This window comes from Embleya sp. NPDC050493, assembly GCF_044458105.1.
Classification (GTDB): domain Bacteria; phylum Actinomycetota; class Actinomycetes; order Streptomycetales; family Streptomycetaceae; genus Embleya.
Map to the genome: position 1 here is coordinate 55,449 of NZ_JBITHP010000027.1, position 57,671 is coordinate 113,119.

General features: G+C 70.3%; 44 protein-coding genes (2 of these 44 cut by a window edge). 21 read left to right on the forward strand and 23 right to left on the reverse strand.

What is annotated here, in order from left to right; translation table 11 throughout:
* From ACIBM5_RS36795 to ACIBM5_RS36805, 3 genes are all read right to left on the reverse strand, one after another.
* Window positions 1-1,450, reverse strand: partial view of a hypothetical protein gene (locus ACIBM5_RS36795; protein ID WP_396011056.1) — the 5' portion only. It extends 143 nt beyond the left edge of the window; the window shows 1,450 of its 1,593 coding nt (coding positions 1-1,450); its start codon is at window positions 1,448-1,450; its stop codon lies off the left edge, out of view.
* A 185-nt stretch (window positions 1,451-1,635) separates the two neighbouring features.
* Window positions 1,636-3,345: a hypothetical protein gene (locus ACIBM5_RS36800; protein WP_396011057.1), complete on the reverse strand. Its 1,710-nt coding sequence runs from the start codon at window positions 3,343-3,345 to the stop codon at window positions 1,636-1,638.
* A 300-nt stretch (window positions 3,346-3,645) separates the two neighbouring features.
* Window positions 3,646-5,250: a hypothetical protein gene (locus tag ACIBM5_RS36805; protein WP_396011058.1), complete on the reverse strand. Its 1,605-nt coding sequence runs from the start codon at window positions 5,248-5,250 to the stop codon at window positions 3,646-3,648.
* A 495-nt stretch (window positions 5,251-5,745) separates the two neighbouring features.
* Between ACIBM5_RS36805 and ACIBM5_RS36810 the strand changes: the two genes are divergently transcribed.
* Entirely contained in the window at window positions 5,746-6,279 is a 534-nt protein-coding gene (locus tag ACIBM5_RS36810; RefSeq protein WP_391586802.1) for a hypothetical protein, read from the forward strand.
* Between the two features lie 553 nt (window positions 6,280-6,832).
* On the opposite strand, the gene ACIBM5_RS36815 is transcribed toward ACIBM5_RS36810, so the two are convergent.
* From ACIBM5_RS36815 to ACIBM5_RS36830, 4 genes are all read right to left on the reverse strand, one after another.
* Complete coding sequence (locus tag ACIBM5_RS36815) at window positions 6,833-7,960, reverse strand: hypothetical protein (protein WP_396011059.1); 1,128 nt, start codon at window positions 7,958-7,960, stop codon at window positions 6,833-6,835.
* Window positions 7,961-8,300: 340 nt separating this feature from the next.
* Window positions 8,301-10,670, reverse strand: a complete 2,370-nt coding sequence (locus tag ACIBM5_RS36820; protein ID WP_396011061.1) for a hypothetical protein — start codon at window positions 10,668-10,670, stop codon at window positions 8,301-8,303.
* Window positions 10,671-11,067: 397 nt separating this feature from the next.
* Window positions 11,068-12,390: a WxL domain-containing protein gene (locus ACIBM5_RS36825; RefSeq protein WP_396011062.1), complete on the reverse strand. Its 1,323-nt coding sequence runs from the start codon at window positions 12,388-12,390 to the stop codon at window positions 11,068-11,070.
* A gap of 309 nt (window positions 12,391-12,699) precedes the next feature.
* A complete protein-coding gene (locus ACIBM5_RS36830; RefSeq protein WP_396011064.1) occupies window positions 12,700-13,977 on the reverse strand; it encodes a hypothetical protein in 1,278 nt (425 codons plus the stop codon).
* A 948-nt stretch (window positions 13,978-14,925) separates the two neighbouring features.
* On the opposite strand from ACIBM5_RS36830, the gene ACIBM5_RS36835 reads away from it, so the two are divergent.
* The 9 genes from ACIBM5_RS36835 to ACIBM5_RS36875 all read left to right on the forward strand — a co-directional run bounded on the left by ACIBM5_RS36835 (window position 14,926) and on the right by ACIBM5_RS36875 (window position 26,553).
* Window positions 14,926-15,780 (forward strand): hypothetical protein, encoded by an 855-nt coding sequence (locus tag ACIBM5_RS36835; RefSeq protein WP_396011065.1) that lies wholly within the window; start codon window positions 14,926-14,928, stop codon window positions 15,778-15,780.
* Window positions 15,781-16,121: 341 nt separating this feature from the next.
* Window positions 16,122-17,723: a hypothetical protein gene (locus ACIBM5_RS36840; protein ID WP_396011066.1), complete on the forward strand. Its 1,602-nt coding sequence runs from the start codon at window positions 16,122-16,124 to the stop codon at window positions 17,721-17,723.
* Between the two features lie 283 nt (window positions 17,724-18,006).
* Window positions 18,007-19,902 (forward strand): WxL protein peptidoglycan domain-containing protein, encoded by a 1,896-nt coding sequence (locus ACIBM5_RS36845; protein WP_396011067.1) that lies wholly within the window; start codon window positions 18,007-18,009, stop codon window positions 19,900-19,902.
* Window positions 19,899-21,110 (forward strand): hypothetical protein, encoded by a 1,212-nt coding sequence (locus ACIBM5_RS36850; RefSeq protein WP_396011068.1) that lies wholly within the window; start codon window positions 19,899-19,901, stop codon window positions 21,108-21,110. Before ACIBM5_RS36845 ends, ACIBM5_RS36850 begins: the two co-directional genes overlap by 4 nt.
* On the forward strand, window positions 21,107-21,892 hold the full coding sequence (locus ACIBM5_RS36855; protein ID WP_396011069.1) for a hypothetical protein: 786 nt from the start codon (window positions 21,107-21,109) through the stop codon (window positions 21,890-21,892). Before ACIBM5_RS36850 ends, ACIBM5_RS36855 begins: the two co-directional genes overlap by 4 nt.
* Window positions 21,893-21,939: 47 nt before the next feature.
* Entirely contained in the window at window positions 21,940-23,277 is a 1,338-nt protein-coding gene (locus tag ACIBM5_RS36860) for a hypothetical protein (RefSeq protein ID WP_396011071.1), read from the forward strand.
* 252 nt (window positions 23,278-23,529) lie between these two features.
* A complete protein-coding gene (locus tag ACIBM5_RS36865; RefSeq protein ID WP_396011072.1) occupies window positions 23,530-24,369 on the forward strand; it encodes a hypothetical protein in 840 nt (279 codons plus the stop codon).
* A gap of 178 nt (window positions 24,370-24,547) precedes the next feature.
* Window positions 24,548-25,219, forward strand: coding sequence for a response regulator transcription factor (locus ACIBM5_RS36870; protein WP_020556678.1), 672 nt, complete (start codon window positions 24,548-24,550; stop codon window positions 25,217-25,219).
* Window positions 25,220-25,287: 68 nt separating this feature from the next.
* Complete coding sequence (locus tag ACIBM5_RS36875) at window positions 25,288-26,553, forward strand: ATP-binding protein (RefSeq protein ID WP_391586814.1); 1,266 nt, start codon at window positions 25,288-25,290, stop codon at window positions 26,551-26,553.
* A gap of 48 nt (window positions 26,554-26,601) precedes the next feature.
* On the opposite strand, the gene ACIBM5_RS36880 is transcribed toward ACIBM5_RS36875, so the two are convergent.
* On the reverse strand, window positions 26,602-27,213 hold the full coding sequence (locus ACIBM5_RS36880) for a GtrA family protein (protein ID WP_396011075.1): 612 nt from the start codon (window positions 27,211-27,213) through the stop codon (window positions 26,602-26,604).
* Window positions 27,210-27,707 (reverse strand): GtrA family protein, encoded by a 498-nt coding sequence (locus ACIBM5_RS36885; protein WP_396011076.1) that lies wholly within the window; start codon window positions 27,705-27,707, stop codon window positions 27,210-27,212. The genes ACIBM5_RS36880 and ACIBM5_RS36885 overlap by 4 nt, the downstream gene beginning before the upstream one ends.
* Before the next feature lie 229 nt (window positions 27,708-27,936).
* Here ACIBM5_RS36885 and ACIBM5_RS36890 point away from each other — a divergent pair, with 229 nt between their 5' ends.
* Window positions 27,937-29,076, forward strand: a complete 1,140-nt coding sequence (locus ACIBM5_RS36890) for a 5-(carboxyamino)imidazole ribonucleotide synthase (RefSeq protein WP_396011078.1) — start codon at window positions 27,937-27,939, stop codon at window positions 29,074-29,076.
* Window positions 29,073-29,576, forward strand: coding sequence for a 5-(carboxyamino)imidazole ribonucleotide mutase (gene purE / locus ACIBM5_RS36895; protein WP_391586818.1), 504 nt, complete (start codon window positions 29,073-29,075; stop codon window positions 29,574-29,576). The genes ACIBM5_RS36890 and purE overlap by 4 nt, the downstream gene beginning before the upstream one ends.
* Before the next feature lie 60 nt (window positions 29,577-29,636).
* Here purE and ACIBM5_RS36900 read toward each other — a convergent pair whose 3' ends face one another.
* Both ACIBM5_RS36900 and ACIBM5_RS36905 read right to left on the reverse strand, forming a co-directional pair.
* Entirely contained in the window at window positions 29,637-30,062 is a 426-nt protein-coding gene (locus tag ACIBM5_RS36900; protein WP_391586819.1) for a CoA-binding protein, read from the reverse strand.
* A 106-nt stretch (window positions 30,063-30,168) separates the two neighbouring features.
* Window positions 30,169-31,488, reverse strand: coding sequence for a UDP-glucose dehydrogenase family protein (locus ACIBM5_RS36905; protein WP_396011080.1), 1,320 nt, complete (start codon window positions 31,486-31,488; stop codon window positions 30,169-30,171).
* 197 nt (window positions 31,489-31,685) lie between these two features.
* Here ACIBM5_RS36905 and ACIBM5_RS36910 point away from each other — a divergent pair, with 197 nt between their 5' ends.
* Entirely contained in the window at window positions 31,686-32,846 is a 1,161-nt protein-coding gene (locus ACIBM5_RS36910; RefSeq protein WP_396011082.1) for an acyl-CoA dehydrogenase, read from the forward strand.
* Between the two features lie 575 nt (window positions 32,847-33,421).
* Here the strand turns inward: ACIBM5_RS36910 and ACIBM5_RS36915 are convergent.
* The 3 genes from ACIBM5_RS36915 to ACIBM5_RS36925 all read right to left on the reverse strand — a co-directional run bounded on the left by ACIBM5_RS36915 (window position 33,422) and on the right by ACIBM5_RS36925 (window position 35,016).
* On the reverse strand, window positions 33,422-34,528 hold the full coding sequence (locus ACIBM5_RS36915) for a hypothetical protein (protein ID WP_396011083.1): 1,107 nt from the start codon (window positions 34,526-34,528) through the stop codon (window positions 33,422-33,424).
* Window positions 34,525-34,671: a hypothetical protein gene (locus ACIBM5_RS36920; RefSeq protein WP_396011084.1), complete on the reverse strand. Its 147-nt coding sequence runs from the start codon at window positions 34,669-34,671 to the stop codon at window positions 34,525-34,527. Before ACIBM5_RS36920 ends, ACIBM5_RS36915 begins: the two co-directional genes overlap by 4 nt.
* 144 nt (window positions 34,672-34,815) lie before the next feature.
* Complete coding sequence (locus ACIBM5_RS36925) at window positions 34,816-35,016, reverse strand: hypothetical protein (RefSeq protein ID WP_396011085.1); 201 nt, start codon at window positions 35,014-35,016, stop codon at window positions 34,816-34,818.
* 456 nt (window positions 35,017-35,472) lie between these two features.
* On the opposite strand from ACIBM5_RS36925, the gene ACIBM5_RS36930 reads away from it, so the two are divergent.
* From ACIBM5_RS36930 to ACIBM5_RS36940, 3 genes are read left to right on the forward strand one after another with little or no spacing between them, the layout of a single operon-like run.
* On the forward strand, window positions 35,473-36,279 hold the full coding sequence (locus tag ACIBM5_RS36930; RefSeq protein WP_396011087.1) for a helix-turn-helix domain-containing protein: 807 nt from the start codon (window positions 35,473-35,475) through the stop codon (window positions 36,277-36,279).
* Window positions 36,276-36,458: a DUF397 domain-containing protein gene (locus ACIBM5_RS36935; RefSeq protein WP_396011088.1), complete on the forward strand. Its 183-nt coding sequence runs from the start codon at window positions 36,276-36,278 to the stop codon at window positions 36,456-36,458. The genes ACIBM5_RS36930 and ACIBM5_RS36935 overlap by 4 nt, the downstream gene beginning before the upstream one ends.
* Before the next feature lie 58 nt (window positions 36,459-36,516).
* Complete coding sequence (locus tag ACIBM5_RS36940; RefSeq protein ID WP_396011089.1) at window positions 36,517-36,699, forward strand: DUF397 domain-containing protein; 183 nt, start codon at window positions 36,517-36,519, stop codon at window positions 36,697-36,699.
* Between the two features lie 92 nt (window positions 36,700-36,791).
* Here the strand turns inward: ACIBM5_RS36940 and eno are convergent, their stop codons facing one another.
* On the reverse strand, window positions 36,792-38,069 hold the full coding sequence (gene eno, locus ACIBM5_RS36945; RefSeq protein WP_396011091.1) for a phosphopyruvate hydratase: 1,278 nt from the start codon (window positions 38,067-38,069) through the stop codon (window positions 36,792-36,794).
* Window positions 38,070-38,252: 183 nt separating this feature from the next.
* Between eno and ACIBM5_RS36950 the strand changes: the two genes are divergently transcribed.
* Window positions 38,253-38,675, forward strand: coding sequence for a MarR family winged helix-turn-helix transcriptional regulator (locus ACIBM5_RS36950; RefSeq protein WP_396011093.1), 423 nt, complete (start codon window positions 38,253-38,255; stop codon window positions 38,673-38,675).
* Between the two features lie 232 nt (window positions 38,676-38,907).
* On the opposite strand, the gene ACIBM5_RS36955 is transcribed toward ACIBM5_RS36950, so the two are convergent.
* Entirely contained in the window at window positions 38,908-40,437 is a 1,530-nt protein-coding gene (locus ACIBM5_RS36955) for an IPT/TIG domain-containing protein (RefSeq protein ID WP_396011094.1), read from the reverse strand.
* A gap of 355 nt (window positions 40,438-40,792) precedes the next feature.
* Here ACIBM5_RS36955 and ACIBM5_RS36960 point away from each other — a divergent pair, with 355 nt between their 5' ends.
* A complete protein-coding gene (locus ACIBM5_RS36960) occupies window positions 40,793-41,260 on the forward strand; it encodes a DUF6299 family protein (RefSeq protein ID WP_396011095.1) in 468 nt (155 codons plus the stop codon).
* Window positions 41,261-41,342: 82 nt separating this feature from the next.
* Here ACIBM5_RS36960 and ACIBM5_RS36965 read toward each other — a convergent pair whose 3' ends face one another.
* The 4 genes from ACIBM5_RS36965 to ACIBM5_RS36980 all read right to left on the reverse strand — a co-directional run bounded on the left by ACIBM5_RS36965 (window position 41,343) and on the right by ACIBM5_RS36980 (window position 49,306).
* Window positions 41,343-44,276: a hypothetical protein gene (locus ACIBM5_RS36965; RefSeq protein ID WP_396011096.1), complete on the reverse strand. Its 2,934-nt coding sequence runs from the start codon at window positions 44,274-44,276 to the stop codon at window positions 41,343-41,345.
* 9 nt (window positions 44,277-44,285) lie between these two features.
* Entirely contained in the window at window positions 44,286-46,121 is a 1,836-nt protein-coding gene (locus tag ACIBM5_RS36970; protein ID WP_396011097.1) for an HSP90 family protein, read from the reverse strand.
* A gap of 122 nt (window positions 46,122-46,243) precedes the next feature.
* Window positions 46,244-47,629 (reverse strand): LCP family protein, encoded by a 1,386-nt coding sequence (locus ACIBM5_RS36975; protein ID WP_396011099.1) that lies wholly within the window; start codon window positions 47,627-47,629, stop codon window positions 46,244-46,246.
* Between the two features lie 150 nt (window positions 47,630-47,779).
* A complete protein-coding gene (locus tag ACIBM5_RS36980) occupies window positions 47,780-49,306 on the reverse strand; it encodes an LCP family protein (protein ID WP_396011100.1) in 1,527 nt (508 codons plus the stop codon).
* Between the two features lie 275 nt (window positions 49,307-49,581).
* Here ACIBM5_RS36980 and ACIBM5_RS36985 point away from each other — a divergent pair, with 275 nt between their 5' ends.
* The 3 genes from ACIBM5_RS36985 (at window position 49,582) to ACIBM5_RS36995 (ending at window position 53,027) form a co-directional block, all read left to right on the forward strand.
* The gene (locus ACIBM5_RS36985; protein WP_391586829.1) at window positions 49,582-50,655 is read left to right on the forward strand and encodes a glycosyltransferase family 2 protein; all 1,074 of its coding nucleotides are present in this window, start codon (window positions 49,582-49,584) and stop codon (window positions 50,653-50,655) included.
* 223 nt (window positions 50,656-50,878) lie between these two features.
* Entirely contained in the window at window positions 50,879-52,411 is a 1,533-nt protein-coding gene (locus ACIBM5_RS36990; protein WP_396011101.1) for a glycosyltransferase, read from the forward strand.
* Between the two features lie 22 nt (window positions 52,412-52,433).
* Entirely contained in the window at window positions 52,434-53,027 is a 594-nt protein-coding gene (locus ACIBM5_RS36995) for an acyltransferase (protein WP_396011144.1), read from the forward strand.
* Window positions 53,028-53,291: 264 nt separating this feature from the next.
* On the opposite strand, the gene ACIBM5_RS37000 is transcribed toward ACIBM5_RS36995, so the two are convergent.
* The 3 genes from ACIBM5_RS37000 to ACIBM5_RS37010 form a co-directional block, all read right to left on the reverse strand.
* Window positions 53,292-53,792 (reverse strand): GNAT family N-acetyltransferase, encoded by a 501-nt coding sequence (locus ACIBM5_RS37000; protein ID WP_396011103.1) that lies wholly within the window; start codon window positions 53,790-53,792, stop codon window positions 53,292-53,294.
* 508 nt (window positions 53,793-54,300) lie between these two features.
* Window positions 54,301-56,160, reverse strand: coding sequence for an LCP family protein (locus tag ACIBM5_RS37005; RefSeq protein ID WP_396011104.1), 1,860 nt, complete (start codon window positions 56,158-56,160; stop codon window positions 54,301-54,303).
* 331 nt (window positions 56,161-56,491) lie between these two features.
* On the reverse strand, window positions 56,492-57,671 hold the 3' portion of the coding sequence (locus ACIBM5_RS37010) for an LCP family protein (RefSeq protein WP_396011105.1). Its footprint extends 332 nt past the window's final position; 1,180 of the gene's 1,512 nt are visible here — the last part of the coding sequence; its start codon lies beyond the right edge, outside the window — the gene reads right to left on this strand; its stop codon occupies window positions 56,492-56,494.

A 57,671-nucleotide genomic window follows, 5' to 3' on the forward strand; every position in this document is an offset into this window, starting at 1 on the left:
CGATCGGGCCCGCGCTGCCGGGCACCGGGACGCTGGGCGAGCCCGGGCCGGCGGTGACCTTGGGCGTCCAGGTGAACGTGTCGGCGCCGATCCTGCCGCCGGTGCCGTTGGTGAAGTCGGTCACCGCGCCGGTGAGGGTCCACCCGGTGGTGCCGTTGCGGAAGTCCTTGACGGTGACGGTGTTCAGCGCGCCGGTCATGTTCTGCGCTTGGCCGTTGATCGTGATGTCCGACAGCCTGATCGCGCCGGCTTCCTGGGAGATGGTCAGGCCGCCGGCCACGACGTTGCCGGTCACCGTCTGGTCCGGGCCGCTGCCGGGGGTGGTGACGCGGAACGACTTGTTCACGGCGGTGTCGTCCGTGCCCTCGTTCACCTTGATCGAGGTGATGGTGTCCTTGCTCACCACGAAGTCGGTGATGCTGAAGGAACCGTCCGGTCCGGCCTGGGTGTAGGCGGTGACGTCGTCGTCCTGGTAATCGCCGGCCATGCCGTACGCCAGGACGTAGTTGCCCGGAGTCCAGCCCGTGCCGGTGATCACGACGGGAGTGCCGACCGGCCCGTGGTTCACGCTCAGCGCGATTCGGCGTTGGGTCGCGGCGACCCGGACCACGCCACTGAGCGCCTCGACGCCGCTGCCCCCGACCTTCACCTTGTAGTCGCCACCGGGGATGGTGACCCCGAGGGTGACGGTGCCGGTGAGCTTCTTGTCGGCGCCGACGGAGAGGGAGTTCGCCGAGATCTTGGCGGGATCGCACGCCGAGCCGTCGGCGGCGCACAACTGCGGAACCACGCCGCCGGCGGGCCAGTTGTCACCCGCCAGGGTGAGCGAGCCGCCGGCGGCGACCTCGGCCGGTGTGGCGGTCAGCGTGGCCGGCTCCTGCGAGGTGCCCTCGACCTTGATGGTGCGCGAGACCGGGACCGGGGTCACGGGCGTGCACTTGGTCTCGACGTCCAGGCCCAGCGCGTGGGTCCACGTCGAGTAGTCGCCCGGCGTCAGCGTGACGTCGCCGGCGGTGCTCAGGGTGAACCTGCCCTCGCCGTTGCCGAGAATCAGCGGTTGGCCCGGCAGGGTCTCCGGGTTGTCGGCGGGGCCCTGGACCGGGACGGTGCCGGTCTGGGCGCCGCTCAGGTTGATCGTGCCCTTGAGATGGGTCGAATCCTTGGGCACCTTCCCGATGACCGGAATCTCGGCCGGGGCGAGCGGGTGGACGACCCACTTCCAGGTGACCGAGACCTCTTCGCCGACGGCATACGTGGCCTTTTCGGGGGTGACCACCGTGTCCACTCGGATGTGGCCGTCGGGCGGATTCGAGAACGGGTTGGTGCAGTGGGTCGCGTAATCGACCGGTGCCGCGTGCGCGGACGGGGTGACGATGACGAGACCGCCGGTCGCCGCGACGGCGGCCACGGCCGTGGAGGCGATCAGCCTGCGTCGCGCGATTCTTCGCATTCGGGACACGATTCTCCTCGCCGGAAGAGCGTTGCCAATGGTCGGTTCGGCGCCGTATTCATCCGGTAATTGCCGATACCGTCGATGCCCGCATCGGGAAAAGAAAGGCGGGGCCGCATATCCGAGGGATATGCGGCCCCGCCCTGTCGATTCGTCGGCGGTGGTTCGGATCGCTCCGGATCAGGTCAGGGGGTGACGGTCCACGCGGTCGACGCCTTGCGGTCGGGGTGGAAGGTCTCCGACGCGACGATGCCGGTGTTGTCGCCGCGCGTCATCCAGATCCAGATGCAGAATTCGCCGTTCGGCAGCGCCCACGCGCCGGCCCAGTCGCTCGTCTTGCCGCCCGAGGCGTTGAGGCCGTTCACGTTGATCCAGGCCGAGGCGCCGAAGCCGTGGCCGGAGACCTTGACCCACGAGCCCGCCGGGCCCGAGGTCTTGTCCAGCTCGATCCAGCGGCGCTGGACCGAGAGCGGGGCGGACGCGGTGCCCGTGCCGTCGGTCAGCTTGAGGGTGTACTGGCCGTCCGCGATGCCCGAGGAGGCCAGCTTGACGGTGCCGTTCAGGTTGCCGTTCGCGTCGGCCGCTCCCGGGCCCTGGGCGATCTGCGCCGAGGAGCAGGTGGCGCCGTTCGGGGTGCACAGCTGGGCGGTGACGGTCGCGTTCGGCGTCCAGTTCGCGCCGGTCACCGACACGCTGCCACCGGGGTGGCTGGTGGTCGGCGAGGCGGACACGGTCGGCGGGTCGGTGGCGACGGTGAACGGCGCCGAGGCGAAGGGCGTGCTGCCGGACCAGGAGCCGGTCCAGGCGAGCACCGCGGAGGCCGTGTCGAAGTAGATCGGGATGGTGCCGGTGAAGGTGCCGTCCGGGGTGCTGGTGGCGTAGAACGACTCGTCCGGGACGCCGCCGGAGTCGGTGAGCGCGTAGGAAACCGTCTCGTTGGCGGGGAAGTTCTTGCCGGACACCGTGACCTCGGTGCCGACCGGGCCGCGGTTCGGGGTGATCGAGATCTGCAGCGGGCCGCTGGGCACGTACTTCTTGACGGTGATCGGGGCGCTTGCCTCCTTCGTACCGTCCAAGACCTTGACCCGGTAGCTGCCGTCGGCGGTGGTGCCCGCGAGGGTCGCGGTGCCGCTCAGGTTGCCGGCCGCGTCGATGACCAGGGTCTTGGCCGTGAAGGCGCCGGGGTTGCAACCGCCACCGGAGGCGTCGCAGAGCTGCACGTTGGCGGTCGCGTTGGGCGTCCACACGGCGCCGGACAGCGGTACGGCGGTGCCCGGCCGCACGTCGGTGGTCGGCGCGTCCAGCGTGGCCGGCGTGCCGGGGCCGCCGGTCACGGTGATGCTGCCGACGGCGCCGCCGCCGGAGGTGATGACACAGGGCGTCTCGTAGTTGGAGCCGAGCACCTTGGTGTAGGTCAGCGTGCGGATCGGACTGAACGTGACCGGGCCGGCCGCGTTCGTCGGTACCACGAACGTGCCCGAGTACGGCGGAGTCTGAATCGGCGTGTTCGCCTGCACGGGGATCTGCAGCAGCGGTCCGACGACCGTCACCGTGCCGGTGGCGCCACCGGACATCGCCAGGTCGATGGTCGGCGTGGTCGGCACCGTCATCGCGAGCGGGCTGGTGGCCGGGCTCGGTCCCAGGGTCACCTTCGCGGTCACGGTCGCGCCGGGAGCGGCGACGGCCGGGGTGAAGGTGACGTCCATCGCCTGCACGCCGGTGGCGGTGCCCTGACCGGCGGGCAGACTGCACTTCACCGTGGGGTTGATCTGGGTGGCCGAGGCGGTCGGAGCGAGTGCCGCCAGGCCGGTGATCGCCAATGCCGTCCCGGCGAACGCGGCGGTCAGCCGGCGTCCGGTCCTCGTCGCGGTGGTGGATCTGCGCGCTACGCGCATGTGGTTCCTCCATGGTCGGGGGTGCGATCGCCCCCGGGAGGTCGATCGCGGCGCGGAAGAAAACCGCCATAAAGGACCGTGGCGGCATGGGTCAAGCAAGTCGAGAGTTCAGAAGAGAATTCATCTCCTAATGGATGAGAAGTCAAGAGTGAACAATGGGTTTCTTGTTCGACACGTGTCACCAAGATCATTTCTTTAGGGCGCCGGAATGCGTGATTTGAATATGCCCCCATAAAGCGGTCCGGCCCCGGAACGAATTTCTTCGTTCCGGGGCCGGACCGGGTGAGCGGTGATGCGGCGTCAGCTGATGGAGAGCGTCAGCGTGGCGCTGTAGGTGCCGACCTTCTGGTACGCCGGAACGGCGAGCGAGAGGTCGGCGTCGGCGGTGAAGGTGCCGCCGGTGACCGCCGCGTTGGGTGCGGAGGCCAGGGTGGCGCCGGAGCCGATCGGCCCGGCGGCGCCGGCCACGGCGACGCTCGGGGAGCCCGGCCCGGCCGCGACCTTCGGGGTCCAGGAGAACTTGTCGGCGGCGATGGTGCCACCGTCACCGTTGGTGAACGGGGTGACCGCACCGGTGAGTGTCCAGCCGGTCGCACCGCCGCGGAAGTCCTTGACGGTGACCGGGTTCAGCGCGCCGGTCATGTTCTGCGCCTGACCGTTGAGCGTGATGTCGGACAGCTTGATGGCCGAGGCCTGCTGCGTGATGGTCAGCGCGCCGGGGGTCACGGCGCCGGTGATCGTCTGCTCGAGACCGCCGGTGGGCGGCTCGGTGACCCGGAACGGGAGGTGCTTGATGGGGTTGGAGCCCCATGCGCCCGTCTCGGTCACCATGAGCTGGGTGAAGCCCTCGAAGTACATCTCCGTGGTGGCGGTGAACGCACCCGAGGCGTCCGTGGTGACGTACGTGGTCTCGTCCGGCACGTCGGAGGTGTCCGACCAGGCGAACTGCACGCCGCTGTTGGGTGCGAAGCCCGAACCGGTGACCGTGACCGAGGTGCCGACCGGACCGTGGTCCGGGCTGATCGTGACCGTGCGCACGGCGGCGGGGGTGACCTTGATCGGCGTGCTCGCCGAAGCGCCGCCGTTGTCGACCTTGATCACGTAGTCGCCGGGGGCGACCGCGTCCGCGATGCTCACGTTGCCGCTGAGCGCGGCGTGCGAGACGACGAGCGAGTTGGCCTTGATCCCGGCCGGGTCGCACGCGGTGCCGTCGGCCTTGCACAGCGACGGCGTCACCTGGCCGGAGGACCAGTTGGTGCCGGTGAGCGCGGTGGCGCCGCCGGCGGCGACGGTGGTGGGGTTGGCCGCCAGGGTCGGGGTCTGGGTGGCCCCTTCCACGGTGAGCGTCTGCGAGACGGCCACCGTGTTGAGCGGGGTGCAGTCGGTGAACGACTCCACCGTGCCGAACGCGATGGTGCTGGTGTTGTACGCGGCCGGGGTGAGCGTGATCTGGCCGGCCGTGGTCAGGGTGAACTGGCCCACGGGGTTGGTCAGGATCAGGTCCTCGCCGGCGAGCGCGGGAGGATTGATCCGTTGGCCCTTCAGCTCGACCTTGTTGGTCATCGCCCCGCCGAGCTGGACGTTGGTGGTCGGCAGGGTGGAGTCCTTGTCGACGCCCGGGGTGTACGGGTTCTTCGGAACCTTGGCGTGGTTCTTCCACTGCCACTCGACGTTGACGACGTCGCCCACCTGATAGGTCGCCTTGGCGGGCGTGACGACCAGGTCCAGCTTCAGGTTCGTGTCCGGAATCTCCAGCGAGGGGAGCGTCCGGTTCACGCATCGTGCGGTGTAGTCGACCTCGGCGGCCAGCGCCGACGGCGCGAGTACCACCAGGCCGGTGGTGCCGAGGACGATCGCGGCGCCGAGAGCGACGGTGATCTTTCCTGGAGCGAATCTGGAGGGCACCGGACTCCTTTCGAAGTTGCGTGGGTCGCGTTCCCGTTCGAGAGGGCGCGCTCCGGGGTTCGACGAGGCTCTTGGCGGCTCCCGCGCGGCCGAAGCCGCGGGCCGGGCATCCGGGTCGGATCCTCTTATGTCTTCGCGCGTTATTTAGCTATGGCTATTCAGAGAAGTCAATGGAAATCGGGGCCCTGGAAAGGTCGACACGTGTCACCAAGATCATGTCCTGAACAGGGATCTTTCACAGGTTTGGATTTCATGATCAACTGCGCTTCCGATGCGTCACGTGTCAGTGTGTCGACAAGAAGAAAAGTCCCTAGATGGGCATTGACTGTTACCGGAAGGCTTGATTCACTCTGGCTGCGGCGAGGGCGTTACGCCCCGACTGCTTCTTTATCGGCGACTTGTCGCCTGTTCGGTTCGAACACCCCTTATGGGCTTGCCTATGGGGTGCAGCGAGAGACGTGTCAGTCCCCAACCGATCGAAGGAGCACAACCGAAATGTCGAAGTCCAAGATCCTCACCCTCGGTTCGGTCTGCGTTGCCGGCGCTGTCGCCGCCACCCTGGGCCTCGGTGGCACAGCGTTCGCCGGTGGCCCTGTCTCGACGACCTACAACTGCCAGGACCTGACGCTCGGGACGACCTACACGGGCGTGACCGGCACCCTGTCCACGACCGCGACGCACAAGCTGCGCTTCGTCACGTCGCTCAACATGCCCACCGCGGTCTCCGCGAACCAGCTGATCACCACCGCCAAGCTCGACTCGACCAGCGGTGCCACCCAGTTCGCCGGCCAGTTCAACGACCCGATCGCCGCCGGCAGCCCCTCGACCGTCGGCCTGGGCGCGCTGCCCAAGACCAGCGGCACGATCACCTCCGGCACGCTCACCACCCCGGTCGGCACCGGTGCCACGCCGACCGTCCCGAGCGCGACCAACTGGAGCGTGCAGATCAACGTCACCGCCGTGTCCGGCATCCCGAACCACAACATCGCGTGTGTTCTCGCCGGTTCGCAGGTGTCGCTCGCCTACTGACCCGCCGGGCGGTAGCGATCTCGGTTCGACAAGCCCGCCCCACCGTGCCGGTGGGGCGGGCTTCGCCGTGCCCGGGATCGGCTGCGACGGGTTCGGTCGGGCCGGCCCGGGTCGTGTGTCGTGTGGTCGACCCGGGCGTGCGGCGACCACGAGTTCCCGCGCGCTCGCTCGCGGTGATCGACGGAAACGGCCGAGGAATGGTGAGTGTGCGCAGCCGGCGCCGACCCCGGGATTACCTTCGGTCGCGCACGGGAATCCGACCGCATCAATTCGTGAGGCGGATATCGATACCCCGGTCCGATTGTCACGAGTCACCAAGATCGCGACGCGTGTCGAGTTGTCCCGAAGGTTTTCGAACACTCGACTCTATTTCCCCGCTTCGGTCGCCGTCGTGCCCTCGGCCGGCAGGCGCGGAAGTCCAATCGACGAAAGGTCGAAATCCGGGTGGAGTGGGGAACATCGGATTCCCCGGCCCGTGCATGCGAAGGGGCGGGAACCACCGACCGGTGGTTCCCGCCCCTTCCGATGTCCTCGGTGCCCCTGCGGGCGCCGTTTACTTCACCGTGATGCCGGCCATGCCGAGCTTGTCGAACTTGAAGCTCGTGTCGATCTCGACCGCCGTGATGCCGGTGGTCTTCTTGCTGGTCACCAGGATCCACGAGCTGAACTTGCCGTTGCGGTCGGTCCAGGCGAGGCCGAAGTTGAAGGTCGGGTTGGCACCCTCGACGCCCGCGAGGGCGATCAGCGTGTTCGGGGTGAAGTTCTCGCCCGACACCTTCACGAACGTCCACGGGCGGACCGTGCTCTTGCTCAGCGTCACCTTGCGCTGCACGACCGGGACGTCGGCCTTCTTGACCGTCAGCGGCGTGGAGGCGGTGCGGCTGCCGTCGGTGACCCGGACGCTGTACGCGCCGTCCGCGGTGCCGGGGGCCACCGTCACGCCGCCGGAGAGCACGCCGTCGGCGCCGATCCGCAGGCTGTTGGCGGAGATGCCCGCCGGGTTGCACGCGGTGCCGTCCGCGGCGCACAGGGAGGGCGTGGCGGTGCCGCCCTTGGTCCAGTTGGTACCGGCGAGCACGGTCTCCTTGCCGGCCTCCACGGTGCCGGGGGACGCGCTCAGGGTGGCCGTCTCCGGCGTGCTCTGTACGGCGATGCTCTGCGCGACGCCGGAGCCGCCGGTGACCGCGCACGGCGTGGTGAAGTTGCCGTACGGCGTCACCGTGGCGGTGGTGGTCTTGGTCGGGGTCAGATCGACCGTGCCGGTCGCGGTCGCCGGGATCTGCAGCTTGACCGTGAACGGCGGGCTCTGGATCGGCGTGTTCGCCGGGATGTCGATCGTGGTCTCGGCCCCGCTGAGGGTGACCGAGCCGGTGGCTCCGCCGGACAGCGCGAAGTCGATCGACGGCGTCATCTTGATGCCGTTGAGCGCGGCCGGACTGGTGGCCGGGCTCGGGCCGAGGGTGATCTTGAGGTCGATCGTCTCGCCGGGCTTGGCGGTGGTGGGGCCGTCCACGGTCACCGACATCGGACCGGTCTTCTCGCCCTGGCCCAGCGGCAGTGAACACGTGACGGTCGGCGTCGCGGTGCCGGCGAGGGCGGCGGGGGCGCCGGCGAGGAATCCGGTGATCGCCAGCGTGCCGACGCCGAGTCCGGCGGCCAGGCGCATGGTGCGTTGCTTCATGGGGTGCTGCTCCCTGTCCTGCGTTCCTTGCCGGCGGCGGGCGTTGGCGTCGCGTCGGCGGCATGGGGGCGGATACGCGCGTGGTAAGTGGAACGTGTTACAGAAGTGGGGCGGGTCACATTGATGCGCTTTCATCCGGCGAAGTCAAGAGGCGCGAACGACCCATGTGACCGGCGGGTAGGTCTTCGCCGGGGCGTTGACCTGCGGTGACACGTGTCGTCCCGTTGCGGTGGAACAAGTTCCACTTCGCTGGGGAGCGGGAGCCGGGGGAATGCGAACGGGGCGCCCACCGGCACCTCGGAAGGTGTCGGTGGGCGCCCCGGGCAGGGCTGATGCGCCGTCAGGAGACGGTGAGCGTCAGGGTTCCGGTGTAGGTGCCGGCCGCCTGGTACGCCGGGATCGCGAGCGACAGGCCCGCGTTCGCGGTGAATACGCCACCGGTCTTGTGTGCCGGGTCCGTGGACGCCGCCGAGCTGCACAGCAGCCCGCCGTTGACCGTGCCCGCCGAGCCGGTCACGACCTGGCTCGCCGAGTTCGGCTCGGCCACGCACCGAGGTGTCCAGGACAGTGCGGACGCGGGCAGCGAGTTGCCGCCCTCGGCCTTGAAGTCCGATACGGAGCCGGTGAGTTGCCAGCCCAGCGTGCCCTTGCGGGCATCGGTGACGGTGACCGCGTTCAGCGAGCCCGTCATCGACTGGTCGTGGTTCGCGAAAGGGACGTCCGCGAGCACGACGCCGTTGCCGGCCTGGACCATCGACAGCGTCCCCGGCTCCTCGCCGGGACCGCCGCCACCCTCGAAGGTGAACGCGGCGAGTGCCATCTTGTTGCGGTCGCTCTTCTCGGACGCCCGGATCTGGGTGGTACCGGGCTTGCTCACGGTCAGATCGACGGCGAACGTGCCGTCCGCGGCCGCGGTGGCCTCCACCGTGTCACCGGTCGCGCCGAGGCCGGCGTCCAGGGTCTCCAGCACGACGGTCGCGCCGGGGGTGAAGTTCTTCCCCGTCACATGCGCCTTCGTACCCGAGGGCCCCCGGTCCGGGGAGGCGGTGATCTCGCGCGGCAGCACGACCGCCGAGGTGACCGTGATCGGTGCGGTCAACGAGGTGACTCCGACGCTGACCTTGACCAGGTAATTGCCCGGCTTCACCTGCCCGCCGAGCGTGGCCTGCGCGGTGAGCGCGCCGCCCTGTGCCACCGACCCGGACCCGGCGACGAACGCCGAGCCGGTGCAGCCCGAACCGTCCTCCGCGCACAGCTGGACCTGCGGGTTGCCCTGGCCGGTCGGCCAGTTCGCCCCGGACAGCTTCACGACGTCACCCGGCTTCAGCAGATTCTGATCCACGATCAGATTTGCCTGGGCGGGTTGGCCGACCGAGATCGAGTGGGAGACCACCGGAGTTGCGACGGGTACGCCGCTCGACGAGATGGTGATGACCTTCAAGCCGTATCCGGCGGGTGCCAGATCGATGCGTCCCGCCTTGGCGATTTTGAAGGTGCCCTTCATGTCGCCGACCTTGAGCACCTCGCCGCCCGGAGTGGCCGGGTTGCCCTTGGGCCCACTGACCGACACGTCGCCGGTCTGCGCGCCGGAGAGCTTCACGGTACCGCTGGGCGTCACCGTGTCCTTGAGCGCGACCACCCAGCTGGAGGGGTTGCGCGGGTAGCCGATCCACTTCCAGCCGACGGTGACCTCGTCGCCGATCTCGTACCACGGCTTGACCGGGCTCACCGACAGGGCGACCTCGGGCTGCCAGTCGAAGTCCGGGCCGTTGCCCCAGGCCGGGGTGTAGCGCACGCCGTACTTGACCGGCTCGGAGTGCCGCAGCGCGTCCTTGACGACCGAGACCGGCACCAGGACCGAAGCGGAACCCGAGGTGATCCGGACCTGGCGTACGCCGTCCGACAGACCGGCGGCGACCTTGACCCGACCGAGCAGCTTTCCGGAGGCGTCGACGGTGAGGGTGGAGCCCGACGCCCCTTCCGCCGCACAGGCGTTGCCGTTCAGGTCGCACAGTTCGACGTTGACGCCGCCCGGGCCGACCGGCCAGTTCTCCCCGGTCACGTCGATGGTCGCGCCCGGCCGGACCACGTTCCAGCTCAATGCCACGCTGGCCGGCTTGACCGCGCCGTCCACCGCGAGCGTCGCGCCCACGCCCGGCGTGCCGTTCGGCGTGCACGGCGTGTCCCAGCTGCCGAACATGTTCGCGGTGCTCGTGTAGCCGCCGGGAGAGAGTTTGAGCTCGCCCGGCTTGGCGATCTTCAACGTGCCCGTCATGGTCGACAGCCACAACTTCTCGCCGCCGGGGGTCTGCGCGTTCTTCTGCGGACCCTCCATCGCGATCTCGCCGCCCTGCGCGCCGGAGACCAGGACCTTGCCCCGAGGCTTGACCGCGTCCGCGTTGACGGTCACGGAGGAAGGGTTCTTCGCCGCGTCCTTCCAGGTCCAGGTGACCGTGACCTCGTCGCCCACGTTGTACTTCGGCTTGACCGGATCCACGGTCAGGTCGACCTGGGCGTCGAAGTCGAACGGACCGCCACCGATGCTCGGCGGTACACAGTGCACGTTGTACGTCACAGGAGCCGCGCTCGCGGACTGTGCCCCCGCGCCCACGCCCAGGGCACCGGCCACGAGGGCGGTACCGAGCACGCCGGCCACGCGCTTGTTGCGGAATCTGGACCCAGTGCTTTCCCTGGTTCTTGGTCTGAGCATGTGGTGCTGTCCCTCCTCGGGATGCCTGCCTGGCCCGCCGGGGGAGCGGGCAGTCGAACACCACACCGGGACCGGTCCGCCGCCGTCGGTGACGCACACGGCGCGGGACGGTCGATTCGGTGCCGTGCGCCGATTCGACGTCGGCGGGGTGACACCCGACCCCGCCGGTGTCACCCGGTCGTTCCTGCTGATGCCACTCCTGAAACCTGTTCCAGAAAACAGCGCCTCCCATTGAGCCCGGGGGCGTTTGCGAAGTCAACAGCGGAACGCGATCCGGCGGCAACGATTTGTATGCGGAGCGGCCGGGCGTTCGACGGGTGGGAATGAGCGACGGGACGCCCACCGCGCAGTGAGGGAATGCGGCGGACGCCCCGTGCCGATGAACCGCTGCCTATTGTCAGGAAATCGACAGGGTCAGCGTCGCGCTGTAGTCGCCGGCGCCCTGGTAGGCCGGAACCTTCAGGTCGATGTCGGCGTCGGCGGAGAAGGTGCCGCCCGTGCCGGTCGTGCCCTGCGGCACCGAGGCCAGGGTCGCACCCGAGCCGATGGTGCCCGCGCTGCCCGCGACCGGGGTGCCCTTGGACTTCTCGTCGGCCTTGGCGGCCTTCGGCTTCCAGGAGAAGTTGTCGGCGGGGATCGTCTCGCCGGCCTGCGTGGCGAAGTCGGTGATCGAACCCGTCAGCGTCCACCCGGCGTTGCCGCCGCGCAGGTCGGTCACGGTGACCGTGTTGAGCTTGCCGGTCATGGTCTGGTCCTGCGCGCTCACGCCGACCTCGGACAGCCGGATGCCGCCGGTCTGCTGGGTGATCGCCAGCGAGCCGGCGGTGATCGTGCCGTCCAGCTTCTGGGTCAGGTCGCCGGGCTCGGTCGGGTCGACCTTCTTGCGGACGAGCAACCGCGCCTGGCCGCTGTTGCCCTCGGCGTCGGCCACCGCGAGGGTGTGGGTGCCGTTGGCGACGTTGTCGGCCAGCTTGACCTTGCCGGTCAGGTTGCCGGACGCGTCCACGGCGAGCGTGGAGGAGGCGATTCCGGCGGGCCCGCCGTCCAGCGTCGCGGTCACCGCGCCGGGCGCGAACTTGGTGCCGGTCAGGGCGACTTCACTGCCGGGCTCGACCGCGCCGGTGGGCGCGTTGAGCACCGGCTTGTCGGCCGCGCCGACCTTGAGCGTGGCCGAGGGGGCGACCGCGGAGACCGGGTTGCACTTGGTCTCGGCGTCGAGGCCGAACGCCTTGGTGAAGGTCGAGTACAGACCCGGGGTCAGCGTCACGTCGCCGGCCTGGGTCAGCTTGACCTTGCCGGTCATGTTGGTGAGCACGAGCTCTTGGCCCGGCCCGGTCTCCGGGTTGATCCGCTGACCCTCGACCGCGACCTCGCCGGTGGCCGCGCCACCGAGGGTGACGCTGCCCTTGGGCAGGGTGGAGTCCTTGTCCACCTTGCCGACGACGGGGATCTCCGGCGGCGCCTTCGGGTACGACTTCCAGGTCCAGGTCACGGTGACCTCTTCGCCGACGTCGTAGCGCGCCTTGGCGGGCGCCACCGACAGGTCGATCTTGAGATTGCCGTCCGGGATCACCAGGTCCTTGACGATCTGGTTCACACAGTGCGAGGTGTAGTCCACGTCGGCCGCGTTCGCGGTGGGCGCGAGGGCCACCATGCCGACGGTGCCGGCGATCGTCACGACGCCGAGCGACGCGGCGAGTTGCCTGTTTGCCTTGAACATATGGTGCGTTCCTTTTCTCGGTTACCGCTCTGCCGGCGCCGGGGAAGGCGGGGCAGCCGAAACACCGCATCGAGAGGCCGGGCGCTGCCGTCGCGAGTGCACACGACGCGCGGGCCTCGATGCCTCGTGCATGACCGGGCCGGTGCCGCCATCGGGTGCGGCCCTGCCTGTCAGGTGGAACGTGTTACAGAAATCGTGCGTGATCATTCCGCTTCACGACGATCACAAAGTCAAGGGATTCGGGTGTGGAAACGAAAGGACGCCCTCCTCGCACGATGCGAGGAGGGCGTCCCGGTCTCCGACGGTGACTCAGCTCAGACTGAGCGTCAGATTCCCGGTGTAGGTGTCGGAGCGCGAGCCGCCGGGGAGCGACAGGTTCAACAGGGCGTTCGCCTCGAACGCCCCGCCGGTGACCGCGCCGGTGCTCGGGTTCTGTCGACACAGCACCTCGGCGCTGCCGCCGACCGTGCCGGGCACGCCGGTGCCGACGGTGGCGGGCGGGCCCTCCACGGTCGTGCAGGCGGGGATCCAGGTGAGCCGCTGGGCCGGGACGATCTCGCCGCCCTGGCCGACGAAGTCACTGGCCTGTGCGGTCAGCGTCCAGCCGAGTGTGCTGCCGCGCCGATCCAGGATGGACACCGGGTTCAGCCGGCCCTCCAACTGCTGGGTGCCGTCGCTGGGTTGGAACTGTGGCATGGTCACGCCGGCCGAGTCCTGGCGCATGAACAACGGTCCGGCCACGGTGTCCACGGGAGTCTGCGGCACCTGGGCGGCGGGCGGCGGGGGAAGGGGCGGGGCGCTCGGCGGGGGCGAGCCGGCCCCGGTGGACGGCCCCGGGGTGGCGCCGACACCGCCGAGTGTGGGGTCGCCGACGGCGCCCACCGAGCCCGCGGTCGGATCGGTCGTGGCGCCGCCGGGAGGTGGGGTGGTGGATGTGCCGGGAGTACTGCCGGTGCCCGCCGAGCCACCGCCCACCGGGCCGGCGCCCGCCGAACCGCCGCCCGCGCTCTGGCCCGGGGTCTGGGTGGTGCCGACCTGGAGGCTCGCCGACACCGGCAGCCGGTCCGGGTGGACCGGGGTGCAGGGCGAGTCCCGGATGAAGGTCTGCTTGAGCACGTACGCGCCCGGCGCGAGGTCGATCCGGCCCTCGGCGGCGATGGTGAACCGGCCGGTCATGTCCGCGACCGGGAGCGGCTGGGAGCCGCCGACCTTCGGGTGCTTCGCGGGACCGGTGAGCTGAATGTCGCCGACCTGCGCGTTGGAGAGCTTGACCGTGGCGTTCGGCGTCTCGGTATCGGCGAATGCGTCGGTCCAAGTCCACGGGTTGCGTGGCGGAGTGGCCCAGTGCCAGGTGACGGTCACCTCCTCGCCGACCTTGTACGTGCCCTGCTTCGGCGCCGACACGGTCAGCTCGATCCGGGGCTTCCAGGTGAAGTCGGGGCCGCCTGCGAGCGGCGGTCGGCAACTCACCTCGTGCTCCACGGGCGCCGCCTGGGCCCCGGGGGCGACCGCCGTGAGACCTGCCGCGCCGGCGGCGAGCACGCCTGCCCCCAGCATCGCGAACAGCCTCCTGCGGGGTGGAACCATGCGCGGGACGCTCCCTTCCCTGTTCGTCGTTTCTCGGCTTCGGCCGGCCCCGGCTCGTTCGACTGCGGGGGTGGCCTGAAACGTGTTCCATAAATGGGCCAAATGCCCATTGATTCCGCTCGCCTGACGTGGTGTCAAGGGGTCCGAGCCGGCTGTGACGGGTTCGAGAAGCGCCGGCACGGAGCGTCGTCGTCGACGCTGCCGAGCGTCACGGGTGTGGTGGTCGGGTGCGCCCGGGCCGGCACCCCCGGCCGTTCCGACGGACCCGTTGTGCGTCGTCGCCAGGACGGGCCCGGGTTTCGTTCGCCCGTGACAGGCGGCGGTGCGTGGGCGGCGGTGCGTCGGCGGCGGGACGGGGGCCGCGGCGGCGTTTCCGGGCTCGTCGGCCACGGTGTTCCGTCCCCAGGGCGCGCCGCGCGGTGTACGCGCCGGGGCTCCTGGGGTTCTCGCCCGGAGTTTCACTGTTTGCAGGCTTTTCGTGCGGCAGTTGTACGCGACACGTGTCGAGTTTGTGGGGACCTGGCAACCGCCTTGTCGACAGAGTGATTTCGCTGGTCCGCGCGATATGGAACCGTGTCCGACGGATGCAGATTTTCTGCTTTTCGCTGTTGTCCGCTCATGCCACTTGTCGTACCGTCACCCGAAGATCTGACGTGACATCAAGTACTGGAACAGTCTCGATGTCTCCCGGATGCGCCAAGGGAAGCCCCCTCCAGGGAACGCGAGGCGTGTCCCACCGGTGCTTGCGTGGTCCGGTTTCCCGCCCGGTCCGCGCCTCGAAAGGGGGAAGTCGGGTGTGGCGACCGCGTGTACCCGATGCGTCGGGGCGCGTGCCGGGTCGGTGCAGGCCGACACGCCGCAACGGCCCTGCTGAGCGCGCGCCGCTCCGGCCGTTTCGATCAGGACTTCTCGACGAGCAAGAGATCCCCCCGAAGGGAGAACCACCGTATGGTCAGGCCCTATAAGCGAACCGCGGGCGGCTTGGCGGCGTTCGCCGTCATGGCGGGCGGCATGCTGGCGTTCGCGCCGCAGGCCGCCGCCGCGCCGGTCACCACGCAGGTGAAGTGCGAGTTCACCGACGCCCTGGTCATCCAGGCGATGGACAACAAGACGTCGGTTTCCGGCGCGCAGCCGTTCACGATCACCGGCCCGGCCGACTCGACGCCCGGCAAGTCGATCCAACTCGCCATCGACCCGGGCCCCAGCCCCGCGTCGTCCCCGCTCAAGGCCCCCATCAAGATCACTCCCACGGTCGTCTTCGACGCGAAGTCCGACGGTGGGACCGCAACGCTGACGGCGGTGGGCGCGACCACCACGATGACGGTGGAGGCGAAGGCCGGGATCGACGTCCCGAAGTTCAACGCCAACGTGCAGTTGCCGAGCAACGCCAAGGGCAAGGTCGAGCTGAGCCCCAAGAAGTTCCAGCTGAAGATCGAGGTCATCGAACCGCCGCTGGAGTTCACGGTGCCCTGCAACATGACCTCGACGGCGGTGGCCTACTCGGTCACCACCCCGGCTGCCGCGACGAGCGGCGGCTCGACCTCGGGCTCGACCTCCGGCTCCACGTCGGGCTCGACCTCGGGCTCGACCTCGGGTTCCACGTCCGGCTCCACCTCGGGGTCCACGAGTGGTACCACCTCGGACACGACGGCCGGCTCGACCACCGGCTCGGGCACGCTGCCCAAGACCGGTCCGCTGGACGACGCGCTCTCGATGGGTCTGCTCGGTGGGACCGTCGGGCTGCTCGGCGTCGGCGGGGTGTTGCTCGCGACCCGTCGGGTGCGGTCCTCGCGCAACGCCTGACCCGGGTCCGCGGACGGTCGGCCTTCCGGCTCGGGAGGCCGACCGCGGCGCTTACCGACGGCTATTGACTATGCGGCGCGATCGCGCGTGAATGGCACGCCAGAATCTGTAACACGTTTCAGTTCGTGGCTCAGGGTCCGTGTCCCGCAAGGGGATCGACGGACAGCGGGACGGCCGCCTCGGCCGTGTGCAATGGATCTCGAGCGAGGCGACCGCCCAGGTACGGCACCGGAGCGCCGGGCTCACGGTAGTGCGACGCTCCTCGGCACCCGCTCCGGTGTGGTGTTCGACCACTCCGCCCCCGGCGGCCGGTGGCAACCCCCTGAAGGGAGCAGCACCACATGTTCAAACCCAGCAAGAAGGTCGTCGCGACGTTCGGCGTCGCGGTGATCGCGGGTAGCGCGGGACTGGTGGCGGGTGCGCCGATGGCCTCCGCGGCGTCGGTCAATCCGGATCTGACCTGCACCGAGCCGATCCTGAACTGGAACAAGTCCGGCAAGCAGACGTTCGACGTCTCGCTCACGCCGGACACCGGCTCGGCACCGGGAACGGTGCAGGCCAAGGTCGACGCGGGCGAGAACCCACTGCGGCCGGACACCCCGTTCCCGGGTATCGGCTTCGTCGGCCAATACACCTTCACCTTGAGCAGCGGCGGCGAAGTCACGCTGACCGCACCGCAGTTCACCGCGGACATCGGGCCCACCCAGGGCATCAACCCGCCCGAGTTCACCGCCGACCTGGCCATTCCGCAGGCCGCGCCGGGAACGACGATCGAGCTGACGCTCAAGACCTTCGCCCTGGACGTCTACCTGCCCGGCCAGACGAGCAAGATCACCACGGCCACCTGTCAGGTGACCGGCAACAACGGCGTGGTGGCGTCCTACAAGGTCGCCGACAGCACGCCGCAGGAACCGACCCTGACCACCACGCCCGGACAGGTCAAGCCCGGCGGTGCCCTCACCGTCGCCGGGACGAACTGGCCGGCCGGAACGCCCACGGTCGAACTGTGCGACGCGAGCGGCAACGCCTGTGACGCGGCCAAGGTCACCGGGGCGCTCACGGTCACCGATGGTGCGCTCGCCGGCACCGCGACGATCGGCGCGACCGTCGCGGACGGCTCGTACCAGCTCAAGGTCACCGTCGGCGCCAAGTCCAAGACGTCGAACGTGGCGGTCAAGGCCGACGTGCCGAGCAACCCGCGCAAGCTCACCCTGAACCCGACCCACGGGCCGGTCGGCACCGAGGTCACGGTGAACGGCGAGGGCTACACGCCGGACGCCTCCGTGTACGTGATCCCGACCAACGCCGCCCAGCAGCCGGACGTTCCCGGCCTGGTGATGGCGAAGGCCGGTGCCGACGGCAAGTTCACCGCCAAGGTCAAGGTCAACAAGGCGGACACCACGCTGATCGCGGCATCCGAGGACACCACCGGCACGCTGTCCGCCGGTGCGCCGTTCACGGTCGACGGGGTCAACCCCCCGACCGGCTCGCTCAAGCAGGATGTCACCGGCACGATCGCCGGCGGCGCCCTGACGATCACTCAGGAGAACGCCGGGATCAAGCTTTCCGACGTGACCCTGAACGGCACCGAGCAGAACATGACCGGCGCGCTGAACACGGTGACGGTCAAGGACTACCGCGGTGGCTCCACCGGTTGGACGCTGACCGGCGCGGTGACCGACTTCACCAACGGCGCGGGCGGCACCATCGCGGCGGAGAAGTTCTCCTGGACTCCGAAGCTCACGCCCGGCGAGGGCTCGCCGAGTCAGGCGGTGGCCGGCAGCGCGGGCCCGATCGGCAAGACCGGCGCCACGCTGGCGTCCGCGCCCAACGCGGATGTCACCGGTGGCACGTTCAAGGCCGACGCGGGTCTGTCCCTGGCGGTCCCGGCCTACCAGGCACCCGGCAACTACAGCGCGACGCTCACGCTCTCCATTTCCTGACCGAATTCCCCGCGCCGGATCCCTTCGGCGCGGGGACCTCGAACGGCCTCGACACCGGGGGCCCGGGCGCCACGGAAAACCATCCGTGGCGCACGGTCCGCCGGAGCGGGCCGCTGCGGATCGACGCAGAGCGGAGGGTGGGGCGGGCAGCCGGCCCGTCCCGCCCACACCGCACACGTGCGATCCGCGCAGCCACCACCCAGGCACACAGCGCGGGCCCTTCGGATCCGCTCCCGAAGCCGGCCCTTTCGATCCGCAGCACACAGACCAGCTGGAGACACCGATGACGGGCACCCCGGCCCCCCCGAGCCGCCGGCAAGGCGGACGCAACCGATCCCTGGCCACCCTGTTCGCAGTGCTGGCCACGCTGTTCGCCTCCCTGACGCTGGTCGCACCGACCCCCGCGTCGGCCGCGGGCAACGGCGAATGGTCGGTCGACCCCTACGTGCCGGACGGCACGAGTCAGAACGCCCGTCGTTACTTCTTCCTCGAAGGCGCCGCCGGCACCACCGTTCCCGACGTGGTGACCCTGCACAACACGAGCCCGGCGCCGCTCACCATGAAGCTGTTCGGCGCGGACGCGTACAACACGCCGCGCGACGGCGGCTTCGCGCTGCGCACGGTCACCGACAAACAGAAGGACGTCGGGACCTGGATCCAGGTGGCGCCGGAGAACCAGACGCTGACCCTGCAGCCGGGGGAGAAGCGTCAGGTCCCGTTCAACATCGTCATCCCGCCGAACGCGACGCCCGGTGACCACCCCGGCGCCATCGTCGCGCTCAACACCGCGATCGAGGGCACCCAGCAGCAGGGCCAGATCAAGGTCAACATCCAGCGCCAGATCGGCGCCCGGGTGTACCTGCGGGTGCAGGGTGACGCGCTGCCGGCGATGGACATCCAAAAGGTCGAGGTCGAGCGGGACGCGGGCTTCGGCGAATTCTTCGGATCGAGCAAGGCGACGATCACCTACCGGATCATCAACCGGGGCAACGTGATCCTGCGCCCCAAGTTCCGGCTCCGGGCCGAGGGTCTGTTCGGGCGCGAGCTGATGAGCAAGGCCGACGAGGGCGCCGAGATCCTGCCGGGTTCGACCGTCGAGAAGGTCGTCGAGTGGAAGGACGCGCCGCGACTGGACCACGTCACCGTCAAGGTCGACGGCGTCGTCGCGGAGCAGAAGCTCAAGGACGACGCGAGCGCTTCGTACACGGCCGTGCCGTGGCCCAGCCTGCTCACCCTGGCCGCCATCCTGCTGCTCGCCGGCATCGGTTGGGGCGTGTGGCGCAACGGACGCAAGGGCAAGGGCGGGGACCCGGCCGAGCCCGGCAACCCGGTGGGCCCGACCGACGACACGACCGTGCTGCCGCCGATCCCGGCCGCGCCGGAGCCCGCGCCTGCCGGCGAGAGCGTTGCCGAGCACGCCCAGGCCGCGCCCGCGGCGACCGGTGAGACCCTCGCCGAGCACGCAACCGCCGCCGGTGACAAGCCGGTTGTGGAGCCCGCGTCGGTCGAACTCGCGAAGGGGGTCGCCCCGGACGCGACTTCCGGCGAGGGCGAGAACACGGACGCGAAGGCCGAGGCGGAGGTCGGGATGCCGGCCGAGGCTGCTGCGGAGGACGCCGAGCCGGTCGCGACGGAGCAGGACGAGCGGGCCGAGCAGGTGGAACAGGCCGAGCAGGGCACGAAGTCCGAGACTCCCGAGACTCCCGAGAAGCCTGAGAACACCGAGAAGTCCGAGAACACCGACGGGTCCGAGGAGAAGCCGGCCGAAGTCGCGGCGAGCGCGGACGAGCCGGCCGTGGCCGGTGAGGCCGACGACAAGCGCATCGACACCGAGGCGACTCCCGCGGTGGGCGAGCCCGTTGCGGACACATCGGCCGTCGAGGACACCACGCCGGCGGTTGTCGAGGCCGAACCGGCCGAGCACGCCGCCGACTCCGCCGCACCGACTGCCGAGCAGCCGACCGTCGCCGCAGGCGATTCCGCCGCGCCGACCGCCGGCGAGGCCCAGCCCGTCGTGCCGGCCGCCGATGTCGAGCCCGCCGCCGCCGAGGCCGCCCCCGCCGCCGCTCCCGCGAAGAAGGCCGCCAAGCGCCCGAAGGGCAAGCAGCCCCCGGCCCGCCCGCGCGCCGATGCGCCGGCCGCCGAGGACTCCGCCGATTCCGCGGGGGTCGGCCGTTGATCGTGGTCAACCGGGTTCGTCACGCAGTTCGGGTCGGCCGCGTCCGCGGTGCCGCCCTCGCGCTGATCGCCGTGCTGTTGCTGGGGCTGGTCGCCCTCGGCGGCACGGCGCCCGCGCGTGCGGCGGACCCGGCGCCGGCCGCGGGACCGAGCGCGTCGATCGACCCGGGCAAGGTCGCGGCCGGGGACAAGGTCTCGGTCGTCGGCGGTGACTGGACTCCCGGATCCCTCGTCCAGGCGAGCATCTGCGGAGAGAACGGCCTGCGCGGCACGGTCAACTGCGCCGCGGCCAGTGCCGCGAGCGGGACCGTGGACGCCGGCGGCAATGTCTCGATCACCCTGACCGCCGCCATCCCACCGTCTCCGTGTCCGTGCGTGGTCCGGATCGCGGTGATCATGAACGGCCCGCCGAAGGACGCGAGCGTGCCGCTGGAGATCGACGGCGCGCCCTACGCCCCGTTGCCGGTGACGGTGAAGACCCCCGGTCGGCTGGTGTTCATCGACAGCGCCATGGTCGGCAAGGACTCGATCTTCACCTGGTTCGGCTCGCCCGTGCAGCGCCGATTCCGGATCGAAGTGGGCAACATGGGCCAGTCGCCCATCGTCAACCCGACCTTCCGGATCGGATTCTACGAAGGTGTCTACGCCCCCACCTGGGAGAACTACGAGTCGCACGTCACCATCCCGCCGGGCAAGCGCACCACCATCTCGCTCCCGGTGGAGCTGAACCCCCGTCAGCACGGCACCTTCAGTTGGCGGGTGACCTACGACAACCAGGTCGTGGACGAACAGGCCTTGGAGGTCGGCCGCCCGTGGGGCGTCTACATCTTCGGCGCGCTCCTGGTGATCGTGGTCCCGGTGGCGGCCTGGCGGCTGTTCCTGCGGGTCGTCGAACTGATCGGCGAGCAGCGGGCCCGCCGTACGAGCGAGCGCGAGCGCGAAGTCGGCCTGGCGGCGGCGCCGTCCCGGCTGACCAGGGACGACAAGAACCGAAGGTCCGTCGAGGACAGCGCGGATGACGGTGGGTCGGAACCCAGGACCGCGAACCGACGGCCGACCGAGCCCTCGGCCGCACCGGTGGACCTGAGCAAGCGCCCGGTCCGCTCGATGGTCGAGACGATGGTGATCGGCGGCCCGCTGTACGCGGGTTCCGAGCCGGGCGAGGACGACCATCCGCGGGCCGGCGAGTTCGGGGGGTCGGAGCGATGAGCGCGCGACCCGGCAGGGGGCTCGGCGCCCTGATCGCCACGACGGCCGTCGTCGGCACCGTGCTCGTGTTCTATTACGGGCCCGGCGGCGGCGAGTTCGGGCCGTCGCACACCAACGTCACCGATCAGGCGGGCCCGAGCGGCGGGGGCACCTTCCGGCCCGCTCCGACCGCCGCCGGCGGCGGCGGCGGTGATACGAACTCCGCTCCGCCGAGCGACACTTCGGCCGTTCCGGATGCGTCCGGGTCCGGCGGGAGCGACGGCGGCGGATCGGCGCCCGGCGCGGGAGACCTCGACTGGGACACGAAGATCGAGCAACCCAGCTCCCCGGCCCGGGTGGACGGCAACATCAACCCGGGAGTTCTGGCGGTCAGTACACCCAACGCCGGACACAACCGGCTCACGGTGGACCGGGCCGGCGGCACCGCCAAGGGTGCGCTGAATCCGATGCTGGTCCAAGACTTTCGCGGGTCGCGCAACGGGTGGACCCTCACCGGCGCGATGTCCGATTTTCGGGCGGAGGACGGAACGCGGATCGAGGCCCACAACCTCGTCTGGGATCCGTACTGCACGCCGCATCCGGGACGCGGCCCCTATCCCAGTTCGGCGAAGCCCGGAAACCGGGCGCAGTCGAGCCGTACGGCAACCCTGTGCTCGACATCGTCGTCACCGAGCATCACAGGGGGTGAATTCGACGTCGGCGCGGAGCTGACCCTGCGGCTGCCCGACCGGAACACATCCGCCGAGAGCTACTCGGCGACCCTGACGCTCACGCTCAGCTGACCAAAACGACGGGGTGAGTCCCGCCCCGACGAAGGGAGCACAACCTGATGAGCAAGGCCAAGACAAGACTCGCCATGACGGCGATCGGCGGCATGCTGATCGCCGGTGGTGGCGGCATGATCGTGTTCGCCCCGAGCGCGCAGGCCGCCGGGACGCCCTCGACGGCCACGGTCAACATGACCTGCACGTTCCCGCCGGACCTGGGAATGGATCCCGCGACGCTGGACCTGACGTTCAAGCTGGAAGCACCCGCCAAGGTCGCACCGGGCCAGGACGCGGTGGTCAAGGTGGACATGGGTAAGACGGTCAACGCGCCGGTCGGTCCGATCGGCGCCGGCCTCCCGTTCTCCGTGGCCATCGACACCACGGCCACGGGTGCGTCGACGGCGCCGGTGAAGATCGCCGGCGAGGGCAAACTGCCGGCCCTCGTGAAGGGTGAGCCCATCGTCCTGCCGGCCTTCGACGCCAAGGTGCCGATCGCCGCGGGAGCCACGGACGGCAACCTCGACCTCACGCTCAAGCACATGACGCTGGTCGCCGCCGGCGCCAAGGTCGAGTGCGAGCCGAAGACGACGCCGAAGTTCCTCACGCTCAATGTGGACAAGACCGCCCCGTCCACCTCGGCTTCGCCGAGCACTTCCGCGTCGCCTTCGGACGAGCCGCCGGGTCCGCCCAACGGCAAGGAGGTCATGGCGGAGTACGCGTGTGTGACCACGGGTTCGCCGATCACGATTCCGAACACCACGCCGACCTACGGCATCACGGTGACCATCCCGAGCACCGCCAAGAAGGGCGACAAGCTCGACATCTCGGCCAAGTTCAAGGACAACCTGGTCGGCACCACCCCCGACATCGTGGGTCTGCCGGCCACGACGATCAAGTACACCCCGAAGCTCGCGATCACCGTGAAGCAGGGGGAGACCGAGAGGTCCGTCGACGTCGTCGGGAAGCAGATGGAGGCCAAGCCGGCTCCGGGCTCCAAGCTGTACGCGGATGGTCCGCTCACCGGCAAGTTCGATGTCTGGGGCGGCGGCGACTTCAGCTTCTCCCCGGGCGTGATGACGATGGAGAGCTTCGCGCCGGCGTTCAACACCACGACCATCACCACCTGCTCGGTCACCAAGACCGCCGTCTCGGCGACCCTCGTGGCAAAGGGTGACGCGGGCACCCCGCCGCCCACTTTGACCCAGTCCCCCTCGGGCAGCGCCAACAGCAACGGCGGCAGCGGCACCACCACCGGCGGAACCACCGGCGACCTCGCGCACACCGGGGCCTCCGGCGGCGGCATGACCGCGTTCGCGATGGCGGCCGGAACCGCCGTGCTCGGTGCGATCGCGCTGATGTTGTTCGTGCCGTACCGGCGGCGGATGCGCAACCAGGTCTGACATCCGGTCCGTGCGCGCCGGAACTCGGCGTCGTAGCGGCCTCGATGGCTGAACCCAGTCGATCCGAATGCGAAGGGTCCCCTTGCCGGTCCTCACCCGGCCGGGGGACCCTTCGGCTGTATACCGGTGCCGCGAACACGCCCGCGCGCGGCACCGCATCCCGTCCCACTCCCCGCACACCTCGTCTCTCCCACAGGAATTCCGCCCCCACGAGAAGGAACACGACTCCCGATGGCTCTCTGGGCTCCACGCATGGCGAGCGCCGTCCTCGCCCTGGGCTGCACGGTCGGTGCGGCGCTCGCCCTCGCTCCGCCCGCCGGTGCGGCGGAACCGCTGATCGTGCAGGTGCACTGCGTCATCCCGCTGGATCAGCCCGCCGTGGACGGTCCGCAGCAGATCTCGCTGGACGCGCCGACCGATCCGGTCCGCCCCGGCGACAAGGTGAAGATCAAGGTCACCCTCGGCGGCAGCCCCGCGACCAGTCCGCTGCCGTTCCCGGGCACTCCGTTGACCCCGTCGATCCAGCTCGTCCTGTCCGGCGGCGCGAGCGGCGAACTCACGCTCCAGGGAACCAGGATGCGGGTCGACATCCCGGGTACGCCGGCGCAGATCGTGGTGCCGCCCTACGAGGGTGAGATCACCGTGCCGCTCGATGCCAAGGGCGACATCCGGCTTGCGCCGGGCAAGATGGTCACGAGTACCGCGATCTTCGGCGACCAGATCACCACGTGCTTCCCGACCACTCCGGCGCCGCCCGCGGCGACCCTCAAGGTCGACGTGGCGGGGACGGCCCCGGATGGTGCGCAGGGCAGTCCGGCGGGCCCCGGCGCCGGGCAACCTCCGGCACCGGGCGAGACGTCCGGACGGACCGCGTCACAGCCTGCGGAGAGCCCGGCCGCGAGCCCGGGCGGTGTTGCCGGGGAGGCGGCCAAGGCGAGCGGGGTCGACATCGGGACGGTGAGCCGCGGCGAGGACGACGGAGACGTCTCCGGCGGGACCATCGTGCTGATCGTGGTCGGCGCACTGATCCTGGTGATGGCCGCGGCCACGATGTTGTACTCGTGGCGTCGCCACGAGGACGACGAATGGTGACCGCGCGTGGACACCTCGACCGCAGGCCCCCACCGCTCGCGGAGTCCCGATCGCTTCGAATGTCCCGGTCCCTTCCGGCCCTTCGATCAGGGAAAAATCCCCGTCGATTCCCGGCCCTCGCAGGTCTGTCGGGCGGAGCTCGTCAACCTCGCGTCCACGGCTCAGTAACATCAAGGTCATGACCCGCGTACTGCTCGCCGAGGACGACGCATCCATCTCCGAACCGCTCGCGCGTGCGTTGCGCCGAGAGGGCTACGAGGTCGAGGTGCGCGAGGACGGCCCAAGCGCTCTCGAATGCGCCGCGCAGAGCGGGGTGGACCTGCTCGTGCTCGACCTCGGCCTGCCCGGGATGGACGGCCTGGAGGTGTGCCGTCGGCTGCGTGCCGAAGGGCACGGCTTCCCGGTGCTGGTCCTGACCGCGCGCGCCGACGAAGTGGACACGGTGGTCGGCCTCGACGCCGGTGCCGACGACTACGTCACCAAGCCCTTCCGGCTCGCCGAGTTGCTCGCCCGCGTGCGGGCGCTGCTCCGGCGCGGCGCGGCCGACGTCGGTCAGGGGGTGCACGGCGTGCGGATCGACGTCGACTCGCACCGCGCCTGGATCGGCGAGGAGGAGCTCCAGCTCACCGCCAAGGAGTTCGACCTGCTCCGGGTGCTGGTGCGCGACGCCGGCCGGGTGGTCACTCGCGACCAGCTGATGCGCGAGGTGTGGGACACCACGTGGTGGAGTTCCACCAAGACGCTGGACATGCACATCTCGTGGCTGCGCAAGAAGCTCGGTGACGATGCGGGCAACCCCCGTTACATCACCACCGTGCGCGGCGTCGGCTTCCGCTTCGAGAAGAGCTGACCTCGGGCCGGGCCGACTTCGCCGGAGTCGATCTCGGAGCCGACCTCGGAAAGCTGACGGGACCAACCTTGCGTCGTAGGCTCATCAACACCACGCTCGGCGTGGTCCTGGTCGTCGTGGCCGTACTCGGCGTGCCCCTGGCATTCGTGGAGACCCACGCGATCGAGAACAGCGCGGGCGACAGCCTCAAGGCCGAGGCCGCGCGCATCCTGGAGGTCGTCGAGCTGCGCCTGGCCTCCGGCGAACGCTCGGACGCCGAACTGCTGCACAGACAGATCGAGCCGCATCGCTACGCGATCGTGCGGCTGCCCGGGGAGCCCCCGCTGGTGATCGGCGACAAGCCGAGCGGCCGGGTCTTCGAGAAGGACATGCACGGCGAGATGGGCGACTCGGTCACCGTCGGCGAACCGCGCGAGCGGGTCACCGGCAAGATCCGCGAATCCCTCCTGCTGATCCTGTGCGTGGCGCTGCTCGCCGTCGCCGCGGCCGCCGCCCTCGCGGTGTGGCAGGCCCGCCGGCTCGCCCGCCCGCTGACCGACCTGGCCGAGACCGCCGAACGGCTCGGCTCCGGTGACCCCCGGCCCCGACACCGCCGGTACGGCGTGCCCGAGCTGGACCGCGTCGCCGAGGTGTTGGACCGCAGCGCAGAGCGGATCGCGCGGATGCTCACCGCCGAGCGCAGGCTCGCCGCGGACGCCTCGCACCAGCTGCGCACGCCGCTCACCGCGCTGTCCATGCGGCTGGAGGAGATCATCGCGACCGAGGACCCGGAGATCGTCAAGGAGGAGGCCGCGATCGCGTTGTCCCAGGTCGAGCGGCTCACCGACGTGGTGCAGCGGCTGCTGACCAGCAGTCGGCGCGGCAGCGGCGGCCGCGACCCGCGCAACATGTCGGCGGTCACCGTCCGGGTGGACGACGTGATCCAGCAGCAGATCGACGAGTGGCGACCCAACTTCCGCGAGGCCGGACGCAGCATCCGGGTCGAGGGGGAGCGCGGGCTGACCGCGGTGGCCACCCCCGGGGCGCTGTCCCAGGTGCTGGCGACGCTGGTGGAGAACACGCTCATGCACGGTGCCGGCGGGGTGAACATCCGTACCCGTACGACCGGCACGTCGGTGGTGGTCGAGGTCGAGGACGAGGGCACCGGAGTGCCGGACGAGCTGGGCGCGCGAGTGTTCGAGCGGGCGGTCAGCGGCCACAACTCGACCGGCCTGGGGCTCGCGGTCGCCCGCGACCTGGCCGAGGCGGACGGCGGCCGACTGGAACTGCTCCAGCAGCGCCCGCCGGTGTTCGCGGTGTTCCTGGCGGCGCATCCGGAGGATCCGCCCGGGTGAGGGGCGGTGGGAGCGGGGCCGGGGCCGCAGGACGGCCCCGGGGCCGGCTCAGGCTCGGGACGTTTCGCTTTCGTCCTCGACCAGGCGGGCGGCCTCGGTGTCCAGGTGGGCCCTGCCGGAGCCGGCCGGCCGCCCGTTGGTCTTCGTGGCCTCGGCGTTCCTGCCGGCTTCGACGGTCTCGGCGGCCGGTGGCGCCACGACCTGCACCGGCTTGCGGTCGACGTGGTGGGTTCCGGTGAAGACCCACGTGCGGTAGGACCAGAAGCGGAACAGCGTGCCCAGCGGCAGGCCGACGGCGTACTTCGCGACGTTGTCCGCGAGCAGTGACGGGTAGCCGAGCCAGTAGTGCGAGATGGCCACGGTGCCCGCCTCGATCGCCATGCCGACCCCGCTGAACGCCATGAACAGCACGAACTCGCGCCGACTGTCCTCGGACGAGCGGTGCCGGAAGGCCCAGTAGCGGTTGCCGAGGTAGTTCACCATGATCGCGAGCGCGGTCGAGATCACCGACGAGCGCACCGAGGCCAGGCCCAGGTGGTTACGGCAGATGTTGAACACGATCACGTTGACGACCACGCCGAACCCGCCGACGGCGCCGAACTTCAGCGTCTCGCGCAGCAGGTGCCCGACTCGGTCGTACCAATTCCGCAGCGCCTTCACGACATGCCACCTTCGACGACCGGCGCGACAGCGGGTCGTTTGTGCTTGAACACCCACGTGCGGAATGCCCAGAAGCGGAACAGCGTGCCGAGAGCCATACCGACGATGTTCGCCGAGATGTTGTCGGCGAGCTTGCTCTCATAACCCATCAGGGTGTGTGAGACGAACACGCTCGACGCCTGGATGCCCGCGGCGATCGCGCTGAACACGAAGAAGAGCGTGTACTCGCGGCCGACGCCGGTGCGGTCCCGATGCCGATAGGTCCAGTATCGGTTACCGACGTAGGCCACGATGGTCGCCGGGATCGAGGAGACGATCTTCGCCGCGACCCCGCCCATGCCGAGCGAGAGGCCGAGATTGAAGACGAGGACGTCCACCGCGTAGGCGAGTCCGCCCGCGACCAGGAACTGGGTGACCTCGGAACGGATGCGCGCCACCCGGCCGGGCGGCGCTTCGACGGTCGGCTCGGCGGGGGTGCCGACAGGCGAGGGCACGGACGCTCCTTCGGCACCAAGGGGGCTACGGGCATGACGACTCACCTGACGAGGGTAGCCGCCGCGGTCGCTCGGCATCGGCGCACGGTCTCCCTCCTGTTGCAGACTCTTTACCGGAACATCTCCCGGCACGTGTGGCACATGTCGTTCCGGTGACCCGGGTCCGCCGCGAACGCGCCCGCAATGCCCACTGCCGCGGCCGCGCGTGTCGGGTCGGTACCCTTCCCCCGTGACGTTCCCAGTCGTCGGCATGGTCGGCGGCGGCCAGCTCGCCCGCATGACGCACCAGGCCGCAATCCCGCTCGGCGCACGCTTTCGCGTACTCGCCGCATCCCCGTCCGAATCCGCGGCCCAGGTCGTGGGCGACGTCGTGCTCGGCAGTGAGGACGATCTCGCCGACCTGCGCCGCTTCGCCCAGGGCTGCGACGTGGTCACGTTCGACCACGAACAGGTCCCCACCGCGCTCCTGGAGGCCCTCGAAGCCGACGGTGTCGCCGTCCGGCCCGGCCCGCGGGCCCTCGTGCACGCCCAGGACAAGGGCGTGATGCGGGCCAGGCTGGCCGAGATCGGCGTCCCGTGCCCGCGCAACCGGATCGTGGCCGATCCGGCGGACGTGGCGGCGTTCGCGGCCGAGGTGGGCGGCTGGCCGGTCGTGCTCAAGACCACGCGCGGCGGCTACGACGGCAAGGGCGTGTGGATCGTGCGCGGCGAGCAGGAGGCCGCGGTGCCGTTCGCCGCCGGTGTGCCGGTGCTCGCCGAGGAGAAGGTCGACTTCACCCGCGAGCTGGCCGCATGCGTGGTGCGTTCGCCGCACGGGCAGGCGGTGGCCTACCCCGTGGTCGAGTCGATCCAGGTGGACGGCGTGTGCCGCGAGGTGATCGCGCCCGCGCCGAACCTGGCCGAGGAGCTCGCGGTCCGGGCCCAGCGGATCGCGCTGTCGATCGCGGGCGAGCTGGGGGTCACCGGACACCTCGCGGTCGAACTGTTCGAGACCGCCGACGGCCGGATCCTGGTCAACGAGCTGGCCATGCGCCCGCACAACAGCGGGCACTGGAGCATCGACGGCGCGGTCACCTCGCAGTTCGAGAACCACCTGCGCGCGGTGCTCGACCTGCCGCTGGGCGACCCGCGCGCCCGGGCGCCGTGGACCGTGATGGTCAACGTGCTCGGCGGCGATTATCCGGACATGTACCGTCCGTACCTGCACGTGATGGCCCGCGATCCCGGGGTCAAGGTGCACATGTACGGCAAGGACGTGAAGGTCGGTCGCAAGGTCGGTCACGTCACCGTGTGCGGCGACGACCTGGACGACGTGCGCGAGCGCGCCCGGCACGCCGCCGACTACCTCCGAGGGGACATCACCGAATGAGCACGCAGCCCGTCGTCGGCATCGTCATGGGGTCCGACTCGGACTGGCCGGTGATGGAACTCGCCGCGCAGGTCATGGACGAATTCGGGATCCGGTACGAGGCCGACGTGGTCTCCGCGCACCGGATGCCGCAGGAGATGATCGAGTACGGCACGACCGCGGCCGCACGCGGTCTCAAGGCGATCATCGCGGGCGCGGGCGGCGCCGCGCACCTGCCCGGGATGCTCGCGTCGGTCACCCCGCTGCCGGTGATCGGCGTACCGGTGCCGCTGAAGTACCTGGACGGCATGGACTCGCTGTTGTCGATCGTGCAGATGCCGGCCGGGGTGCCGGTGGCCACCGTCTCGATCGGCGGAGCGCGCAATGCCGGGCTGCTCGCGGTGCGGATGCTGGCGGCGCACGATCCGGCGCTGCTGGAGCGGATGACCGGCTTCCAGGCCGAGCTGAAGGCGCAGGCGACCGAGAAGGGGCGCAAGCTGCGCGAGCGGATCGGGTCCTAGGGACTTCCTCCGCAGGTGTGGGCGGGGCCCGGCGGTGTGCTCGGGCCCCGGTTCCCGGGTTCAGGCCCGGCCCGCGCCCGTCATGGTGATGCGTTGGAGCTCCACCGCGGAGCAGCGGTCCATCACCATGTCCAGGCCCGCGTCACGGACCCGCTGGTAGGCCTTCTCGTCGATCACGTCCAACTGGAACCAGACCGCCTTCGCGCCGATCTTCACGGCCTGGTCGGCGATGTCGCCGGCCTGGTCGGAGTTGACGAACACGTCGACCACGTCCACCGGGAACGGGATCTCGGCGAGCGTGGCGTACCCCTGCTCGCCGTGCACGGTCTCGGCCTTCGGGTGCACCGGCACGATGCGCTTTCCCCACTGACGGAGGAACGCGGCTACTCCATATGCGGCACGGTGGGAGTTGGTGCTGAGTCCCACCACCGCCCACGTGTGCGTGTCGAGGATCCGTCGGATCGTGGCCTCGTCGCCGTACGGCATGCTGATGACCTCGCAGTCCTTGTCTCGCTGCTCGCGGTGCCCCCCGACAGACGGACGGCGCGGCGCCGTCAGCCGGGTGAGTGTGCCCCCGGGGCGGGCCGGCTACTCAGGGGCGACCGAGTGCCCGGTACGTCCATCCTGCGCCGCGCCAGCGCACCGGGTCGAGGGCGTTGCGCCCGTCGAGTACGCGTCGCTCCGCGACGATCTCGCCCAGTACGGCCGGATCCATCTCGCGGAACTCGGACCACTCGGTCAGGTGCAGCACCACGTGCGCGCCGCGGGCGGCGTCGAAGGCGGTGTCCGCGTAGGTCAGGCCCGGGTACATCTTCCGGGCGTTGTCCATCGCCTTGGGGTCGTACACGGTCACCTCGCCGCCTTGGAGCTGCACCTGCGCGGCGACGTTGAGTGCGGGCGAGTCGCGGATGTCGTCCGAGTTGGGCTTGAAGGCGGCGCCGAAGACGGCGACCCGGCGGCCCAGGAAGCTGCCGTCGCACTGTTCGCGGGCGAGATCGACCATCCGGAACCGGCGGCGCATGTTGATCGCGTCCACCTCGCGCAGGAAGGTGAGCGCCTGGTCGGCGCCCAGTTCACCCGCTCGGGCCATGAATGCCCGGATGTCCTTGGGCAGGCAACCGCCGCCGAAGCCGAGCCCGGCCTTGAGGAAGCGGCCGTTGATCCGCGGGTCGAAGGCGAGCGCCTGGGAGAGCTGCTCGACGTCGGCGCCGGCCGCCTCGCAGACCTCGGCCATCGCGTTGATGAAGGAGATCTTGGTGGCCAGGAACGAGTTGGCGGCGGTCTTGACCAGCTCGGAGGTGGCGAAGTCGGTCACCACGAGCGGGACGCCCTCGGCGAGCAGGGTCGCGTACACCTCGCGCAGCATGTCCTCGGCTCGCTGCGAGCGCACGCCGATCACCAGCCGGTCCGGGTGCAGGGTGTCCTGGACGGCGTAGCCCTCGCGCAGGAACTCGGGGTTCCAGGCCAGCTCGGCCTCGGTGCCCACCGGCGCGAGCTCGGCGATCCGGGTGGTCAGCCGTTCGGCGGTGCCGACCGGGACGGTGGACTTGCCGACGACCAGGCACGGGCGGCGCAGCAGCGGGGCCAGCGCGTCCACGGCGGCGTCGACGTAGGACACGTCGGCGGCGAACTCGCCCTTGCGCTGCGGCGTGTTCACGCACACGAAGTGCACGTCGCCGAACTCGGCGATCTCGGCGATGTCGGTGGTGAAGCGCAGCCGCCCCGATGCCACGTGCGGGGCCATCAGCTCTTCGAGCTCGGGCTCCCAGAACGGCGTGCGGCCACCCGCGAGGGTGGCCACCTTGTCGGGATCCACGTCCATCCCGAGGACCTCGAAGCCCAGCTCTGCCATGCACGCCGCGTGCGTGGCGCCCAGGTAGCCGGTACCGATGACCGTGATGCGGGGTGCCACGTACGTCACCTGACTTCTTCGTCGTGGGGATGGGACGGGACCTGGATCGTATCCGGCGTCGTCACGGCGCCGTCGCCGAACCGTGGCCGTGCCGATGCGAGCCCGAACCGGGTGCGGCTGAATAATTGTGGACGCCAGTGTTGTTTACTGAGCGGTAATAAAACGCTGCACACTCTTCTGTTGAGAGGTAGGCACCCGTGGCCGGACGAAAAGACTTCGACTTCTTCCGCGTCTCCGAGGAGCACGACATGCTCCGCGAGTCGGTCCGCGCCCTCGCGGAGGCGAAGATCGCCCCGTTCGCCGCCGAGGTCGACGAGCAGTCCCGATTCCCGCAGGAGGCGCTGGACGCGCTCAGCGCCAACGATCTCCATGCGGTGCACATCCCGGAGGAGTACGGCGGCGGCGGCGCCGACGCGCTGGCCACGGTGATCGTGATCGAGGAGGTCGCGCGGGTGTGTGCGTCCTCGTCGCTGATCCCGGCGGTCAACAAGCTCGGCACGATGCCGCTGATGTTGTCCGGCTCGGAGGACCTCAAGCGGCGTTACCTGGGCGCGGTCGCACGCGGTGACGGGATGTTCTCGTACTGCCTGTCCGAGCCGGACGCGGGTTCGGACGCCGCCGCGATGAAGACCCGCGCGGTGCGCGACGGCGACTCGTGGGTGCTCAACGGGGTCAAGCGCTGGATCACCAACGCGGGGGTGTCCGAGTTCTACACGGTGATGGCCGTGACCGACCCGGACAAGCGCAGCAAGGGCATCTCGGCCTTCGTGGTGGAGAAGTCGGACGAGGGCGTCTCGTTCGGCGCGCCGGAGAAGAAGCTCGGCATCAAGGGCTCGCCGACGCGCGAGGTCTACCTCGACAACGTACGGATCCCGGCCGACCGGATCATCGGCGCCGAGGGCACCGGCTTCGCCACCGCGATGAAGACGCTCGACCACACGCGCGTGACGATCGCGGCGCAGGCGCTGGGCATCGCGCAGGGTGCGCTCGACTACGCGAAGGGCTATGTGCAGGAGCGCAAGCAGTTCGGCAAGCCGATCGGTGACTTCCAGGGCATCCAGTTCATGCTCGCGGACATGGCGATGAAGCTGGAGGCGGCCCGACAGCTGACCTACGCGGCGGCGGCCAAGTCCGAGCGCGGCGACGCGGATCTGACCTTCCACGGCGCGGCGGCCAAGTGTTTCGCGTCCGACGCGGCGATGGAGATCACCGTGGACGCGGTCCAGTTGCTGGGTGGCTATGGCTACACGCGCGACTATCCGCTGGAGCGGATGATGCGGGATGCGAAGATCACGCAGATTTATGAGGGCACGAACCAGGTTCAGCGGATCGTGATGGCGCGGAACCTGCCGAAGTAGGGGCGGGGCGCGCTCGCGCCTGCGGCGGTGGCGGTGGCGGTGGCGAGTCGATGGTGCCGGCGGTCCCACCGGCCGGATATTCGGCCGGGGGACCGCGTGGTTTGCGGTTGCGGTGTTCGCTGTGCGGTGGTTGCGGCCCATGGGGCGTACGGCGGTCAGTCGTGGGCGAGGCCGGATTCCACTCGGTCGGCCGGATTCGGTAGGCGGGATCGCCAGTCGAGTGGGAGGTCTTCCGGAGCGAATGGGCCGGTGGACGGGGCGCTGGGCCGGAACTCGGCCCATGGTGCGGCCGTTTCCGGCCGTGGGATGGCTGCGGCCAACTTCCTGGCTGCCGCTACGAGTTTGTGCAACGCGTTGGACAGGGGGCTGCTGTGGTGACGGCGGTGGTGCTCGCCGTGGCTGCCGTTGCGGTTGCCGCTTCCGGGTCGGCGTCGGCGGATTCCGGGTCGTGGGCGGTGGCGCATGTCGTTGGCGTCCTTCGAGAGTGGTGATCTCGCGGGTGGGCGGGCATCGCCTGGAATCGAGCGCCCGCCCACCCGGTCGTCATGGAGACTTCGTACGTCGCCGGTTCGGCGCTACCGGGACATCGGTCCGCAGTCGGTTCGGCCGCGCGGGCCGTCGTGCCAGGCCCATTGGCCGTCCGGCGTCACGGTGATTCCGTGCTGCTCGCGGGGAGGTTCGCCGCGGGCTCGCCACGCCCGGTAGGCACCCTCGATCGAGGCCCACAGGTCGCATGGGCCGCCTTCGGTCACTCGGAACGAATCGGCGCCGGGCACGTGGTCGACGGATGCCCACGACTCGCCGTCGGTGTACCAGGACGTGGACTCGCCCGCCGATTCGCCCGATCCGAAGAACACCCGCTGCTCGACGTCGGGTACGGCCAGTCCGATCGCGAAGTCCGCGTGCTCCTCCCGGAGTCGGCGCGGGTCCGTGGTGGTGTGGCGGGATCTTCCTTTGCTCGGGTCTTTGATCACGTCACCGACGAACCGGCGTCCGTCGAAGGCGCGGCGTTGCGAACGGGCGTACATGAAGGCCGCGTTGCCGACGAAGCGTCCGGAGGCCGTGCCGTCGCGGTCGACGACCAGGCGTAGTAGGCCGGAGTTGTTGTACGCCGTTCCCCAGGGGGTGAGGATCACCCCGCCGGGAGCCGACTGTTCGACCCATGCGTAGGGGATGTGCCGCACGGCCATGGTCGACAGGACGAGATCGTAGGGTGCGCCGGGTTCGTATCCTTCGAGCCCGTCGCCGATGACCGTGGTCGGGGTGGCATAGCTGCGACCGGTCAGCGCCCTTCGGGCGGCGATTGCCACGACGGTGTCCACCTCGACGGTGGTCACGATGCCCTTGGTCAGGGCGGTGGCCAGCAGCGCGGTGGTCCAGCCGGTGCCGGTGCCGAGTTCGAGGACGTCGTGATCGGGGCGCGCGTCGAGTTGTTCGAGCATGTACCGGACGAGCGAAGGCATCGACGCGGACGAGGTGGGGATCAGGTCGCCGCCCTCGACGCCGTCGTCCATTTGCGTGACGAGTGGGATGTCGGCACGGACGGCCCGTGTCCAGCCTTCGGGGTCGGTGCGGCGGTCGATCCGCTCGCCCTCGACCCACACGATGTCGGGGATGTAGGGGTCGCGCGGCGTGTCGTTGAAGACGGTTTCCCAGGCGACGAGCGGGCTGTGGGCGCTCACTTGTTCTTGTCCTTGGGGTTCCTGGGGTCCTTGGGGGTGTTGGAGTCCGGGGGAATGGGCTTCTTCCACTGGCCGTCCTGCTCGCGCGGCGGCTGCTTTCGGTCGCCGTCCTTGCCGTTCTGTCCGTCGCCGTGGTTGTTCACGGGTGCCTCCGAGTGTTCGTACGGCGGACGGCAAGGCCCCGAGCCCGGCTCGGTATTCTGGGTGTGCCATTGCCGTCCTTCGAGACCGGTGGTGTCGCAGGTGGGTGGGCATCGCCTGGAATCGAGCCCCCACCCACCTGCGGGTCAATCCGCTTGTTTGTCCTGGGCGTCGACGTGCCGCACTTCGTGTCGATCGACGGTCCATTTCGGTGCGCCGTTGGCGGGCTGCACGGTGACCAGACCGACGCCGGTGAGCACGACCCGGCCCTCCGGACACTCGTCGCGCCGGCTCTCATCGAGGTGCTCCACGATGTGCCCTACATGAACTTGCGGTAGTCGACTCATTCGAACTCCTTTGCCGTGAGCGGTATTCGGCGTAACGGGCGGGGTGTAGACAGCCTCGACGGCGGCAGCGGGGGAGAGCACGCGAACGTCATCCGCACGAACCGTGAACGACGTCCCGGCAAGCGTTCGAGCGCACACGGTTTGGCCCGTGGTCGATTCGCAGACCCCACAGAGGCCGCTGAGCTCGTCACGAATCCACGCCCCACGGCCGGGTCGAACGGTCTTCCCTGCCAGGTGAGTTGAACTGTCTTGCTCCATGGCCGCACCTTCCACCCGCCGATCGGCAGCGCGTCCGCATCCAGACATAACGGATGACGGTCACGGAGAGGTGATCTCTCGTTACACTGAATACGCTGACATGCAAGGCCCCTTGCAGCAACTGTGTGTCGAAAGTTCTGCGAACCGGATCAATCGAGAGCAATGGACAGGTGGGTTATGGTGCGTGACCCTGCCCGGGTGGGTGCCGAGCTGCGGCGTCTGCGTCAGGAGGCCGGGCTGGTGATGGGACACGTCGCGCGGCGGGCGGGCTGGAACGAAAGCAAGCTGTCTCGGCTGGAGACTGGGGTGACGCCCATCAAGCCGGACCAAGTGGCGGTGCTGGCAGATATCTTGCAGCTGACCCCGGTGACCCGGATGAGATTGGAGCGCGGACTCGGCATCGAGCGCGAACCGGATCGATGGTGGGTGAAATATGCCGAGGTGCTGAGCCGGGACTACGAAGAGTTGATCCTTCTTGAGGCGCAAGCAACGGCCTTGGAAGTCGCATCCACCTTGATTCCCGGGTATATGCAGGCCGCAGGCTACGCCCGGGCAACCATCATGAAATCTGCGTTCGTGCCTGATCCCGACGACGCGGAGATGCTGCTGGAGGTTCGGCTGCAACGCGCACGGATCATTACGGCCTGCACCGCAACGGTTTCAGCAACCCTGTCCGAAGCAGTACTTTCGACAAACTTCTGCGGACGAGTAGCCTTGCAAGAGCAGTTGCAGCACCTGCTGGACCTGAGCCGACTCGAGAACGTGTGCCTCAGAATTGTGCCGTCCGATGCTTTGGCGCGCCCATATCTCGGAGCGGTGACAGTGCTCGAACTGCCGGCCCCCGAAACTCCGGTGGCACATGCCGAGTGGGACAGTGGGTCACAGATGATCCGAGATGAACGGACCGTTCGACGGCATCGTCGCAACCTGGGTTACCAGCGATCCGTGGCTCTCTCCCAGGACGAGTCGCAGCGCTTGATACAGAGCAGATTGGATGCGCTTTGAGCACCATCGATGCGTACGCGTGGCGTAAGGCCAGTCGTTCAACCAGCAACAACGCGTGTGTAGAAGTGGCCCCTCTTACGGAGGTCACTGGCATACGTGACACCAAGGACAGGGCCCAAGGGCACTTGGAGATCAGTTCAGCCGCGTGGCGCGAACTGCTGCGCGCGCTGCGGGACTAGCGGCGGAGAACCGACTCGTCCGGGACCGGAACATCACGGCGATCAGATGGGATGAACCTTGAACGTCATCGACCCGCTCGCGTGGCGCAAGGCCAGTCACTCCACGGGCAACAACTCATGTGTCGAGGTCGCGCCCCTCCCGACATCCACGGGCATCCGTGACACCAAGGACCGCAGTCTCGGCCATCTGGAGGTCAGCCCGGCCGCGTGGTGCGAACTGCTCGGCGCCCTGCGGGACTAGGGTCGGTCCTCGACACCCTCCGGACACCGCGACGTCCGGCAGCGTGCCTCGCCGCCCTCGCGGCCCGGGCATGATCCGCCGGATCGGCGGGCTCAGCGGCGTAGTGCCTCCGCGCCCGCGTACCGGGCGGTGGCGCCCAAGTGCTCCTCGATGCGGATGAGTTGGTTGTACTTGGCGGTGCGGTCGGAGCGGGACAGGGAACCGGTCTTGATCTGACCGCAGCCCGTGGCCACCGCCAGGTCCGCGATCGTCGTGTCCTCCGTCTCTCCCGAGCGGTGCGACATGACGACGGTGTAGCCCGCCCGGTGGGCGGCGTCGACGGTGGCCAGGGCCTCGGTCAGGGTGCCGATCTGATTGACCTTCACCAAAACCGAGTTGGCGACGCCGGAGTCGATGCCCTCGCGCAGGAGGGTCTCGTTCGTGCAGAACACGTCGTCGCCGGTGAGTTGGCAGCGCGCACCGACCCGGGCGGTCAGGTCCCGCCATCCCGTCAGGTCGTCCTCGGCCATCGGGTCCTCGATCGACACGATGGGGTACGCCTCGATCAACTTGACCAGGTAGTCGGCCTGTTCGACGGGTGTGCGCCGCACTCCCTCGCCGGTGTAGTCGTACACGCCGTCGCGGAAGAACTCGGACGACGCCGGGTCCATGACCAGGCCGATGTCCGTGCCCGGTCGGTACCCCGTGCGCTCGACGGCGGCCAGCACGAAGTCGAGGGCCTCCTCGGCGGTGCGCAGCGCGGGTGCGAAGCCGCCCTCGTCACCCACGCCCGTGTCGTGCCCGGCGGCGAGGAGGTCGCGGCGCAGGGTGTGGAAGATCTCGGACCCCATCCGCACGGCCTCGGCAAAGGTCTCCGCGCCGATCGGGGCGATCATGAACTCCTGGAAGTCCAGCGGATTGTCGGCGTGCGCACCCCCGTTGACGATGTTCATCATCGGTACGGGCAGCACTCGGGCGTCGGACCCGCCGACGTAGCGGTAGAGCGGCAGCCGGTGGGCGGCGGCTGCGGCCTTGGCGGCAGCCAGGGAGACCCCGAGGATCGCGTTGGCGCCGAGCCTGGACTTGTTGGAGGTGCCGTCCGTGGCGACGAGGACTCCGTCGAGGCCGGCCTGGTCCTCGGCCTCGCGACCGGTGACGGCGGCGGCGAGTTCCGTGTTGACGTGGCGTACCGCGTCGTCGACGCCCTTGCCGTGCCAGCGAGCCGGGTCGCCGTCGCGGAGTTCTACGGCCTCGCGGGCGCCGGTCGAAGCGCCGGAGGGGACCGCGGCCCGGCCGAAGGATCCGTCTGCCAGTTCCACGTCGACTTCGACGGTGGGATTGCCCCTGCTGTCGAGGATGCGGCGGCCGGTGACGGAGGTGATGGCGGTCATGGGAGCCCTTCTCGTTGTCGCATGTATGCCGGGATTCGGCTGCGGCGACGGCGGTGTCGGACCCGGCACCCAAAACTCTACAGCAGTGCTGTTCAGTCCCGCTGTTCAGTTCTGCTGCGCAGCTGCCCTGCGCAGCCTTGTTGTTCAGTTCTGCTGTGCAGCCGTGCTGCGTTAAAGTTCGGTATGCCCCTCCCGGAATCCGCCGCCGTCGCGGCCGAACTGCGTACCGCGATGGGAAAGCTCACGCGGCGCGTGAAGCTGGAGGACCGGATGCCGTTCGGCCAGGTGGCCGTCCTCGGCGCGCTGGACCGCAGCGGTGCGATGACGACCAGCGAACTGGCGGCCGATCAGCAGGTGCGTCCGCAGTCCATGGCCCGCGCCGTCGGACTGCTCATGGAACAGGGGCTGATCACGCGCCGGGCGCATCCGACCGACGGCCGCAAGAGCCTGGTCGAGCTCTCCTCCGCCGGGCAGGCGCTGCTGGAGGAGGAGCGGGGCCGCAGGGTGGATTGGCTTGCCCGCGCGATCGACGCGGAACTGACGGGTGAGGAGCGAGAGTTGCTGGCCCGGGGGATCGGGCTGGTGGCGAGACTCGCGGCGCACTGAAGCCCGCCCTGGACCATACGGTAGTGCGGCGAGGGGCGGTCAGCGGATCGGCGTACGTATGGCGCTGCGGATCCTGCGGGTCTCCGCCGCCGCCCTGTCCAAGGAGACCGCCGGGGACCGCCGAAGCCGTAGGACAGCGCACCGGTTTCGACGACCGAGAAGGCGAGGCCCGGGATTGCCGTGGTGGGTCACGCAGGCGGGCGGACCGCAGGCGTCGGCCGGTCGGCCGGGATCACAGCTTGTAGGTGAACTCGTTCGCCGGGCTCGCGGGGGACGAGTAGCCGTTCGACAGCACGGTGACGTTCACGGTCAGGGGATCGGTGATGCCCGTGTCGGGCGGAGGTGCGATCGCGACGATTCGATCGGAAAGTGGGGGTTGGGCCAACGCGGCGGCGTTGTTGCCGAAGTAGACCTTGGCGTCGGAGGCGAAGTTCTCGCCGGAGATGGTGACCTGGGTGGTTTTGGGTCCGGTGACCGGGCTGATGCCGGTGACCACCACGGGCGCGGTGCCGTCGTAGGCGAACCGGCCGGAGGGGACGACGGGAGAAGTGCCCAAATTGGTGGTGACGCGGACGTCGACGACGCCGGTACCGATGCCCATGGGCAGGTAGGCGGTGATCACGGTGCCGTTGTCGGAGACGCCGAACCGGGGGCACGGCAGCGTGCCGAAGTCGACCCCGGTGTTGTTGCTGCCGATGCCCAGGCCGGTGCCGTTGATGGTGACCGTGGTGCCGGTCGGTCCGGTGTTCGGGCTGACGGAGGTCACCACCGGACCCGGCAGGACATTCGGTGCGCCGAGCAGGCGCAGGTAGGTGGAATTGGCGTGCTGGTACGCGACCTGGCCCATGAAGTCCTGGAGCGACTTCCTGGTCAGGTTCGGGTCGTAGGAGCCGGGCGCGCTCTTTCCGTAGACGGGGTTGAGCGCGCAGGCGTCACCAGGCTGCGCGTAGACGTTGGGGCCGGGAAGGCCGGCGAGCGTCCCGATGACCGCCCTGACGTCGAAGGTCGCCTCCGGGCCGGGATCGGGATACCAGTTCTTGGCGGCGGCGAGACCCGTCCAGGCCTGGGGCACCAAGTCCCAGGTGTTGTAGTAGCGCTCGTTGGCGACCCAGGGCAGGGAATCGACGTAGGACGCGAAGTCCGAGCCGCCGGCGCTGGGCGCGGCGAAGGTGTGCAGCGCGAACCGCGGGGTCGCGTTCGACCAGGACCGCCCCAGCAGGTAGGGCGCGACCATGGTCGCGATGCAGCCGCCGAGGCTGTGCCCGATCACCCGGACCGTCGGGTTCGGCGGCGCCTTGGCGAGCGCGTTGGCGAGCGCCTTCACCAAAGTGACACCCACCGAGTTCATGGTGACGACCTGGGTGAACGCCTCCATCGCGCCCTTGGAGACCCAGACCGGGCGTGACGGCGAGCCGACGGCGGTGAACGGGACCACCGTGCCGACGTCGAGGTCTTCGAGCATGTCGGTCTCACTGGCGACCGTGCCGCGGATGACCACGGCGAACTGGTTGGAGCCGTCCTTGCTCTTCGCGAGGTAGGCCATGTTCGCGTTGTCCGCGCTCAGCGCGAGCCACTGTTGGCTCCAGTTGTTCCCGGTCGCGAGAGAGGAGTCGGTCAGTTGTTGTTGGATGCCCAGGAAGACCCGGTTGCTGTGCTCGGACAGGGTTTCCCCCGACGGGCGCGAGGGAGCCGCGGACGCAGCGATGGCGGCCAGCGTTATGGCCACCGGGGCCACCGCCGACGGGAGCTGTTCGTTCGACATGCGCACTCTCCTGGCCCCCGAACACGCCGAATGGGTCGCATCCAACCTAATTGTTGCCGGCGGGACATGACGGAACCCGAGGGCAACTCGGCTGCCATTCATGCGTTTGGGCTAGGTCGGGCCGGGAGCCGGGCTTCTCGGTGGGCCGGCGGCGGCGGATACGGATGCCCCGGGCCGTCGGCAGCCGGTCCTTCCGTGGCCGCGAACGCCAGGGGCCGGCAACCTTGTTCGGTCCGGCAGCGGACATCGGGGCTTGCGGCGGGTCGTGCGGCTTCGGCGGAGGGGGCCGTCGCGCTTGCCATCCCGTCCGTACGTGGGGGCGAAACCTTTCCGGCTCGCGATCGTTGGCGACGGCATGATGATCACTGCCGGCCGTACGGCCGTGGCCCTGTCCGCCGGATGTGCCGGTCTCCTGCTCGCGCTTGCGCCCGTTGCGGCAGCGCAGGCGCATACGCTCCCGCGCGGGGACGTGCGTGCCGGTGGTGACCGGGTCTCGATGGATTCGACCGTGTGGGTGGCGGAGGACGGGACGCTCACCCTCTCGGGGACCTACCAGTGCTCCGCCGACCACGTCGGGACCGTACTGGTCGGCGGCAACGTCGCCCAGGCCGGCCGGCACTCCTCCATCGGCGGCACCGTGGCCACGTGCGACGGCCGCACGCACACCTGGCGGAGCACCGAGAAGCCCTACATCACCTTCGTCCCCGGCCCGGCAAGCGGCGATGCCACGCTGCTCGAACTCCGGTACGACGACGACCTGATCCCCGTACTCCCGAACATCCTCGCCCACGACGCGCACGACGTGGTGATCCAGGGGGTCTGACACCGCACTCGGCGCCTTCGCCGCCCGGGGCCACGTCGCGGGGCTTCGGGCGGCGAAGGCGACTGTCGGCGTGCGCCGCCGGTCAGTTCTTCGCCAGCTCGTTCCGCAGTTCCCTGAGGTCGTCGACGGCCTCGAAGCCGGCCGTCCGGCACACCGTCAGCGCCGCGCTCAACCGGTTCACCGCCGGCTGCCGCTGCTCCAGACCGAACGCCTCTATTCGGGCGGCCAGTTGCACCGCATCCAGGTACCCGTGGCCCTCCTCCGGCAACAGCGGCACGTACGCCGCAGCCGCCCGGTCGGCCGCCGTCAGCGCCGGATGCAGTCGGTCGGCGCGCGCCAGCAGGTGGGCGAGTTGGTGATGCGTACCGGCCGTCTCGATCGCGATCATCGCCGCCACATCGTCGTCGGCACCCGAACCCGGGCCCGAGGCCGCGCCATCACCGGAACCCGAACCCGACGCCGAGCCGACACCCGAGTCGTCACCCACGTCGGCCGAGCCCGACCCGGCCCCCGAACCCGGATCAGCCCCCGCCAACTCCCGCAGCGCCTCCCCGAACAGCGCCACAGCCCGGTCCACCCCCGACGGGTCCTCCCGGTCCGTGCTGCCGGCGATGTTCCACGCCTTCGCCCGCAGTGCGCGGACGGTCTCGCGCACGTCGCCCTCCGCGCGCAGCAGTTCGATCGCCCGGCCGAACGCGGCCTGCGCCTGCGCGGCCATCCCGGCATCGTCCAGCGCGTGTGCCGCCGCCACCGCGATCTCCGCCTGGGTGGCCCGATCGGCGACCTTCGTCGCGGCCTCGGCCGCCATCGACAGGTGCTTGGCCGCGTCCCGCGCATCGCCCAGGCGACGCAGGCACATGCCCAGCGCCCACCGTTCGTGCATCGCGTGCTCGGGGCCGTGGTGCGCCTCGATCTCGGGCAGCAGCTCCTCCAGGATCGCCGCGGCCTCCGCGTCCCGTCCCAGGCCGAACAACATGCCCACGGCGCCCCTGCGGCAGGCCGCCGCCATCTCCGCGTCGCCCTCGTCGTCGAAGACGTGCGCGGCCTCCAGCGCGAACGGCAGTGCGTCCTCGGGCCGATCCTGCGCGCCGACGGCGTTGGCCAGCATGGTCAGCGCGTGGCCGACCGGGAACTGCGGCTCGGCGTAGAAGGCCGCCGTCTCCAGCGCGCCGCGCATGTCCGCCTCCGCCGCCGCCGGGTCGCCCGCCTGCATCCGGACCTGGCTGCGCAGGAACAGCGGTCGGCAGGCCAGCCAGGGCCGTTCCGCCTCCCGGCAGAGCGTGATGGCGGTGCTCAGATCCGCCTCGGCGTCGGTCGTACGGTCCTCCTGGAGCGCCTGCTCCGCGCGCAGGTGCAGCGCCGCCGCCTGCCGGTGCCCCAGCCCGTGGTCCCGGCCCAGATCGTGCAGCTCGGTCAGGATCTCGTCCACGTCGTCGGCCCCGGTCGTCAGGGCCACGATCGCGCGGTGGTGCAACACCAGAGCCAGCGGTGCGGCGTCGTCCGGCAGGAATCCCTCGGCCCTGGCCCGCGCCGCGTCGAACAGTCCGATCGCGTCGGCCTCCTCGGCCCGGAACCGGGCCATCGCGGTGCGCACCTCGGCGCCCACCGCCCGCCCCGGCGCGCCGGCCGCCTCGTAGCCGGCCGCGGCTCGGGTCAGCGCCGCGATGCCCGCCGCGAACTCGCCCTCCTCGGCCAGGTCGATGCCCTCCGCCTCGGTGATCGCGGCGAGCGCGAAGGCGTCCACGTCCTGTCCGCGCTCGCGTGCCGCCGCCGCGTAGTCCCGCCACGCCGCATCCGAACGGGGATGCCCCTGCGCGTCCAACTCGCGCGCACGGGAAAGCAGTTCCGAGGCGTCCCGGGCAGCCGACGCGGTCGCGGGCCGGACCGGCGCGGCCGACGACGGCGCGGACACCCGGGCCGAACGCAGGCCCAACGGCAGCGACTTCGCGACGGGCGCCGCCGCCAACCGGCGTCGCACCCGCGAACTCACCGCGTCGTTGCCGTTGCGCGCGTCGAAGCGGGCGGTGATCTCGAACAGTTCGCGTTCGACCGTGTCGCGCAGCGCACCGGCCGTGCTGTCCTCGAAGACCACCAACCCGGGGCCGCCGACCGCGACCAGCCGGCGCAGCAGCACCGCGACGCCGGCGAGGAAGTCGGAGTGGTCGGACGGGTCGCTCTGCGGACGCTCCAGCCAGGCGCGGTGCTCGGCCAGGATCTCGATCCCGCGGCCCTCGTTGCCGGTCAGCGCACAGAACTCGATGTGCTCGGCGACCGCCGCGTAGGTGCTCACCTTGCCCCGAACGGAACGGTACCCGCGCAGGTGATGTGCCCGGGCCCGATCCGGATCGCCCTCGCGCACGAGCGGCAACATCGACGCGGCCAGCGAGACCTGCGGCTCCTCGGCGCAGGTCAACGCGCCGTCCAGAGTGGGCGCGAGCAGTTCCAGCGCGTCCGCGTCCCGGCTCTGCGCGATCAACCAGCGGGCCTGCTCGCGCCGTTCGCACGCGTCGCAGTCGGCGAGCCGGTCGCGATCGGCCGCCAGCCACGCGTCGAACGCCTCCGCGCTCTCCGCGTCGGCGCCGATGTGTCGGGCCAGGTAGAACCGGCTCTGGTGGACCGGCCGCAGGCTGTGTCCGGCGGTGCGATAGCGGCGCTCCATGTCGGCGAGGTAGCCGCGGATCGCCGGCAGCGGCACGTCGGGCACCGCGAGCAGCGAGCTGGTGATCCACTTGAGATCCCAGAACAGATGGTGGGTCAACTGCTCGTCGAAGCCCTCGGGATGCTCGTCCCACAGCCTGAGCAGGCGGGAGAGCGGGACCGGCGTACGCGGCGACTCGCCACCGTAGTTGTACGCGGTGATCAACCGCAGCAGCGCCCACGCGAGGTTCTCGTCGTTGCCCATCCGCTCGGCGACCACGACCAGTTCCTCGGCGCGGGCGGTACGTGCCTTTCCGTACGGCAGTTCCTCGTTCGCGTCCAGGGCAGCGAAGAACCCGGCGTCGTCACGGATGTCCATCAAGGGTTCCTATTCGGCGGGGTTCGGCTGGTGGACCGCCCGCTCCAGCAGGCCGAGGAAGGATCGGCCGAGCAGGCCGGTCTCGGCCGAGGTGAGCGGTCGGTGGCTGAGCAACAGGGCCTGGCCGTACAGTCCTTCGACCGCGGCCCGGGCCAGTTCGGGATCGTCGAGCCCGGCGATCCGGCGGACCAGCGGGTTGAGGTGGTTGAGCACGAGCCGGGCACGCGGGCCCTGGCCGCGCAGCGAGCCCAGGATTCCCGACCACAGGTCGTCGCCGCGGCCGGCCGCGTCCTGCTCGGCCTCGGCCCGACCGCGCTCGCCGCGCGCGTCCCGCCCGTCGAGCAGCAGCGCGGGCACGGTGACCGGCTGGAACGTGCGCAGCGATACATCGCACGAGAGCGGATCCAGCGCGGCCCGCGCATGCGCGAGGAAGTTCGCCGCCGCCAGTTCGGCGCTCGGGTCGATCGAGTCCAGGTGCGCGGTGACGGTGTCCGGGTCGAGTTCGGTGACGGTGGTGCCCGGGCGGATCTCGGCCAGCCGGTGGACCAGGTCCAGGTCGTAGGTGTAGCCGCCGTTGACCACGCCCAGCCCGGCCGCCGCCGCGATCGGCGCGACCTGGCGGTACTCCTCCACGGTCGGCGTCACGTGCACGACCGGGTGCCGGCGGGCGAACTCGTCGAGCGCGATCCGCCCGTCGGTGGTCTCGAACGGCAACCACGGCAGGACCAGCCGCAACAACTCGTCGTCGTGCCGGGCGAGCGCCTTCACGCCCAGGTGATGCACGCTCAGGAACCGGGCCAGCCGCGGCTGGTCGTGCGCGGCCAGCTCGGCCAGCCAGTCCCGGATGTGCCCGCCGAGCGCGTCCCGCACCCCGGCGAGCGACTCGTCGTCGTACAGGCTCTCCCGCGACGCGGTGGGCCGCAGCGTGTCGGTGTCCACGACGCAGCGCACGAAGAACGCCCAGTCGGGCAGCAGCCCGTCGGCGTTCTCGGTGAGCAACATGCCCTTGAGATGCACCCGGTGCTTGCCGCGCATCGCCGGGCTGACCGCCTCCGGCAGCACGAACGCCGCACCCCGCACGCCCGCGAGCGGCACGTCCAGGTCGATCACGTCCAGCGGGGTGAAGCCGAGTCGGCTCTCGCAGTACGCGGCGAGCGCGGCCCGGCGACGCTCCGACGTGGGGTACGGGCGGTCCCAGACCGCGGGGGTGTCGGTGATCGGCGTGTGCTCGCCGTCGGCCACGACGGTGACCGGATACGGCAGGAGCGCGCCGAAGTCGCGGGCGAGTTCGATCACCCGGTCCGCGGCGAACCACGACTCGCTGCCCCGACGCGGCGTCAGGAACACCGTGGTGCCCGGCTCTTCGCGCTCCTCGGGGGCCAGGGTGCGCACCGTGTAGCGGCCGTCGGCGCCGGCCTTCCATTCCACCGGCGGCGCGTCCGCCGCCTGGGCCGAGCGGGTGACCACGGTGATCTCGTCGGCGACCACGAAGCACGCGAGCAGGCCGATGCCGAACTGGCCGATGTAGTCGCGCCGGGCGCTCTCCAGCGCATCCCGCTTGGAACTGCGCCCGATGGTGGCCAGGAAGCGGTGCACGTCGGCCTCGGTCAGCCCGACGCCGGTGTCGGTGACCCGAAGGCCGCCGTCCTCCACGGTGATCGTGATCGCCGCGGGGGCCTGTGAGTCCGCGGCCCGCCGCGCGGTGACCGCGTCGACGCCGTTCTGCAGCAGCTCACGCAGGTATACCCGGGGGCTGGAGTAGAGGTGGTGCGACAACAGGTCGACCAGACCGCGCAGATCGACCTGGAAGGTGTGGTCTGCGGCGGTTATCGCGGCATCGTTCATGCGGACTTCGTCACCTCGGGGCAGGATCGCCGGCCGACATCCCGGCCGAGTGCTGATGGTACGAAACGGCGGGGACAGGCGGCGAATCACTTGTCCGGCCGCCGGTCCCCACCGATCCGGGTTCAGCGCTTGGGCGCGTCCACCGTCCGTCCGTCGCGCAGCGCCTGGAACAGCGCCTTCGCGCCCTTGTCGTCCCACAGCACGGTGGAGCCGACGTTCTTGACCTCGTATCCGGGGTTCGAGATCGGCACCGTGGTGGTGACCCCGTCGCCGCCGGACAGGCTGCCCATGTCCTTGAACAGGTCGTACAGGTCGAACAGGCCGGTGTCGTCGTCCACGGTCACCGCGCCGAGCGAGGCGTCGGCCACCGGGAACGCGCTGAACGGGTTGAGCAGGATTCCGGCCGACTTGGCCTTCTTCGCCAGCGCGCTGAGGAACAGCTGCTGATTCTCCATCCGGGCCAGGTCGGAGCGCGCCGGGTCGTAGTAGCGGGACCGCACGAAGGCGAGCGCCTGCGCGCCGTCCAGCGTCTGGCAACCGGCCTCCAGGTCCGCGCCGGACTTCTTGTCCTTGATCGGACCCTTGAGGCAGATGTCCACGCCGTCCATCGCGTTGACGATGTTGTTGAACCCGCCGAACCCGATCTCCGCGTAGTGGTCGAGCCGCATGCCCGTGGCCATCTCCACGGTGCGGGCGAGCAGCGGCGCGCCGCCCTTCTCGAAGGCCGCGTTCAGCTTGTTCTTCTGCGCGTTGACCGTCTTGCCGTTCTTGCTGAACGCCGGGATGTCCACGTAGGAGTCGCGCGGCAGGCTGATCAGCGCGGTGCCGCCCTTGCCCTTGTGCAGCAGCATCATCGAGTCGGTGCGCTTGCCCGGGGCCTTGCCGGTGTGCAGCTTCTTGCGATCGGTGGCGTCCAGGCCCTCGCGGCTGTCCGAGCCGACGATCAGCCACGTGGTGCCTTCGGACGCGGCCGGTCGGCCCTTGTAATCGTCCAGGACGTCCTCGTGCCGAATCTTCGAGTCGGCCCAGAAGTAGGTCACCGTGCCGAAGACCACCACGAGCGCGACGAAGACGCCGAGCCCGATGAGGATGCGCTTCTTCCAGTTGACCGGGCCGCGCGGACGCCGCGGCGGGCCGCCGGGACGACCCGGGCCGTCGGGACCGTCGGGCCGACCGGGGCCGCCGGGGCCCTCGGGGCCGGAGGGCCCGCGCTGCGGCGGCGGGCCCACCGGGGCGGGCGGTGCGCCGTGCGCGTCGGCGATCGGCGGCTGCGGCGGGTAGCCGTCCGCGCCGGGCGGGCGCTGCACGGGTGGCACGCCGGCCTGCGGCGAGTGCGCCGCGGGCGCGGGCGGATACCCGCCCGGCTGCGGCGGATACGCGTTCGGCTGCGGCGGATGCCCGCCGGGTGCCTGCTGCGGGTGGCCGCCGGGGCGGCTCGGAATCGTTCCCGGAGGGGGCTGCTGTGGCTGTTGGTCGCCATCCGCCCACCCCGGCGGCCAATTGTTCATGACACCGAAGCTTGCACCCGATCAGCCGCGAGGCAACCGAATGCCGATCTCATCGACTATCTGTTCCACAGTTGATGCTCACTTCTTACACGAGACCTCGTCACCGGATTTGGCGGAGTATGCCGGATTCGGCGTGGCACCGTCTGATGCTCACTTCTTACACGAGACCTCGTCACCGGATTTGGCGGAGTATGCCGGATTCGGCGTGGCACCGTCGGACGGCTGCTCGGTGGGCGCGCCGCCGATCCGCACCGGGGTCGCCCCCGCGTACGACGAGCCCGCGACCACCTCGATCGTCCGCCCCAGGCCGGTGACCGGCTCCAGGGTCGCGCCCGGCAGCGCGGCCTGCACCGTCTTGACCGAGCGGTTCCACCTGGGGTCGTACCGGATGATCGTGCGCACGCCGTCGGTCGAGGTCGAGGTCCGCGGCGGCCCGGCCATCGCGAAGCCCAGGCCCTTGAGGTCCTCGTGCGCGCGGGTGCCCAGGCCCGTGGCCTGCCCGCCGTTGTACACCTGGACCGAGATCTCGTTCGGCGCCACCTCCACCGACACAGGGGAGGGCGCGGGGGCGTTGGCCGGGCCCGGGGTGTCGGGCTTCTTCTCCGGCGTCGGCGCGATCAGGTCCTTGTCCTCGCGGATCGCCCGGAACAGGCCCGCGGCCTTGGCGTCGTCCCACAACACCGTCGAGCCCCAGTCCGGGACCTGGTGGTCGACGCTCTTGAGCGGCACCTGTGCGTAGGTGACGCCGGAATTGGACAGGTTCCGGAGCTTGCCGCCCAACTCCAGGAAGGACTGCGGGCTCATGCCCTCGTCCACCTTGATCGAGCCGAGCACCGCGTCCAGCACGTTCTTGAGCTTGAGCGGGTCGGTCAGCGTGCCGGACGACGTCGCCTTCGCGAGCACCTGGGTCATGAACTTCTGCTGGCGCTGGGTGCGGCCGATGTCGCCGGTCGGGTCGCTGGCGATGTACCGGGCCCGCACGAACTGCAGCGCCTTGACCCCGTCCAGCCTGCTGGTGCCCGCGGGCAGGTCGAGGCCGGACTTGGGGTCGCGCAGCGGCTTGGGCGTACACATCTCGATGCCGCCGAGGGTGTCCACGACGCTGACGAACGAGACGAAATTGACCTCGATGTAGTGGTCGATCCGGATCCCGGTGGCCTTCTCCACGGTGGCCACCGTGAGCGGCGGGCCACCGAGCGTGTACGCGGCGTTGATCTTGCCCTTGGACGGGCCGCGCTGCTCACCGGTGGCCTTGTCTTTGTGCGCCGGGAACTCCACGTAGCTGTCCCGCGGCAGGCTGGTGATGGTCGCGCGGTCCCGCTTGGCGTTGAGGTGCACGATCATCACCGTGTCGGTGCAGTCGCAGGACTCGCCGCCGGCGTGCAGCTTCTCCAGCGTGTCCTTGGAGATGCCGGCACGGTTGTCCGACCCGACGATCAGGAAGTTGAGGTCCTTGCCGGATCCGGTGTCCGGGCGGTTGTCCAGGCCCTTGAACGGATCTATCCGCTGGATCTTCCCGTCGAAGTGCTTGACCCAGGCCCAGCCGATGCCGCTGGTCGCCAGGATCGCCGCCGCGAGCACACCGGTGATCAACACGAGCCAATTGCGGCCGACGTTGCGCTCGTTCCGGTCCCCGTTCGCGGTTCTCGCCGAGGGTCGTCCGCCAGTCGTCGCCATGGGGTGCGGTGTCCCTCCTCGCGGACCGATCTCGTCCCGCCGTTCGCTGCGCACACCCTCCCGGCGCGCGTCGTGCGGATGTCCATCCGTACCCGCGTACACCCGAAGGACGCCTGGGCGGCCGACCACGGTTGCGGTGCTGCGCGTCGAACCACCGTAAAGCGGGATCGAGCGGGAACGGCCGCGGCACGCCGACGGCCGCGCAGGCAGGCCCGTCCGGTCGCCCGCTCGGTCGATGTCGGCCGGGCGGCCCGTTCGCAGTACGCTCCGAGGCGATGAATCCCACTGCCGACGAGCCCGCCACCCACGAACCTCCGGTTCGCCGAGCGGAGCCGCTTCCCGAAAAACCGCCCGTCTCCGTGATCATGCCGGTGCTCAACGAGTCCCGACACCTCGAAGAGGCCGTCGGTCGTGTGCTCGCGCAGGACTACCCCGGCGAGATCGAAGTGGTGATCGCGCTCGGACCGTCCACGGACGACACCGACGAGATCGCCGCCCGGCTGGTCGCGAACGATTCCCGCGTGCGCACCGTCCCCAATCCCACCGGCCGCACCCCCAGCGCACTCAACGCGGCGATCCGCGCCTCGCGGCACCCCGTGATCGTGCGGGTGGACGGCCACGGCATCCTGCCCGCCCGATACATCTCCACCGCGGTCCGGCTGCTCGCGGAGACCGGTGCCGCCAACGTCGGCGGGCTGATGCACGCCGAGGGCACCACCCCCTACGAGGAGGCCGTCGCGCGCGCGATGACCTCCAAGCTCGGCGTCGGCAACGCGCGCTTCCACACCGGCGGCGGCGCGGGGCCCTCCGACACCGTCTACCTCGGCGTGTTCCGGCGCGAGGTGTTGGAGGAGCTGGGCGGCTACAACGAGGAGTTCGAGCGGGCCCAGGACTGGGAGCTGAACTACCGGATCCGCGAGGCCGGTTACCTGATCTGGTTCTCGCCCGAGTTGGAGGTCTCCTACCGCCCGCGGCCGACCACCAAGGCGCTGGCCAAGCAGTACTTCAACTACGGCCGGTGGCGTCGGGTCGTCTCCCGGCACCACCAGGGCTCGGTGAACCTGCGCTACCTGGCCCCGCCGGCCGCGCTCGCGGCGGTGGCCGCCGGCACGGTGGTGGGTCTGTCCGGGCGCAAGGTCGGCTGGCTGGTGCCCGGCGGGTACGCGGCGGGCATCCTGGCCGGCGCCGCGTGGGAGGGCCGCGACCTGAGCCCGGGCGCGCTGGTGCGGCTGCCGGGTGTGCTCGCGACGATGCACGGATCCTGGGGCGCGGGCTTCCTGACCAGCCCGAAGAGCCTGGCCGATCGGGTCGAGGCGGGGACCGCGCAGCTCGAGGAGGAGTCCGGGTAGTCCGCTCCGTGCAGTGCCTCGTCGGCCCGGGTCGCCAGTGTGTGCGACTCGGGCCGACGTGCGTGTACGGGGTGGTGTGCGCCGCCCGATCGGCCCGACGCGCCGTCTTCCCGGCCGGAAACCGAGTCCTTTCGGTAAAGCCAAGTAACGTGGCCGCCCTGGTCACCGCTCGTCCCCGGTGACAGTCTGTGAACAGTCGGCACGGCCTTGGGAGACGACGGCGATGAGCGACAGGGACTCGGCTGTGGCCGCGGGAGTGGCGATTCCGGACGCCCGGCAGGCCGCGGAGGATCGTGGCTTCACCCCGCCCGCGCGGCTGCGGCGGCTGGTCGTCACCCACACGGAGGCGGGCGAGGAGCATGCGACCGATCCGGTCGAGGGTGCCTACGTGCTGCGGGTCGTGCCCGCCGAGACGGTTGCGGTGACCACGTCGGTCGAGGTGACCGAGACCGGGGTGGTGCGCTCCCTGCGCGTGCCGGTCGACCCGGTGCGCACCGCCCGACTGGCCGCCGCCCGGGCCGCGGTCGAGGCGCTCGACGGTGGCGGCGTGCTCAAGGGGCTGCGGCGGATCATGGCCCAGCGCGACCTGGAGGCGGTCCGGCGCACCCATCGTGCGGAGGCCGAACGGGACGCCGAGGCCTGGGCGCGGCGCTGCGAGCAGGCGTACGAGCCGTATGTGCGCGCGTTCGCCGCCGATGCGGAGCCGGTGCCCGCGTCCGCTCCGGTGCTGGGGATCGGGCCGACCAACACCGGCGGGCAGGGGCACGCGTGGGCCCGCGCGGTCGAGCGACACCTGCCGGGGGTGCGGGCCGAGGCGTCCGCGCTCAGTTCGGCGAACACCCCGGGCCATCCCAGCGACCAGGCGATCGCCACCGACGACTGGCTGTCCACCCGATGGCAGTTGGGTCGACTGGCCCGGGTGCTGGACCGCTACACACACGTGTTGGCGGAGGGCGGGATGCCCGCGTTCGGCCGACTCGGCGGCTCCTGGGTGGACACCGACCTGGCCGAGCTGCGGGCGGCCGGGATCTCGCTCGGACTGGTGCTGTACGGCTCGGAGGCACGCGATCCGGCGGCGCACCGGGCCCGGGTGGAGTTCTCGCCGTTCGACCCGCGCTACGAGCTGACCCACGCGCTACAGGCCAAGGTGGACCGGCTGTTGCCGATCCTGCGTGGCCTGGATGTGCCGACCTTCGTGGCCACGCCCGACCTGATCGCCGACGTGCCGGACGCGGTGTGGCTGCCGGCCGCGATCGACCCTTCGGCATGGCGGACCGACAAGCCCGTGCTGGCCCGCGAACGCCCGGTCGTGGTGCACGTGATGACCAGTCCGTTCCTGCGCGGCACCGCGCGGATCGAACCGACCCTGAACCGGCTGCACGAGATCGGCTTGATCGAGTACCGCCGCATCCTGAACCGACCGGCCGCCGAACTCCCGGCGCTGTTCGCGGATGCCGACATCGTGCTCGACCAGTTCGGGTGCGGTTCCTACGGCATGACGTCGTGTCAGGCGCTCGCGGCGGGTCGGCTGACGATCTGTTACCTGCACGAGTCGGCGACCGAGCATCTGCCGGCCGACCTGCCGATCCGCGGGGCCGATCCGAACTCGCTGGCCGAGGTGCTGGAAGAGGTGGTCGCCGAACCGGAGGCGGCCCGCGAACTGGCCGCGCGGGGCCCGGCGTACGTCGCCGAGCACCACGACGGTCGGCGCTCGGCCCGCGTCCTCGCCGATTTCCTGGGCGTGGCGGCCGAGTGAGCACTAGCGTTCGGGGGTGGCTATCGACCCGAGCGCGGATGTGGACGAGTCGGCGACCCTCGGCGAGGGCACCCGGGTGTGGCACCTCGCCCAGATTCGAGAGGACGCGGTCCTCGGCGCGAACTGCGTGATCGGCCGGGGCGCCTACATCGGGCCCGCGGTCCGGATCGGCGCCAACGTCAAGGTGCAAAACCATGCGCTGGTCTACGAACCCGCGGTCCTGGAGGACGGTGTCTTCATCGGCCCGGCGGTCGTGCTGACCAACGACATGTATCCCCGCGCGGTCACTCCGAACGGCCTGCTCAAGGGCGAACAGGACTGGCACACCCAGGGCGTGACGGTCCGTCAGGGAGCCGCGGTGGGCGCCCGCAGCGTGGTCGTCGCGGGCGTCACGATCGGCCGCTGGGCCCTGATCGCAGCCGGCGCGGTGGTCCACCGCGACGTCCCCGACCACGCCCTGATGGCCGGCGTCCCGGCCCGCCGCATCAAATGGGTCGGCCGCGCAGGCATCCCCCTGACCCCGACCGACGACGGCCACTGGCACTGCCCGCAAACCGGCGAACACTACACGGAACACGACGGCGAACTGACCCTGAACCCACCACCGGAGGGGTAGCCGCGCCTCGCCCGAGCGGCGGGCGCCTCCACGGCGTGGCAAGCCACCGAACGCCGCCTGCCGAACGGACTCGGCTGCCCCGCCCGGGCCCGTTCCGGAGTGCGTCGAAGCGGGCGCGTGCCGATCCGAGGGGGTCGGCGGAGCGGGTCCCGTGCCGTCACGATGCGCGAGCAGCGGTCGGCACCTCCGCAAATCTGCATGATGCCGCGCGTGCGTATGGCTGTCCGGGCCCGGATCGGGTGCGCGGTCGTCGGCACCGCCGGATCAGTCGACGTCGAGGGTGGCCTCGATGGTGTCGCCGTTGGGGTCGGGGGTGGGGCGGTGGTGGAGGTCGGCGCCGGCGGTGGTGAGGAGGCGTTGGGCGGCGGTGTTGGTTTCGGTCGTGCTTGCCACGATCCGGGTCGCGCCCTGGGACTTGGCCTCGGTGCGCAGGAGGGCGACGACGGCGTGGCCGATGCCTTGGCCGCGGTGGGAGCGGCCGATCCACAGGCCGGCCTCCAGGGCGTCGTCCGGGGCTTCCGGGGCGGGCTGGAGGCGGGCCGCGCCCACCACGCGGTCGGCGACCAGGATCGCGTAGGTGGTGGGGGTGGCCGCCCATTCGTGATGGAAGGCCAGGAAGGCGGCTCGGCGGTCGGCGGTCCAGCCGGGCGGGCCGGGTACGGCCGGCATCACCTCCGCCGGGTCGGCGTCGGCCACCGCGGCGTCCAGGAGGGCGGCCGTCAAGTCTTCGTCCAGTCGGCGCAGTTGCACCCGTGCGTTGTCCACCCCCGGAGCGTGTCCGTCTCCGGCGACCCACGTCAAACGCGTTGGCCCGCCCGCGGCGCCGACGGTCGTGCATCGGGCGCCCGACCGCACCCACCGGACGACCACGTCGCCGGTCGCGTCCCGTTGCGCCGGCTCCCCTCCCACCGACCACCACGGCACCCTCGACCTCGACCGGACACCACCCACCCACCCCACACCGACGCCTCCGCGCCCACGCACGTGCACCCGTACCCGCGACAGCACCCGCGCCGCCTTTCCGTAGCGCCCGCTCGCGCCGAGCCGCCCGGTTCACTTACCCGCCCACGCACCCGCGCTGCCCTTCCGCAACGCCCGCTCGCGCCAGGCCGCCCCGTTCACGCACGTGCACCCGCACCCGCGCTGCCCCTTCGCAACGCCCGCCCGCGCCGAGCCGCGCGGCCCGACCTTGTCCGCCCGGCTCGAATTGCCGACGGCCGCCCGCTCCTCCCCGTTCGGGAGGTGGCGGGCGGCCGTGGGGGTGTGGGTGGGGTTATTTGTTCTTCTTCGGCGCGCAGACGTTCTTGTCCGCCGTCTCCAGGTCGATGTTCTTCGGGGGATCGCTCGGCGGAGCACCCGCGACCGGGGGTGGTGTGGCGGGGAAGTCCTTGCCGATCAGGACCTCGAAGCGGGTCAGCGTCGTGGATGTGGTCTCGACCAGTGCGCCGTCCCCGAGGCCGGTCGCGGCGGCCAGTGCCTTCGCGGCGTCCAGCCTGCCCTTGGGATAGGTGATCGTGCTCGTCGGGTGGATCTTGCCGTCCCTGGCGTTGCCCGACGCGACCGCGACGAACTTGCGCCCGACCAGGTCCGCCGCGACCTCGTTGGCGCGCTTGTTGACGCCGCTGCCGTTGCGTACGTCGACCTTGACCGTGGCCGGATCCACCTTCGGCGCCTCGGGCGTCGGCGGGGCCGGTGGCTGCTCACTCGCGGGCTTGTCGTCCTTGGTGACGGGCGTGTCGTTGCGCAGCATCGCCATCAGGTTGTTCGCCTCGGGCTGCTTGGGCTGCACCTTGGCCTTGGGCTGCGGCGGGTATTCCTCGATCGGCAGCGTGGTGAACGCCATCCGCTTCTCCGGGACCTTCTTCAACTGGTTGCCCAGCGAGATCAACTTGTCCACGGCGCCGAGGCCCTTGTCCACCGTCAGCGACTCCACCGCGATGTTGGCGATCTTGAACATGCCCTCGACGTTGGTCAGCGACGCGCTGCTTTTCAGCTTGCGGGTGAGCGCCATCAGGAACGCCTTCTGCGCCTTGATCCGGGCCAGGTCGCTGCCGTCGCCGAAGGCGTGCCGCGCGCGCAGGAACTTCAGCGCGGTCTCGCCGCTGAGGTTCTGATCGCCGGCGGCGAGCTTGAGGTCGGTGCCGCCCTGTCCGTTGGGCAGTACCGGGTCGTTGATCGGCTCCGAGATGCACATGTCCACGCCGTCGACGGCGTCGGTCATCTTCTTCACGCCGGTGAAGTCGATCATGATGTAGTGGTCCACCTGGACGCCGAGCATCTTGTCGACGGTGGAGACCGTGCACGGCGGACCGCCGTTGGCCAGGCTCTCGTTGAACGACTGGGGCCCGTTGGACGCCGGGTAGGTCTTGCCGTCCACGACGCACTTGGGAATCTGCACCATGGTGTCGCGGGGGATGCTGACCAGCGTCGCGTTGCTGCGGTCGGCCGAGACGTGCATCAGGATCGTGACGTCGGCGAGACCCTCGGTGTGCTCGGCCGCGCCGTACTTCTTGCCGAGACCCTTACGGCTGTCGTTGCCGATCAGCACGATGTTCAGCGGCTTGCGCCCGAACGCGTCCTCCTCGGCCTTGGGGACGCCCTCACTGCCCGCGTTCTTCGCGGTGGTGGATATTTTGCTGTCGAGGTACTTCTTGTACCCGTACGCGGTACCGGCCAGCACCACGAGCAGGCCGACCACGGAGATGGCGATCCACTTGAGCCGCTTCTTGACCTTGCTCTTGGGCGGCCCCTCGCTCCGCGCACCGCTGCGGGCTCCCGCGCGTCCGGCGGGAGCGCTGCCCGCGCGCTCCCGGCGCCGAGGCGGGCCGTCGTCGGCGTCCCGACCGGACGCCGCGGCCACCGCGGACGGGCGTCGGCCCTCGGGGTTCGCGGCCCGTGAGCGCGGCCGGGCGGCGCCGGAGCCGTCCGAGCCGGAACCGGCGGCGGGAGCACCGGCGGAAGCGCCGCCCGAACCGCCCGCGGATCCGGCGCCGGGGCCGCCCGGCGCCCGCAACTCGAAGCTGCCGGTGTCCGGGTTCATCACCCACATGTCCGCGACGTCCGCGTCGTCCATGCCGCCCAGGGGATCGTTGTCCCCGGGGGTGCCACGGTGCGGCCCGTTCCCTCTGTTCACGCCGAGATTCCCTCCGGCTGTATCCGCCGCACGGTCCCCCCGGGCTGTGCTCGGTCCTGATGGGCGACACCGGGGTTCCGGAGGCATCCGCACGGAACCCGACGGTGATACGTGATGGTCGGTTTGGAAGCAGCCACCATAACCGGCGAGAACTCGCCATGGTCACCGAGACTGCGAAGTCCTGACACTCGGATCATCGGAAAAGGTACGAAACCCTTCACCGACGGTTCCGGATCCGCTGTCGGTCGATCGTTGTTCGATCGATGGGGGTCGCGGACGGGCGCTTTCGTGCGCATCCCATCACGACCCCCTTCGAACGTGCCTGCGTGTGTTACTGCTTCTTGCGCGGAGACGCGCACTTGGTGTTGTCGGCCGTCTCCAGGTTCAGGTCGGCGGCCTTGGGCGGTTCCGGCGTCCCACTCGGGCCGGCGCCGGCCGAACTCGTCGGGGTGCCGCCGCCCCCGGGGCCCGCGTCCGGAAGATCGGCCCCGATCAGCAGCTTGATCGTGGTGTCGCCGGGACGGGCCACCTCCAGGGCGGTCTCCGGCAGGCCCAGCGCGGTCGCGATCGCCTTCGCCTGATCCGCACTGCCGTCGGGGTAGGTGATCCGGCTGTTGGCGTGTTCCCGGCCGTCCGGCATGGTCGTCCCCGAAGTGGCCTTGAAACCCTGGCGCTTGAGGGCTTCCACCACCGGGGTGATGCGCTTCTTCTCGGTCCCGGTGTCCACCGTCACCCGGATCCGGGCCGCGTCGCTCGGCGCGATCGTCGGAGGGGGCGGAGGCGGCGTCGTGGCCACCGGCGCGGGCGGCGGATCGGTCGCCCCGTCGCCCGTGGTCAACGGCCGGTCGGCCCGGATCGCGGCCCACAGGTTGTCCGCGGCCGGGCGCAGGGGCTGGACCTGGTCCGGTGCCGGTCGGTAGGTCTCGGTCGGCAGCGTGGTGAACGCCATCCGCTTCTCCGGCACCTTCTTGATCTCGTCGGCCAGGTCGATCAGCTTGTCCACGCCCGCCAGGTCGTTGTCCACCGTGAGCGCGCTCACCGCACTGTTCGCGATCTTGAACATGCCGTCCACGTTGCTCAGTTTCGCGTTGCTCTTGAGTTCGCGTGCCAGCGACATCAGGAAGACCTTCTGCGCCTCGATCCGGGCCAGGTCGCTCCCGTCCCCGAACGCGTGCCGGGCGCGCAGGAATTGCAGCGCGTCGTTGCCGCTCAGGTTGTTCGGGCCGGCCGGGAGGTCCAGCCCGGTACCGCCACGCTCATTGGACAGGACCGGGTCGTGGATCGGCGCGTCGAGGCAGATCGGCACCCCGCCGACCGCGTCCGTCAGATTCCGGACGCCCTTGAAGTCGACCTCGATGTAGTGGTCGATCCGGACCTGGAGCATGCGGTCCACGGTGGCGACCGTGCACGACGCGCCGATGCTGCGGAAGCTGTCGTTGAACTGGCCGAACCGGGCCTCGGTGACCTTCTTGTCCTTGCCCTTGCCGATCTCGCAGCGCGGGATGTCCACC

Bases quoted from the DNA above. Each gene is read 5' to 3' on its own strand.
- ACIBM5_RS36800 (WP_396011057.1), bottom strand. From the start codon at position 3,345: ATGCGCGTAGCGCGCAGATCCACCACCGCGACGAGGACCGGACGCCGG.
- ACIBM5_RS36810 (WP_391586802.1), top strand. From the start codon at position 5,746: ATGTCGAAGTCCAAGATCCTCACCCTCGGTTCGGTCTGCGTTGCCGGC.
- ACIBM5_RS36815 (WP_396011059.1), bottom strand. From the start codon at position 7,960: ATGAAGCAACGCACCATGCGCCTGGCCGCCGGACTCGGCGTCGGCACG.
- ACIBM5_RS36820 (WP_396011061.1), bottom strand. From the start codon at position 10,670: ATGCTCAGACCAAGAACCAGGGAAAGCACTGGGTCCAGATTCCGCAAC.
- ACIBM5_RS36825 (WP_396011062.1), bottom strand. From the start codon at position 12,390: ATGTTCAAGGCAAACAGGCAACTCGCCGCGTCGCTCGGCGTCGTGACG.
- ACIBM5_RS36830 (WP_396011064.1), bottom strand. From the start codon at position 13,977: ATGGTTCCACCCCGCAGGAGGCTGTTCGCGATGCTGGGGGCAGGCGTG.
- ACIBM5_RS36835 (WP_396011065.1), top strand. From the start codon at position 14,926: ATGGTCAGGCCCTATAAGCGAACCGCGGGCGGCTTGGCGGCGTTCGCC.
- ACIBM5_RS36840 (WP_396011066.1), top strand. From the start codon at position 16,122: ATGTTCAAACCCAGCAAGAAGGTCGTCGCGACGTTCGGCGTCGCGGTG.
- ACIBM5_RS36845 (WP_396011067.1), top strand. From the start codon at position 18,007: ATGACGGGCACCCCGGCCCCCCCGAGCCGCCGGCAAGGCGGACGCAAC.
- ACIBM5_RS36855 (WP_396011069.1), top strand. From the start codon at position 21,107: ATGAGCGCGCGACCCGGCAGGGGGCTCGGCGCCCTGATCGCCACGACG.
- ACIBM5_RS36860 (WP_396011071.1), top strand. From the start codon at position 21,940: ATGAGCAAGGCCAAGACAAGACTCGCCATGACGGCGATCGGCGGCATG.
- ACIBM5_RS36865 (WP_396011072.1), top strand. From the start codon at position 23,530: ATGGCGAGCGCCGTCCTCGCCCTGGGCTGCACGGTCGGTGCGGCGCTC.
- ACIBM5_RS36870 (WP_020556678.1), top strand. From the start codon at position 24,548: ATGACCCGCGTACTGCTCGCCGAGGACGACGCATCCATCTCCGAACCG.
- purE (WP_391586818.1), top strand. From the start codon at position 29,073: ATGAGCACGCAGCCCGTCGTCGGCATCGTCATGGGGTCCGACTCGGAC.
- ACIBM5_RS36900 (WP_391586819.1), bottom strand. From the start codon at position 30,062: ATGCCGTACGGCGACGAGGCCACGATCCGACGGATCCTCGACACGCAC.
- ACIBM5_RS36925 (WP_396011085.1), bottom strand. From the start codon at position 35,016: ATGAGTCGACTACCGCAAGTTCATGTAGGGCACATCGTGGAGCACCTC.
- eno (WP_396011091.1), bottom strand. From the start codon at position 38,069: ATGACCGCCATCACCTCCGTCACCGGCCGCCGCATCCTCGACAGCAGG.
- ACIBM5_RS36950 (WP_396011093.1), top strand. From the start codon at position 38,253: ATGCCCCTCCCGGAATCCGCCGCCGTCGCGGCCGAACTGCGTACCGCG.
- ACIBM5_RS36955 (WP_396011094.1), bottom strand. From the start codon at position 40,437: ATGTCGAACGAACAGCTCCCGTCGGCGGTGGCCCCGGTGGCCATAACG.
- ACIBM5_RS36960 (WP_396011095.1), top strand. From the start codon at position 40,793: ATGATGATCACTGCCGGCCGTACGGCCGTGGCCCTGTCCGCCGGATGT.
- ACIBM5_RS36965 (WP_396011096.1), bottom strand. From the start codon at position 44,276: ATGGACATCCGTGACGACGCCGGGTTCTTCGCTGCCCTGGACGCGAAC.
- ACIBM5_RS36970 (WP_396011097.1), bottom strand. From the start codon at position 46,121: ATGAACGATGCCGCGATAACCGCCGCAGACCACACCTTCCAGGTCGAT.
- ACIBM5_RS36975 (WP_396011099.1), bottom strand. From the start codon at position 47,629: ATGAACAATTGGCCGCCGGGGTGGGCGGATGGCGACCAACAGCCACAG.
- ACIBM5_RS36980 (WP_396011100.1), bottom strand. From the start codon at position 49,306: ATGGCGACGACTGGCGGACGACCCTCGGCGAGAACCGCGAACGGGGAC.
- ACIBM5_RS36985 (WP_391586829.1), top strand. From the start codon at position 49,582: ATGAATCCCACTGCCGACGAGCCCGCCACCCACGAACCTCCGGTTCGC.
- ACIBM5_RS36990 (WP_396011101.1), top strand. From the start codon at position 50,879: ATGAGCGACAGGGACTCGGCTGTGGCCGCGGGAGTGGCGATTCCGGAC.